Raw genomic sequence first — 54685 nt, forward strand, 5'->3', positions numbered from 1 at the left:
GCTGTTCCAGTAGTCCGACGACCGACGGCATTCGAGACCCCCCGGGGAGTGAAGACGTGACAGGCCACTACTCCCACGGACCTACCGCACCTATCCACGACCAGCGGAAACCTGCCGATCACGCACGGAAAGACAACAGCTTCTTAGCCGACCAGTTCAGGACAGGGATTCGGCTTCGCCGACGACCGCGGCGGCGGTCAGGGTCACCAGATGCTCGGTCCAGCAGTCCGATTGTTTGGTGGCGACCTCGGAACCACAGGCCGCGCAGACGAGATTGGGCCCGTCCAGACCGTCGAGTCCGCAGCAGCCGTTGTGACGCCGGTGGTCAGGGTGCGGAACCGTTCCCGGCACATCGTCGGGATGCACGATGAAGAGGCCGGCGTCATCGCTGATCGCGTAGGTGCCTCGGGCCATCCGCGGAGGAGCGATCCGGCGGCCGGACCGCGTTTCGGTGTCGCGCCGCGGCCGAGCTTCCTTGAGCTCTCCGGTGAGTGGCTGACGGCAGTTCGCGCAGGTGAAGAGGGTCATCGGGACATTGTGCCGGTCAGACAGCTCCGGCCCTGGAGAATTTCCCCGAGCGCCGAACTCTCGGTCGCTGTCAGAACCCGGGCTCTGACAGCGCTGGTGTGGAGGCGGTTGCTTCGTGGGTCCTGCATCATGGCACTCGGCGGCTGTCTAAGGTCACGTGCATGTCGAGAACCACACCGCCGCGCCCGCTCGATGTCGAGGCGCTCTTCCCGGAGTTGTCAGCCCACCGGGGCACCACCACTCGGCTCCACCCTCGCCCAGGCCGACCGGACGTGGCGGGCAGTTCCGTGGGCGGTCCCCTGTTGTGGCCGACGGACGAACCCTGGCCGGTGTGCACCGAGCCTCACCGTCACGTGCGTGGCCGACGCCCGGCGGACATCCACCAGCAGCGGCAGATCCTGACCTCCGCTTGGCTCCGTGAACCGAACCCCGGCCCCACGGACGAGGAACGGCAGCTGCTGAAGCGGCTGGAGCAGGAACACCGCGTTGACGAGGCCGTCGCAAACAATCCGCTGCCACTGGTCGGCCTTGCTCAGCTGTATCGGAGAGACGTCCCCGACCTGCCGGCCGGACCGGGCGACTGCGATCTGCTTCAGGTGTTCTGGTGCCCCTTTGACGCCCACGGCCCCAGCGGCTACGGCATGCTGCTGGACCTGCGCTGGCGCCGGTCGTGGGAGGTCGCCGAAGTGCAGACGGCGCCGCCGCAGCCGCAGGTCGTCGGCTTCGAGGGGTACGTGCCCGAGCCGTGCGTGCTGCTCCCGGAGCAGGTGACCACCTACCCGTTCGCCGGCCTCCTCCCGGACGACCTGCGCACCCGGATCCACGCCTGGGAAGAAGCGCTGGAGGAGGATGCGGAGCAGTCGGCGGACGAGGCTGCCGCCGAGCCGCTGAACTATCAGTGCGACCTGTCCCTCCCCCCAGGCTGGCGTGCGGGCGGTTTCGCCTCCTGGCACACCACCGATCCATCCCCCATGAACTGCCCGACTTGCTCGACGTCGATGCACCTGCTGCTGACCATCGACAGCTCGGAATGGGACGGCAGCAGCAGCTGGAAGCCCCTGGAAGAACAGGACCTGCCCACACACCTGTACGCCAGTCCGACCGAGGTCACCGTGGGCCGCTGGGGCGAACTCAATATCTTCGCCTGCCCCAAAGAGCCCAGCCATCCGCACCGCTGGAGCAGCCAGTAGGCCACTTGGCCATGACCGCGTAGTTGAGGAGCCGGGGCACAGGATGAGCAGCTGGTCACCAGAGGTGGATGAGGTGTTGGACGCGTCGGGATGGGCGGAAGGTGGATACAGGTCGCTGGCGGTCCATGTGACGGGTACTGGCCAGCGGGACAGGTGTCCGCCGCCGCGTTGGGAGGTGCGGTATGTCACGGCCCGCCCGGGTCAGACGCGGTCCAGGGGGCGGTGCGGGCCGCTGGGAAGTTCCGCTTCGATCGGGTCGCCGGGGCGCACCACGCCGCCTTCCCTCACGATGCTCATGATTCCGGCTTTGCGCACGATGTTCCCCGCCTCGTCGCGGCCGACGACCTGCTTCAGCAGTCCGTCCTGGAAGTTGTCGATCTGCAGGCAGGGATTGCGGAGACCGGTGACTTCCAGGACCGCGGAGTCCCCGATGCGCAGCAATGCGCCGACCGGCAGAGCGAGCAGATCGATGCCGCTCGTGGTGATGTTCTCGCCGAGTTCGCCGGGCGCCACCCTGAACCCTTTCTCACCGACCTCGGCGAAGAGCTCTTCGTGCATGAGGTGGACCTGGCGCAGATTCGGCTGGGTGGGATCCTGCGCGACGCGCGAGCGGTGCTTGACCGTCACGCCGGCGTGCACGTCCCCCTCCACACCGAGCCCGGCGAGCAGTTTGATGCTGCCCTGGTTCGGCTTGGTGAACGAGTACTCCCCGTTGCTGCTGACCGCCGTAACCCGCCCGCTCATACCTCGGAATCCCCTCGTCAACAACAATTGGTCAGCCACGAGCCTAGCCCTCGCCCCTCACTGCGCAGCAGCCGCGATCAATCATGGGTGGGTCGTCAGTCACGCCGCCCGCTCGGGCACGGCTGTGACGTCGCGGTTGACCGAGGTGGCCGGTCGCACGCCAGGTGCACGGTCGCGGGGCCGGAGGCGTCGGGGTCGGTGCCCGCGGCCGGGGCCCGGTCCAGCAGCCGTCCGGCCGGCCGCAGGACCAGGTGCACGGCGAGGACGGCGGCCGTGCCGAGGCCCGCGAGGTCCAGCCGGCCGGTGGCGGCCAGGACCCCGACCGCGGCCGAGCACCACAGGGTGGCGGCGGTGTTGAGACCGCGTACCACCGCGCCGTCGCGCAGGATCACACCGCCGCCCAGGAACGCGATCCCGGACACCACGTACGAGGCCACCCGGGTGGGGCTGCCCACGTCGCCGACCGCCTCGCTGTACAGCACGAACAAGGTGGCGCCGGTGGCGACCAGGGCGTTCGTGCGCAGGCCCGCCATCCGGGCGCGCCACTGCCGCTCGACGCCGATCAGCGCGCCGCAGGCCGCGCCGGCCGCGAGCCTGGTCAGGAACTCGAAAGTGGTCAGGGTGTGCACGGGGCGCCACCTTCAGGGCGGGCCGCACGCGCGGCCGGAGTGAACCGGGTGAACCTGCTTCAGGGGCGTTGCCGGCCGAGTCGGTGGGGTGGAACGCGTGGTGGTGGCCGGGCACGTCGTGGGGCGCCTGGTCCTCGGCGACGGCCCCGATCCGCCGCACCTGCCTCCCCCGGACGCCTCGCCGTCCCAGGGCGCCTGGCCTCCCCCGGACGCCTCGCCGTCCCAGGGCGCCTGGCCTCCCCCGGACGCCTCGCGTCACCGGATGGCTTTCGGTAGGCGCCCTCCAGCGATCAGTGGCCGAGCGCCACCTGGACGATCTTCAAGACCACCAGGACCATGGCGATCAGCAGATACGTGCGCAGCGCGCCCATGCCGATCCGGTGGGCGGTGGACATCACCGGCCGGGTCAGCGTCTCCAGGCGGGGCATCCGCCATGTGTCCCGATTCGTGCGGTCGATCGGCTGCTCCGCCGTCCGGCTGTGACGCCGGACGAAGGAGTATCCGGCGGCCAGCACCCCTGCGATGCCGCATCCGGCCATGATCCGCAGGATCGCGTGCGCGGAGATGTCCGGGAACAGCACGGAGGCGGTCAGGATGATCGACAGGGCGACCAGCACACCGACCACGGCGGCGGTGAACGCGTTGGTCCTGCGGCCGTTGACCCATGGGCCGAGGACGGCCCTGTCGTTGCACAGCAGCAGCAGGAACACCGACGCCGACGGCAGGAGCACCCCGGCCAGGGTCTGCACGCCCTCGGTCAGCAGGCCCAGCGGGGAACCGGGGATCAGCACGATCACCGCGGCGGCGGCCACCAGCCCGGCGTAGACGGCGTAGAAGCCCTTGGCGCCGCGGACGCCGCGGTGCAGGGAGTGCTTGAGCCCGAGCACGTCACCGATCGCGTAGGCGGTGGACAGGGACACCGCGAACGCGCCGATGATCGAGGCGTCCAGCAGCGCGATCGCGAACAGTACCCCGGCCACCTTGCCGGCCCTGTGCTCGAGGCCGGTGGCGATGCCCGCGCTGTCGGTGAACTGGCCGAAGCCGTGGGTGCCGGCGAACGCCGCGGCGGTGAAGCCCATCATCGCCGCGGCCCCGATCACCACCACCACGATGCCGATCCACAGGTCGGCCTTCTCGTAGCGCATGAACCGCGGGGTGATCCGCTTGTCGATCACGTACGACTGCTGGAAGAAGAGCTGCCACGGGGCCACCGTCGTCCCTACGATCCCGATGATCAGGAGCATCACCGTCGACAGCTGCCCGCTCCCGCCGGGAAGGCCCGGCAGCACGAAGTCCCGCGCCATCTGAGAGGCGTGCGGGTGGATCATGAAGTAGATCGGCACCAGGAGCAGCGAGGCCGCGCACAGTGCCATCGCCATCCGCTCGAACCGCCGGAACGATCCCGTGAACGCCGACGCGATGATGATCCCGGCCGCGAGGACCACGGCGGCGGTTTTGGGCAGCCCCAGGTAGCCGGCCGCCAGGGTGATGCCGATGAACTCCGTCACCAGGGTGAGCGCGTTGAGCAGGAACAGGTCGATCACGCTGAAGGCGCCCCAGAACTTCCCGAACCGCTCCAGGATCAGCCGGGCGTGGCCGACGCCGGTGACCGCGCCGAGCCTCAGCACCATCTCCTGGTTCACGTACAGCACAGGCACCAGGAGCAGCAGGGTCCACAGGAGGTGGGTGCCGTAGTTCTGGCCCGCCTGGCCATAGGTGGCGAAGGCGCCGGCGTCGTTGTCGCCGACCATCACGATCAGGCCGGGGCCGACGATCGCCAGAAGCGTCTTGAGCTTGGCCGACAGGCCGGTGCGAGGTGCGGTGTCGTCGAGCTTGATGGTGCCGAGCGCGCCGCGGATGTCGCCGACGTGCGCGTCGTCGAGAACCGCGAGGCGGGCTGCCGCGGCGGTGGTGTCGATGGTGGTGTTGGCCATGAGGTACCTCCCAATTCCCCCCACCGGGGGAGGCGTTCGGAGGCACGAGGCAGCCATCTCCCCACGCGCCGGGGCGCGCAGGACAGCCCACACCGTCTCCACGGCCGTCAGGACGGAGGAGGGGTGGGAGGGCGCGGCGCAGCGCAGCCGCGCGGGGAGAGGGTTACCGCGTGCCGGAAGAATGCGAGGACAAGCGGGTCAGGGGCCGACTGTGGCCCGGACTGCTACTGCAATCCATGTCTCTCGCCTCCTTCCGGCCGGGGACACCCGCACGAGGGGCGTCGTCGACGACACGGCAAGGAGCGAACCGGTCCGCACGACGGCGGCCGGTACACCCCAACTCGTCAGAGCTTTGGCACTCCACGGCGTAATCCCTCTGCGCGGGAAGCCACTTGGGGTCACCCCTTGGGCCGGGGAGACCTGTCCTGACCCTGGGCGTCTCTCGACGTCGTGGGGTCAGTGGCCTGTGTCCGTGAAGACGCCTCACCGAACGAGGTGCCTCTTCAACCTCCACGAGTGTAGCGCCGTACTTGCACGTATACGCAACTTATTGACCAGGTCTTGACGCAATCAAGAGCCAGGACGTGTACCGCCTGGAACGGCCCACCCACGGATCACACGGAGCTCCACACCGGCGTCCTGGGCAATGTCCTCGGGCGCCACACCGGTGCTCCAGGCGACAAGGACGGCGCGTCGGAGCTCTTCCGCACGCGTCTCCATCCCGATCTCGGCGGCTTCCCCGGACGCGGCCATCAGGGCGGCCGCGTCCTCGGTCAGCCGTTGCCTGGCGCGGCGAACCGCCAGGCGTGCTTGTTCCTGCGGACCGTTCACTGTCTGCCTCCCACGGGCCGGGCTGTCGATCAGCTCGTCGATCAGCTCTGCGTGGACGACCGGGCGACCTTGACGCCGAACCACAGCAGGCTCACCGGGATCCCGACGCCGCACGCGTCGGCCAGGGCGAGGACCGCCGGCTCGGCGACCGGCAGCAACTGCCGCAGACCACGCTCGGCCACCTCGGGAACAAGGAAACGAGGCAGGGTGATGGTGATCGTCATGACGCACCTCCGCCTGATCGGCACCCGAGGCGCACCGGCGGCGAACACGATCACCGTCCGGCGCTGCGCACTACGAGTCGAGGCGGCCGTCAGACGACGGCGCGGTGGCCGCCGGGCGCCCCGGGTGCAACGGAATGGGAGCTGGGACTACTGCTGCAGGGACTCATCCCGTCACCTCCTCGGGCCAGCAGCGGTCACATCGTGCGCGGGCAACAGCCCACTCGACCCAGGGTACAACCACCTGCACGCGCTCTGACCTTTTGCGCATGGGCGCAGGGGGAGAGCTGCTGGACGGACGCTTCCAGCTGATCGAACGGCTCGGCAGCGGCGGAATGGGCACGGCGTGGCGGGCGAGGGACACGCTGCTGCAGCGGGAGGTCGCGCACAAGGCCGTGCGGTCGGACCCGGCGGCGTCGGACGTCTCGCGTGAGCGCGTGCTGCGCGAAGCGCGGGCGCTGGCCCGGCTCAGCCACCCGAACGTCGTGACCATCCATCACACCGTCGATGCGGATCCCCACCCGTGGCTCGTGATGGAGCTGGTGCCAGGGCCCTCTCTCCAGGAACGGCTCTCGGCCCGCCCGCTGACGCCCGTGGAGGCGGCCGCCCTGGGACGTCAGGTGCTGTCCGCGTTGCGGGCCGCCCATGCGGTCGGCATCCAGCACCGGGACGTCAAACCCGCCAACGTCCTGCTGCGCGGCGACGGAACGGCCGTGCTCACCGACTTCGGCATCGCGGGGATGCGGGGCTCGACCTCGCTGACAGCGACGGGCGAACTCGTCGGATCACCCGAGTACATCGCTCCCGAGCGCATCCGCGGCCACGACGACGCCCCGGCGTCCGACCTGTGGTCGCTCGGCCTGTTGCTGTATGTGAGCGTCGAGGGCGTCAGCCCGCTGCGGCGTGCCACGACGCTCGCCACTCTCGCCGCGGTGCTCGAAGAGCCCGTGCCGCCGCCGGTGCGTTCCGGTGCCCTTGCCCCCGTGCTGCGGGCTCTGCTGGTACGCGACCCGGCGGCCCGCCCGGACGCCGAGGAGCTGGACGCGATGCTCGCGCGGGTGGAGTCCGCCTCGGCGCCGCGCTGGGAGCGGCCGACGGTGACCGCGTCGGTGCCGTCGGCTCCGGCGCTTCCTCCCGAATATCCGCCCACCCAGGCGGACACCCCGAGATCCGCCCTCGCGCCCGGCCCTCCGCGGAATCGGAGGCCGGCCGTCGTCGCGGTGACCGCGACGGTGCTGGCGGCCGCCGCCACGGCCGTGACGACCGCGCTGGTGCTCACACTTCGCGGTCCGGGGAACGACGGAGCGAGCAGTGCGGTGGACACCTCTCCGAGCATGACGTCCACTCAGTCGGCGACCACCGCGGTGAGTTCTCCGTCCGAGCGGACTGCCGGGACAGCGGCGGCCCCGCCGAAGGGAGCGACATCGGGCGCGACGACGGAGCCCGCCGACCTTGACAAGCGGCTCGCCACGATCCGGCGGTCGGTGCCCGAGGCAGAGGTGCTCCGCAGCGACGACTACGCGTCATTGCGCCCGGGCTACCGGGTGATCTACGCCCCGGGCCCCTTCACCGACGGACGCTCCGCACTCGCCTTCTGCGCCGCGCGCGGCAGAACCACGGCCAACGCGTGCATCGGCCGCTACCTGAGCACGAGCGCGGCCGACTTCCCCCTCCAGTGCCGTCCGCCCTCCGACCGGCCGCTGCACCCGTCCCTAGTGCCCCAACAGGCGAGAGCCGACAGCGTGGCCGTGAACTGTTCGGCCTCGCGCATCATGCTGTCCGTCACCGGTTGTCTCTCCGCCGCCGGGCCCGCCTCATGCTCGCCGCACGGGCCGCTCCCGCCAGGTGGCGAGCGGTGAGTGCGGGCCGTGCCAGAAGAGTTGGCGTGGTCCGCGGCATCGGGCGGGCCGGTGCCGCGCCCGGACGGTCGAGCCAGCGGGTGCGGATGTGCACTCCGTCGACCAGCCGTCCGCCGGAGGCCGTGACGGCGGACAGACAGAACCGGACCCACATGTTGAGCTGAATCTCCTTCGCCAGACGCAGGCGCGCGTAGAGCAGGTGCACCAAGCGGCTGGCGGCGCAGGCCCACAGCTCGATCTCGAACACCAGCAGGTCGCCGTCCTCCCACGCCCGGAACTGCACCTGCCCGGCCTCCATGTGGCCGCGCAGCGTCGCCAGGCGCAGGCAATCCGCGTCGCGGCGGACGACCCTGACGGGGCCGTTCCAGGGCCCCGGCATCTCCACCAGCAGCTCGTCCGCGACGTCGAGGCCCTGGGTGCGCAGCTCACCGGTACGGATGTCGACCACCTCCGAGGGGACGAAGCGCTTGAAGTCGCGGCACACCGCTTCGATGAGCCGGTCGGCGTCGAGGTCGGCGGCGGCGATGCGCACCTGGAAGAGGCGGTGGCACAGGAGGCCCCAGCCGTCCTCCGCCCGCTGCACCCGGTCGTCGATCGCTTCCAGGGGCAGCCGGGGCGGGCGGTCGCTGTCATCACCCGGTGCATCGCCGCCACGATGCAGGGGGGTCGTTTCCCACAGATAGCGCCAGGTGACCAGCACCGTGCCCAGAAGCCACCGCGCCAGCACGGTGAGAGCACGAGGGCAGGCCGGTTCCGACATCCGCGCCCCCTTTCAGGCTGCTAAAACATGGGAAACACGCACAAATACGTGTATACCTTGCTACACCGACAGTGACAAAGCGTGACACCGTACGCGGACGAACCCAGGAGGTCCACATGGTGGTCCGGCTCCTGCATCGAGCGGGCGTACGCCGCGCGCACCTGCAACTTGCCTCCGTCGGGGCGATCGGTCTCTGCCTGACGTTGTGGGTACGCGCGAAGACGGTCGACCAGGAACAGCGGGGGAACGCCGAGCGGCGTGCCCTGTTCGTGGGCCTGTGGCCACCGACGATGTGGCTGATCGGCGAGTCACTTCAAGAATTCGAGTGATCGCGATGGGCGACGTGGTCTTCGGGCGGCTCGACGCAGCACAGGTGTGGAGAACGCTCGCGAAGTCCCCCGTCAACTACTCCGCCGACGAGGTACGCCGCCCGTACTGGAACATCGACACCTACCGCATCGCGCTGCCGATGGAGCGACCTGGCGCTCCGGAGCCGGGAGGGCCCTGGGAGCACGCCTGCCGTCTGGTCCGCGACTACGAGTTCTCCCCGCCGGAGATCGTCCGGGCACTCTACGACCCGGCCGCGCCCCTCCTCGGCCGGAACATGCTCCTGGAGGCCCGGTTCCACGGCATGCACTTCTACTGCGGTGTGCGCGTCACCGAGGTGGTGAACGACAGACGCAACAACACGGAGCGCACCTGGGGTTGGGCCTACGAGACCCTGGAGGGCCACCTGGAGCGCGGCAAGGTCACCTACGAGGTGGTGAAGCAGGAGAACACGGGACAGGTGCAGTTCGTGATCTCCTGCCATTCGCAGGGCGCCCCCACCCTGGACCGGATCACTCTTCTCGGGTGGCGGCTGTTCGGCCGCCGCACCCAACTGCGGTTCTACCGCCGATGCGGTGAACGGCTCCGGGACTTCGTCGAGGCCGCGTTGAACGGCGAGCGCCCGGGTCCCGGCCCCCCGCCCGGTGTCGGGCACCTGGTGTGCGCGCCGTCCGACGCGAAGACGCGACGCTTGGATGCGCTGGCGATCCGCCGCGTCGCCCCCGGCTGACGCGATCAGTCACCCGGCTGTTTTACTGCTCGCATGTCCATGGCGATCACGGGGATCTGCATCATGCTCGGCGTGCTGCTCGGCGAGACGATCCGCCGTCGGCGGTCTCGGCGGGCCTTGGCACAGGCCAGGATGGGGCAGGCAGTCCTCATCCCGATCGGGGCCAAGCGGCCGAATGTCAGCGGCCGATGGAGCCCGGGCCGGGTGCGAGCCGACGCCGAGGAGTTTCGACGGGAACCCCGCTGGCCGTGGACTCGGCTCCGTGAGATCCCGGCAGATCTGCGTTTCGTCCGCGTGCGCGAGCAGAAGGGCGGCCGCGAACTGTTGTGGCTGCCGGCCGGCGTCTCGGTGATCGAGTGCGAATCGTCCGACGGACCCGTATGGCTGTGGGCCATGGACACGCAGCTGGAGCATGTGGTCGCGATGGTCACCTCTGCGGATCGATAAGGATCTTCCCCGCGCGTTCGCTTGCCGGCCTTTGCAGGTGGCCGATGAGTTCGCTGAGCCCGACGCGTTTCCCGACGGCCGTACGCAGCTGTCCGCGGCGCAGGCTCTCGAAGACCGGTGCGAACAGCTCGGAAAGGCGCTGTCCGCCGTCCTCGTGAACGGTGTCGCGCAGGCGGAAGAGCTCCACGCGTACGTCCCTGCGGCCGGTGAGGCGCTCCATCGAGAGCGGCGTGCCCGACAGCAGGCCGTAGTGGACGAACACGCCGCCGGCGGCCGTCAGCGTGAACACCTCTTCGCCCATGTCGCCACCGACGCAGTCGAAGGCCACATCGACGCCTTGCGGGCCGATCACCGCCCGCAGTTCCTCACGCCACCCTGGCTCGTTCGTCCGGATCACGGCCCGCCAACGGGACGGCTCGGCCACCGCCCGCCCCGGCGTTCCCCGCACGACCCCGACCGGTGCGACACCGCGGTCGGTCAGGAGTTCCGCCAGGTGCCGACCGATGGCCGATGTCGCCGCTGTGACCACCACGTTCCGCACGCCCGGCCGGCAGAACCGCTCGACCATCATCACGGCCGTCAGGGGGTTGATGTAGGCGAAGCAGGCGACCTCGTCGGGAAGGTCGTCCGGCACCGGAACGCACCAGGAGTGGTCGAGTCGCTTGTACTGCTGCCAGGCCCCGGCAGACCCCAGCGGCAGGACCCGCCCGCCCACCGCCCCGGCGGGCACTCCCGGGCCGACGGCGTCGATCACGCCGACGCCCTCGAAGCCCGGGACCATGGGGAACGACGTCCGCGCCCCGTAGGCACCCGAGACGGTCACCTCGTCCGAGGGGTTGACGGTCGACGCGAGCATGCGCACCACGACCTCACCCGTGCCGGGAGTCGCGGGCCCGTCCACATCACGCAGGGACAGGACCTCGGCGAGCGGTCCGAGCACGTCGGCCACGGCAGCCGGCATCAACGGCCTCCCTACCGCGCTCCCGTCAGGACACCTCATCCTACGAACAGGCCGTCCTCGCAACGGCCCGGGATGCGTCCGGCACGGCTCGACGGAGTGGGCCTCACATGAAGTTGCGGGTGTGCAGTGCGGACAGGGCGGTTGCCTCGCCGTCGGAGAAGCCGAGGCGGGACAGCCGGTGGCGGCGTCCCTCGTCCATCTCGGTGCGCAGCCGTTGCACCGCCTGCCAGCCGTGTGCGATGTCCTGCGGGTCGAAGGAGCCGGCAGCCAGCAGCACCAGGGAGTCGAAGACGTCCCGGTTGAGCCCCGCCGTACCGATCAGCGCGTCGTGCCGCCGCTCCACCGCGGCCCGCAGCCGGTCGCGCAGCAGCGGGTCGACCGCGGCCCGGTGCTCCAGGTGCCCGACCCCGAACGCCACGTGCCGTGCCTCGTCCTGGCGTACCAGACGGCTGATTCGGCGGGTGACCGGGTCGGGGGCGTGCCGCTCCAGGAACGCCAGGAGGCCGAGGAAGCTGCCTTCTCCGAGCACGGAGAGCAGGAAGGACGCGATGGAGAAGTCCGGCTCGCTCAGCAGGGTCGCGAGCGACGCCCTGCCGCCCACCGAAGAGGTGCCCATCGTGCCGCCCCTCAGCAGCGCCCGCCGCGTGAAGACCTCCACGTGCCGGGCCTCGTCCGCGGCCTGGACCGCGAGCAGTTGGAGCACTTCGCGGAAGTGGGGATGGACCTGGACCAGCAGTCGCGACGGCACCACGAGGGCGGCCTGTTCGTTCTCCACGAGGTACGTCATCACCTGGACGACGGCGGCCTCGATCTCGTCGGGCAGGGTGAAGTCGGCATCCCAGTCGACCGCGCCCCGGGGGTCCCACTGCGAGGCGGCCGCCTGAAGGTACAGGCGCGGCGCGAGGTCCGCCCACGCGATGTCACGGTCGACCACCGTGAAGGGGATCTCGGGGCCGCCGGCCTCCACCAGCGCCCCGCGTGCCGCGAGGCCCCAGTGCAGGGGCGCCCGCTCGGCGATCTGCGCGGCGGACGGGCCACCGGCGCGTTGTGCGGCCTTGAGACGGGCGCTCACGGCGGGCCCCGCCCGCAGGCGCGCCACCACCGGCGCCTCCCTCGGCTCGGCGATCCGAAGCTCGTGCCCTTCGCGGCGGCACCAGACGGACAGGTGCGGCAGCAGGGCCGGGTCCGTGCCGAGGACCTGGACCCGGCTGCCGTGCGGCGCCTGCCGCAGGGCGCGGTCCAGCAGCAGGTGGGCGCCCTGCTCGAAACCGAGCGCCCCGAGGTCGACCACGGCCGTGCCGTGGGTCATGGCCGGTAGCCGTGCGCGGTGATCCGGCCGCTCGCGTCGTAGAAACCCGTGGCGTCGACGGCCGCGGTCAGTGGGCCGAATCCGGTCTCCCGGCCGGGCACCCACCGGGTGAGCCCCTCCAGGTCCAGGAGCGGGCGGACTTCGGGATCGTCGTAGGACATGGCCAGCAGGAATTCCGTGCACCGCTGCCCGAGTTCCGTGTCCAGGGAGGGCCCCGCCGCCAGGACGCAGTGGTCGTAGGGCGGGGTGCGCGACAGCAGGCGTGTGCTGCCGGGCGGAAGGGTGCCCTCCTGCGCGAACAGCAGGTGGTTGGCGTCGATCATGCAGGCGGCGTCCGCCGCTCCCGCCATCAGGGCGCGTGCCGCGTCCCGTTCGCCGCCGATGTGGTCGCCGTGCAGGCCGACTCCGGTGTCGTGGCGGCGTACCTCGAAGTCGGTGCCCGCGACCAGGCCGAGGTCGGCCAGGTGCTGCAGCGGGATCAGGGTCGCCTGGGGTGAGTCGACCGCGCCGACGACGACGGTTGCGCCCTTGAGGTCGGTCGGCGAGCGAAGCGTGCTGTCGCAGCGGACCACGACCACGGAGGTCAGGTCGCGGTCGGTGTCCCGCATGACGAGCGGGCTGACCACCGTCCCGGCCGCGGCGGCCAGCCGACGGGTGCGCAGCCAGGCCAGCGGCGAGTGCCAGGCGGCGTCGATCCGCCCGTCGACCAGGTCGCGGGTCTGCCGCTCGTAGTGGGAGTACAGCACGAAGTCGAAGGGCAGGTCATGCGCGCGCAGCCAGGACCGGAATCCGGACCAGATGGTCACGACCTTGGGGTCGTACGCGACGGCGCCGAGCACCAGCTCTGTCATCGGGCCTCCTCGAAGAGCGGCAGGCCCAGTTCCGTGCGGCCGCAGAAGTCGTGCAGGGCTTCGGTGGTCGGTGCCATCACACGGGCCGCGAGCGCGTCGCGGAAGCGCCGTTCGAGGCCCGTCTCGCGGCGGAAGGCGGAGCCGCCGCACAGCCGCATCGCGCCGTCCGCGACCGCGGCGGCGGTCTCGGCGGCGAGGGCCTTGATCTGCAGGACCCGCAGCGTCGCTTCCGGGCGTCCGCTCTCCATCGCGGTGAGCGTCTCCCCCACCATCGCCCGCAACGAGTCTGCTTGCAGCCGCAGTTGTGCGAACTGGTGGCGCGTCAGCGGCTGCTGGGCGAGGGTCTGGTCCAGGTGCTCCAGCCGCGTGTCGCGAAGGTGTGCGGCGGTGAGGCCGAGCAGGGCCTCGGTCACCCCGAGCGAGAAGGCCGCGCTGAGTACCAGGAAGCACGGCAGCACCGCCTCCAGAGCCGTGGCCAGCCCTTCCCCGTCGGCTCCCAGCAGTGCGCTCCGGGGAACGCACACCGCTTTCGCGGACATGGGGCTGGAGGCGTTGCCGCGCAGCCCGAACCCGTCGTACTCGCCGCGCACTTCGAGTCCGGCGCTGCCGCCGGGCACGAGCCACAGCGACATCACGCCGTCCGCCTGGACCGGCTTGCTCGACCAGACGTAGCTGTCGGCCTGGCCGGCCGAGGTGACCCACGACTTCTGCGCGTCCAGGCACACCGTGTCGGCCCCGTCGGGCGTGGCCGTGCCCACCGGGGCCCAGAAGTGGCTGCGGGAGCCACGCTCGGAGAAGGCGAGCGTGCTCAGATGACGGCCCGCGGCGATGTCGCGGCGCACGTCGTCGGGGGCGTACCGGTCCAGGACGCTCAGGGCCGAGTAGTGCATCAGCAGCACCATGGCCGTCGATCCGCAGGCGCCCGCGAGCCGTTCGATCACCTGCGCGCCTTCGCGCAGTCCCACGCCCGCCCCGCCGCTGTCGCGCGACAGGAGCAGGGCCAGCATGCCTGCCTCGCCCAGTGCCCGGACTCCCTCGCCCGGGAAGCGGCCGGCCCGGTCCACGTCGTCGGCGAGCGGCCCGACGATCTCGCGGACGACGGCCTCGAACTCGTCGGTCCAGGGGTACGGGAATGCTGCTCGCCTTGCCTGCATATGGACGCACCTTGATACGAGTAGTCGCGAAATGCCCTGTGCTGTTCTGAAGTCAAGCATTCCGTCCGGCGTGACGAGAGGAGCACGCGCCGCCACCACGGGAAGAGATCAGGCGCGTCCGGAGCCGCCACCTGCGTGACGGAAGTGCCCACTCAAGGCAAAAAGTCGCTCTGCGGGTCAAGCGGGCGCGGGTTCGGTAGCGTCACACCCGCCGGTCGCGGGGCCCCGCTCACGGGCGCCTCCAGTCGTCGCTTGCCAAGTGCGAGCCGGCCATGGGCCCCATCCGCAGCATGCCGCCGTCGACGCTCCAGGACGCGCCCGTGACGTAGGAGGAGTCGGGACCCGCGAGGAAGGCGATCACAGCGGCGACCTCGCGGGCGTCACCGGGCCGCCCGAGCGGCACCCCGGGACGGCGCTCGGTGCGCACGTCCGTGTCCTCCTGGCCGGTCATGGGCGTGGCGATCTCGCCGGGCGCGACCGCGTTGACGGTGATGCCGTGCTCGGCGAGTTCCAGGGCCATGACCTGGGTCAGCAGGCCGAGGCCGGCCTTGGCCGCGCAGTACGGTCCGGCGCCGACACGCGGCTGGTGTTCGTGCACGGAGGTCACGTTGACGATCCGGCCGCCGTGGCCCTGCCCGATCATCCGGCGCGCCGCCTTCTGCCCGCACAGCAACGGCCCGACCAGGTCCACGTCCAGCACACGTCGCACCTCGTCCGGGGCGAGGTCGAGGAAGGGCGTGGCCGTGCCGATGCCGGCGTTGTTGACCAGCACGTCGAGCCGACCGAGCTCGTCGCACAGGTCGTCCAGTACGTCCGCGGCGGCGGGCAGGCGGGTCAGGTCCATCCGGGCGAGTGCCGCCCTGCCGCCGGCGCCGCGGATCTCCTCGGCGGTCTCCCTCGCGCCTTTGTCGTCGCTGTGCCAGGTGATGCCGATGTCCATCCCCTCCTTCGCCAGGCGTACGGCGGTGGCCCGGCCGATACCCGAGTCGGCACCGGTGATCACGGCGACCTTCGGGACGGGTGCGGCGGGAACGGACATGGCCGGCCTCCTACGGGGCGGATCGGCTCGGACGACCCACCGCAGTACCCGACGGCGATCCGGGCAAACCGGCGGGATTGCGGTACCGCATCGCGCGGGACCCCGGGTGGTGCGGTCCCCCGGTGGCGCCGGGGAACCCTTGAGAAGGTGGGGGTGAGGACAGACCCGGATGAGTGTGGAACGTCCTCGGGGCGTGTGGTGACCACGTGACCGGGTACCAGTCGCCGGGCACGACCGGGAGCGCCGGACGCCGCCCGGCGTGGCGGGCACCTGGTCCGGTGCCCGTGCCTCTCATCCGTTCGACTCGTATACGGAAAGGGACCCCGGATGGACCGTGCCGCCGTCTTCGACGTCGACGGAACGCTCGTCGACACCAACCACCTCCACGTCACCACCTGGTGGGAGGCCTTCCGGCAGGCAGGGCACCGGGTGCCCATGCACGCCATCCATCGCGCGGTCGGGCTCGGCTCCACCGATCTGATCGCCCACCTGCTCGGCGAGGACCGCGACAAGGAGCAGGACTCCCGGCTCAGCGCCGCTCACACCGCCCTGTACGCCCAGTACTTCGACAGGCTGCCGGCCCTTCAGGACGCCGGGAGGCTGCTCCGACGACTGCACCGGAACGGGTGGACGGTGGTCCTCGCCACCTCGGCGAGCGGCCCCGAACTGAGTGCGCTGCGCCGCGCCATCGACGCGGACGAGGCCATCGCCGCCACGGCCAGTTCCGACGACGTGGAAGAGGGAAAGCCCGCGCCCGAACCGGTCGCGCACGCCCTCGAACTGGTCGGGGTCCCCGCCGGGCGGGCCGTGTTCGTGGGCGACACCGTGTGGGACATGCGGGCCGGCACCCGGGCCGGGGTGCGCTGCGTGGCCGTCCTGTGCGGCGGCATCCCGCGCGCCGACCTGGAACAGGCCGGGGCGGGAGCGGTCTACGACGACCCCGCACACCTGCTGGCCTGCCTCGCGGACAGCCCGCTGGCCTGAACAGCCCGCAGCAGACCGAACCAGCGCGTCGCATACCTCAGCGGACGGTGATCACGGTCTTGCCGCGTGAGTGGCCCTCCTCCACATGGCGCATGGCCTCGGCCGTGTCGGCCAGGGAGTAGGTCCGGCCGACCACGGGGGTGACCTGACCGGCCTCGATGAGCGCGGTCACGGCGAGCAGGTCCTCGTGGGCCGGACCGTCCGGCGTCGCCGGGATGATCGGGCGCAGGCTGTGCCGGGAGACCGCGTTGACCGCGGCCAGTTTCAGCATGGCGCCGATCGCCCCGAACACCCGGCCGGGTGAGCCTCCGCCGTTGGCCACGAGGACTCCGGTCGGGGTGAGCGCCCGGCGCAGTCGGTTCGGCGGAAGGTTGCCCACGTTGTCCAGGATCACGTCGTAGCGGGCACCTCCGTCGGTGAAGTCCTCGCGGGCGTAGTCGATGACGTGCGCGGCGCCCAGTGAACGCACCAGTTCGGTACTGCCGGCGCTGCACACCCCGGTGACCTCCGTGTCGAGGCCGGCCGCGATCTGTACGGCGAAGGTGCCCACGCCGCCGCCCGCCCCGTTGACCAGCACCCGCTGCCCGGCCCGGGCCCGGCCCACCGTCCGGATGCCGCGCAGCGCGGTCACCGCCCCCATCGGCACGGCCGCGGCCTGCTCGAAGGACAGACGCTCGGGCTTGGGCACCACCAACTCCGCCGCCGCGCAGGCGTATTCGGCGAACGCACCCGTACAGAAGCCCAGTACCGGAGTGCCGGGCCGTAGCCCTTCCACCCCGGCACCGACGGCCTCCACCACTCCGGCCGCGTCGATGCCGGCCACCCGGCGCTTCGGACGGCGCAGTCCCATGCCTCCCATCAGCCGTGCCGCGTAGGGGTCGCCGCGCATCATGTGCCAGTCGTAGGGGTTGAGCGCGGCGGCGTGCACACGTACCAGTACCTGGCCGGCCCCGGCCCGGGGCTGGTCGATTTCCCCCAGCCGCAGGATGTCCGGCGGCCCGAACCGCTCCTGGAGCACTGCCTTCATCGCCCTGGCCCCCCATCTCCTCGGGACCCGTCACGACGGGCACTTGTCCGCCGCGCGAGTGTGGGCACGGTAGGCGTACGCGGTACGGCCGTCAATGCCGGCCGGCCGGCGGGACGGGGCACTCCCCGAGGCAGGCCGGGGATTAACCCGTGGAGCAGCGATCAACACCGCCTATACGATGGGCAGATGGCGCCGATCAAGCAGGTCCAGGTCACCTTCGACTGTGCGCGGCCCGAGCGTGTCGCTCGCTTCTGGTGCGAGGTGCTGGGGTACGTCGTACCGGCGCCGCCGGAGGGCTTTGCCACGTGGGACGACTTCGATCGCTCACTGCCTCCTGAACGCCGGGATTCGGGGTTCGCATGCGTCGATCCCTCGGGTGTGGGCCCGCGACTGTACTTCCAGCGCGTTCCCGAAGGGAAGGTCGTCAAGAATCGGGTGCATCTTGACGTGCGGGTCGGCACCGGGCTCGTGGGCGAGGAGCGTGTGGCCGCGCTTGAGGCCGAGTGCGCGCGGCTGATCGCGCTCGGCGCGGTTCGCGTGCGCCTGCTCCTGGCCGACGGCTTCGACGAGTCGTGCCTCGTGATGCAGGACATCGAGGGCAACGAGTTCTGCCTCGACTGAGCGGCCGCGAAGGTGGCGCTTTGAGAGGGTCAAAGATCTTCTTATAGTCTGCATGTGCACGTCCCCCACAGAGAGGTCCCCCGTGAACATGCTCCTCGGACGCCGGGTCCGCATCCTGGCCGCCATCACCGCGACAGCCGGAGCGGTGCTCGTGGCAGGCTGCACGTCGAGCGGCAGCGGCGGCGCGGGCAAGTCGGCCGACGGCGGGGTCGACCTCGTCAAGGCGGGCCGGCTCACGACCTGCACGCATCTGCCGTACCCGCCCTTCCAGTCGGAGATCGACGGCAAGGTCCAGGGCTTCGACGTCTCCCTGATCGACCTGGTCGCCAGGGACCTCGGGGTGAAGCAGCAGATCCTCGACACGCCCTTCGAGAACTTCAAGACCGGCGCGTTCCTCAACTCCGGCGAGTGCGATCTGGCCGCCGCGGGCATGACCATCACCGCCGAGCGCAAGAAGAACGTCGACTTCTCCGACCCGTACTTCGACGCCACCCAGGCCGTCCTGGTCGACAGGAAGAGCGGCGTCACGTCCCTGGACGAGGTGAAGGCCAAGGGCAGGAAGCTCGGTGCCCAGGCGCAGACCACCGGGGAGGACTACGTGCGCGAGCACGGCTTCGACCCCGTCTCCTTCGAGTCCTCCGACGCCGTCCTCAACGGCCTGCGCACCGGCCAGGTCCAGGCGGTCGTCATCGACTACCCGGTGGTCCAGGGCTGGCTCAAGGACAAGGCCAACGCCGACGCCTTCAAGGTGGTCGGCAACCTCGACACCGGTGAGCAGTACGGCTTCACGGTGAAGAAGGGCAACTCCGCACTCCTCGCGGCGGTCAACGAGGCGATCAAGGACGCGAAGGCCGACGGCACGTACCAGAAGCTGTACGAGCAGTGGATCGGCCCCTACACCCCGTCCGCCGCCTCGCCGTCCGCCTCATGACGGACACCACCGACACCACCGGCGCCGAGGTCCGGCCCCGAAGAAGGGGGCTGACCCGGAGCCGGCGGCGCGCCCTCTCGCGCGGCGCCCAGTACACCGTGTTCGTCGCCGCCGTGGTCGCCTTCGCGGCCACGGCCGACTGGATCCGGCTGCGGAACCAGTTCGCGCAGGCGGACATCGCGCGGCGGATGTTCCCGGACGTCATCACCCTGGCGCTGAAGAACACCGTGCTGTTCACCCTGACCGGCTTCGTCGTCGGCCTGGTCCTCGGCATGGTCATCGCGCTGATGCGGCTGTCGTCCGTGGGCCCCTACCGCTGGGTCGCCGGGATCTACATCGAGATCTTCCGCGGTCTGCCCGCCCTGCTGATCTTCATCTTCGTCGGTGTGGCCGTGCCGTTGGCCTTCCCCGGCACGGAGATCATCGGGGGAACGTACGGCAAGGTGGCCCTCGCGCTCGGACTGGTCTCGGCCGCCTACATGGCGGAGACGATCCGCGCGGGCATCCAGGCCGTGCCCAAGGGGCAGATGGAGGCGGCCCGTTCACTCGGCTTCTCGCCGGCCCGGGCCATGGTTTCCATCGTCGTTCCGCAGGCGTTCCGGATCATCCTGCCGCCGCTGACCAACGAACTGGTCCTGCTCTTCAAGGACTCCTCGCTGGTGCTGTTCCTCGGCGTCACGCTGGGGGAGCGCGAACTGTCCAAGTTCGGCCGGGACCTGGCCAGCCAGACCGCCAACTCCACGCCGATCCTGGTCGCGGGCCTGTGCTATCTGCTGGTCACGATCCCGCTCGGATTCGTGGTGCGCCGTATGGAGGCCAAGGCCCAGGGAGCCGTCAAGTGAGCACTGTCCCCGAGATACTCGTCCGCGGCCTGCACAAGTCCTTCGGTGACAACGAGGTGTTGCGCGGCATCGACCTGGAGATCGGCCAGGGCGAGGTGGTCTGTGTCATCGGGCCCTCCGGCTCCGGCAAGTCGACCCTGCTGCGCTGTGTGAACCTCCTGGAGGGGCCCACCGAGGGGCAGGTCTTCGTCGGCGGCACCGAGGTGACCGACCCCGATGTGGACATCGACGCCGTACGCCGCCGTATCGGCATGGTGTTCCAGCAGTTCAACCTCTTCCCGCACCTGACGGTGACCGAGAACCTCACGCTGCCGCAGCGCCGGGTCCTCGGTCGGGGCAAGGCGCGGGCCGCGGAGATCGCGGCCGAGAACCTGGGGCGTGTGGGCCTGTCCGAGAAGGCGGACGCCTATCCCTCCTCGCTCTCCGGCGGTCAGCAGCAGCGCGTAGCCATCGCCCGCGCGCTCGCCATGGGCCCCGAGGTGATGCTCTTCGACGAGCCGACCTCCGCGCTCGACCCCGAGCTGGTGGGTGACGTCCTCGCCGTGATGCGCATGCTCGCCGACGAGGGCATGACGATGACGGTCGTCACCCATGAGATGAGCTTCGCGCGCGAGGTCGCCGACCGGGTCGTCTTCATGGACGGCGGCGTGATCGTCGAGGACGGCACACCGGACCAGGTCATCGGCAACCCCGCTCATGAACGCACCCGGCACTTTCTGTCCCGGCTCCTGGACCCCGCGAAGGCGCAGGTCGAGCAGGAGAAGGCGGTCCGGGCAGACCGGGCGGGCGAGAGCGGGTAGCACCGGATCACGGTGCCGGTCAGGCGGCGGAGTGGGTGATGACGCCGGTGTACTGACCGACGGGCGCATTGGCCGGCACGCTGATGGTCAGGTCCGCATCCGCCAGGGCGCGGGTGGGTGGCGGCTTCGTCCCCTGCGAGGGCTCGGAGCTGTCGTTGGCGACCTCGACTCTGCGGTGGATCGTGCTGCCGGGCGCCAGGTGGTCGACGATGTAACTGGAGGCGCGTGGGTCGTCCTTGCGCTCGACGGGGGCTTCGAGCAGCTTGACGCCCAGGGTGATCCGGGGGACTTCCGGTGCCGGGTGCGCCGTGGCGGCGGCGGGCAGGACGAACAGGCCCGCCGCCGCCAGGATTGCCAGAACTTGCTTCATGTGCTGTCAGGCCACCGAGTGTGTGATCGTGCCGGTGTACTGGCCGGCGGCGACGGTGCTGGGGACGTTCACGATCACGGTCGGGTCCCAGGAGGCGTTGTTGGCGCCGCCGCCCGCGGTGTGCGCGAACGCCGTCTGCCCGGAGGAGAGCGCGACGGCCGCGGCGGCGGTGGGCTGGCCCGGGGTGAAGGTCCCGCTGCCGTTGGTGCTCGTGGCGGGGCCCGACCAGTACTCGACATCGCTGTCGGGGATGGTCTGGTTGGCGCCGCCTGCGCCCGTGGTGAAGGCCGTGGAGGTCACTGTCGCCGTCCACGGCGCGGGCACAACACCGCGCTGGTCGTTGACCGTTACCGTGCCGAGCTGGCCGGTCGCCGTGCCACCGAAGGTGGTGTTCGACAACGCCGCGGAGGCCGGCCCGAGCTCAGTGGCGTGTCGCGGCAAGCCGTTGGTGATCGTGAAGCAGAGTGTTTGCGCGGGAGCGGGGAAGGAGTCAGAGCGGGAGGGAGGACAGGAGACAACCGTGACCGTCCTCGCGATCTTTCTCCTCATCATCGGGACACTCTTGGTCCTGATTGGGGCACTTCTGGTCTTCATCGGGACATTCCTGATCGCCATCGGGATGATTTTGATCATTGCGGGGGTGGCCCTGATCGCCGCGGGCACGTTCTTGCTGATCCGGAAACTTCTCGGCCGTGATCGAACACGACCTCGTTCCTGATGATTCCGAGGGTGGCCCTTCAGTACGGACGCAGCGATGAGTTTTCCCGGCCCGGAGAGTCTCACCACTGTTGTCCGACAACACAGGAGGAATCCGTGGCTCAGCTGTTGAGAGTGCAGAACTTCACCGTCTCAAGTGACGGCATCGGCGCCGGTGAGGACCAGAGCCTTGAGAGTCCGTTCGGCCACGTCGATCCCGGGAAGCTGTTCGCCTGGGCCGGCGCCACGGCGAGCTGGCCCATGCGCACCGATCCCGGGGGGAGCCGGGGCCTCGACGACTACTTCACGCGGGACTACGCCCGCGACATCGGTGCCGAGATCATGGGCCGCAACAAGTTCGGACCCCAGCGCGGGCCCTGGCAGAACCACGAGTGGCAAGGCTGGTGGGGTGACGAGCCCCCGTTCCGCACCCCGGTGTTCGTCATGACGCATCACAAACGTCCGTCGTTCACCCTCTCCGACACCACGTTCCACTTCGTCGACGGCGACCCGGCCGCGGTCCTCGCGCAGGCGCGGGAGGCGGCACAGGGCAAGGACGTCCGACTCGGCGGCGGGGTCACCACCATCCGGCAGTTCCTCGACGCCGACCTCGTCGACACCATGCATGTGGCGGTCTCGCCGGTGAAGCTCGAATCCGGACTACGGCTCTGGGAGTCACCCGAGGATCTGCGCGACCGGTTCCACCTCGAGGTCGTGCCCAGCCCGAGCGGCGTGGCGCACCACCTGTTCTGGCGAAAGTGACACGAGGGCCCGCTCGGGAACCCCTGCTCGTCGAGCAGGGGTTCCGTCCTGGAGACGGCGGCGTGGGGACGGTCCGGGGCACCCCGTGCCGATACACCCGTTCGGCGTATATTGGGGAGAAAGGCGGACGTATTGGCATGAAAAGGTCGATTCCCGCCTTTCGTGGCGCCTGACGAATCCACTCACCGGATCCGCCCCCCACCTGGGGCACGAGTCGTATCCGGCCCCTCCGGAGGAGGACGCGATGAGGGACGTGGCGAGCGAACGGGACACGGACGGCCGTCCCGCGGTCACCGAACGGGTCGTGACACTCACCGTGAACGGCCGGTCGCACACCCTGCGCCTGGACACCCGGGTCACCCTGCTGGACGCCCTGCGGGACCGGCTGGGCCTCGTGGGCACGAAGAAGGGCTGCGACCAGGGTGCCTGCGGCGCGTGCACGGTCCACCTGGACGGCAGGAGAGTGCTCGCCTGCCTGACCCTGGCGGCCCAGGCCGAGGACCGGGCGATCACCACCATCGAGGGCATCTCCGGCGCCGACGGACCGCATCCGGTGCAGCAGGCGTTCATGGAGCACGACGGCTTCCAGTGCGGCTTCTGCACCCCGGGGCAGATCATGTCCGCGGTGGCGCTGATGGCCGAGGGCCGGGCCGGCTCCGACGAGGAGATCCGGGAGTTCATGAGCGGCAACCTGTGCCGCTGCGGCGCCTATCCCAACATCGTGGCCGCGATCCGCGAGGCGGCGTCCGGAGGAGGCCCCGATGCGCGGCTTTGACTACGTCCGGGCCACCGGCACCCAGGAGGCGGTGCGACTGCTGGCGGACGACCCGGCGGCATCCTGCCTGGCGGGCGGCACGACGCAACTGGACCTGATGCAGGACGGGGTCCTGGAGCCGCCGCGGCTGATCGACATCACCCGGCTCCCGCTGCACGGCATCGAGCGCCGCGGCGACCGCCTCCGTGTGGGGGCGCTCGCCAGCATGGAGGAGCTGGCCGCCGACGCCACGGTGGCCGAGCGGCTGCCCATGGTGCGCGAGTCCCTGCTGCAGGGCGCGTCGGTGCAGCTGCGGAACATGGCCACCATCGGGGGCAACCTGCTGCAGCGCACCCGCTGCCGCTACTTCCGCGACCCGACGGTCGCCGAGTGCAACAAGCGCGCACCGGGCTCCGGCTGCGCCGCGGTGCGGGGCGTGGCGCGTATGCACGCCGTGCTCGGCGTGAGCGAGCGGTGCATCGCGCTGCACGCCTCCGACCTCGCCGTCGCCCTGGTCGCGCTGGACGCGGTCGTGCACATCCAGGGGGTCTCCGAGCGTCGCACGGTGCCGCTGACGGAGTTCTACCTGACGGCCGACGAAAGCCCCGAGCGGGAGAACGTGCTGGAGCACGCCGAGCTGATCACCGAGGTCGAGATCCCGCTGCCGCCGTCTGCCGCCCGGTCGGGCTACCTCAAGGTCCGCGACCGGATGTCGTACGAGTTCGCCCTCACCTCGGCGGCGGTACTGCTCGTCATGGACGGCGGCACGATCCGCCAGGCCCGTGTCGGGCTGGGCGGGGTCGGATCGAAGCCCTGGCGGGCCTACGAGGCCGAGCACGTACTGACCGGCGCGCCGGCCACGACAGCCACGTTCCGGGACGCGGCCGGGGCCACGATGCGCGACGCCTGGACCGTCCCGGGCACGGCGTTCAAGGTGCCGCTCGCCCGGCGCACCCTGGTGCGCCAGTTGCAGACCGTCTCGGGAGTGCAGGAGTGACCGTATGAGCACCGTCGAGAGCAGGCCGCTGGTCGGCGCGGGCGTCAACCGGGTCGACGGCCCACGCAAGGTCACCGGCGCCGCCCCGTACCCCATGGACTTCAGCGTCCCCGGCCAGGCCTACGGCGCCCTGGTGCAGAGCACCGTCGCCGCGGGCCGGATCGTCCGCATGCACACCGGGGCCGCCGAGCAGTCCCCGGGCGTGCTCTCGGTGCTGACCCACGAGAACGCGCCCGAGGTCGCCACGGGACCGGCGACGGTGCTCGGGGAGCCGACGCCCTCACCCCTGCGGAGCGACCGGATCCTCCATCACGGACAGCACATCGCCTTCGTGGTGGCCGAGACCCCGGAGCAGGCCGCCGCCGCGGCACGCCTGGTGCGGGCCGACTACGAGGCCTCGGAACCGCTGCTGGACCTCCAGGACCCCCGGGCCGAGCAACTCGCGGACCCGTGGGGGACGGACCACTCGCGCGGCGACGCCGCCGGGGCGCTGCGGAGGGCGGAGGTGACCCTCCGGGCCACGTACACCACCGCGGACAACACCCACAACCCGCTCGGACTGTTCGCCACCCTGGCCGCGTGGGAGGGCGACACCCTCACCGTCCACGACACCAGCCAGTGGCCGTCGATGGTGCGCACCACCCTCGCCACGGTCTTCGGTATCCCGGAGAGCTCGGTGCGGGTCCTGGTCCCCTACGTCGGCGGGGGCTTCGGCTCCGCGCTGCGCGTGTGGCCGCACGTGATCCTGACCGCCATGGCCGCGCGCGTGCTCAACCGCCCGGTCAAGCTCGTCCTGACCCGGCCGCAGATGTTCACCTCCGTCGGACACCGCCCCAGCGGCGTGCAGTGGCTCACCCTCGGCGCCACACGCGACGGCGAACTGGTCGCCCTCGACCACCGCAGCCTCAGCTCCCTGAGCATGGAGGGCAGCGACTACGAGCCGTTCGCCTCGGGCACCGCCTTCGCCTACCGCTGTCCCCACGTGACCACACAGGACCGGCAGGCGCGGCTCAACATCTCCCTGCCGACGTCCATGCGTGCCCCGGCCGAGGCACAGGGCAACTTCGCGCTGGAGTCGGCGCTCGACGAACTGGCCTGCACGCTGCGCATGGACCCCGTGGAGCTGCGGCTGCGCAACCACACGGACGTCGATCCGCGCAACGGACTGCCCTGGTCGGGCAAGGCGCTCCTGGAGTGCTACGAGGTCGGCGCCCGCCGCTTCGGCTGGTCGGACCGCGACCCCGAACCGCGGTCCATGCGCGAGGGGAACTGGCTCATCGGCTACGGCATGGCGAGCGCGCTGTTCCCCTACTTCGCCCAGCCCTGTACGGCGCAGGCCACCATCCACAGCGACGGCAGCGCACTGGTGCGCAGCGCGGCGACCGACATCGGCACCGGCACGTACACGGTGATGACCCAACTCGCCGCCGAGGAACTGGGGCTGCCCCTGGACCTGGTCCGCTTCGACCTGGGCGACTCGGACATGCCCCACTCGATGATGGCGGGCGGCTCCGGTCTGACCGGCGCGCTGGGCAACGCCGTTCACAACGCCTGCCGGCAACTGGTGTGCTCGTGCGCGGAATTCGCGCGGGGCGACGCCGGCTCACCCCTGCGGGGCGCGTCCCCCGACGACGTGGAGTCCACCGGTGGGCGCGTCCACCTCGCGGGCCGCCCCGACCGCGGGGAGCCGTACGCCGACATCCTCGCCCGGCACGGGCTGTCCGAGCTCACGGCGAACGGCAACAGCACCCCGCCGGCCGCCACCGAACTGGGCATGTCCCTCGCCGGCGCGTACGGCGCGAAGTTCGTGGAGGTACGCGTCGACGCCGACCTCGGCCTCGTCCGGGTCACGCGGGTGGTCTCCGCCATCGACGGCGGCCGCATCCTCAACTCGAAGACCGCCAGGAGCCAGATCATCGGCGGAACGGTCGGCGGCATCGGCATGACCCTCTACGAGGACACCGCCACCGACCCGCGCACCGGACGCGTCACCAACGCCTCGCTCGCCGACTACCTCGTCGCCGTGAACGCCGACATACCCGAACTCGACGTGGTCTTCGTCGGCGAACCCGACCGTGCCACCCCGACCGGCACCAAAGGCGTCGGCGAGGTCGGCCTCGTCGGCATCGCAGCAGCGATCGCCAACGCCGTCCACCACGCCACCGGCAAACGCTTCCGCGAACTGCCGATCACCCCCGACAACCTCCTCTGAAGCACCGCGGGTTGCCGTCGCAGGTGTCAAGTCCCGGCGCGTGACGTCCTGCCGCACCAGGCGGCTGCGCCGCCGAGGCGGCCACCGCGAACTCCTACCGTGGTGCCATGGCCGCGAATTCGCTTCGTGCGGTCGTTCCGTTCGGCCAGGTCCACCCGGCGAGGAGGCTTGCGGACGGCCTCTGCGCGGTCTCCCCGGGCCGTAGGACGCGTTTGATCTGCACGTCGAGCCCGTCGTACGGGCCAGTGCAGTGCACGGTGACGGTCGGGTCAGGCGTGTCGCTCCCGCTCTGGCGCTGCGGCATCGCCTCGCCGCGCAGGAGCGCGCGCAACTGCGCCACCACCACCGGGTCGTGGACGCCGTCGTAGAGCGTTCGTGGTCATGGAGAACGACGAGATCGCGCGCCCCTCGCAGCTTCGCATCGGCTGGCTGCTGACCCTGACCGGCGTCGTCGGCTGGCTCGCCTCCTTCGCGCTCACGGTGGACGACTGGCGCCTGCTCAAGGACCCGGGTTATGAGCCGCCGTGCAACCTCAGTCCGATCGTCAGCTGCGGCAGCGTCATGTCCAGCCCGGAGGGCAGCGTGTTCGGCTTCCCCAACATGCTGCTCGGCCTGGGCGCCTTCGCCGCGGTCGCCGTGCTGGGGGTGGCCGTGCTCACCGGGGCACGTCTGCACCGGGCACTGTGGCCGGCCCTGAACGCGGGCGCCCTCGTCGGCGTCGTGTTCGTGCACTGGCTGATCCACCAGTCACTGTTCGGCCTGGGCCGGCTCTGCCCCTACTGCGCCGTCGTCTGGGTCGTCACCATCGCCCTGTTCTGGTACGTCACACTGCGCAACCTCAGACACGGGATCATCCCCGTACCGGCGGCAGGCCGGAGCGCGCTCAACCTGGTCCTGGAGACGCACTGGATCCTCCTCGCGGCCTGGTACGGCGTGATCGCCGTCCTGGTCCTCACCCGGTTCGCGTCCTACTGGAGCAGTCTGCTGTGAGCGGGACGCCATGCTGTCGTGTGGACGTCGGGCGCTCAGCCTTCGGCGTGAGCCGGCCACAGGTCGGGGCCGAAGACCTCGTAGCGGATGTTGCGGGCGGGGATGCCGGCCTGGAGCAGCTGGGCCGATCGTGTCGGTCCTTCCGTGAGCGGGAACAGGGCTGAAGTTTCCCCAGCGGCCGTCCCTGTTGGGCCTGGTTGGCGTGAGCCCGGGCAGCGGCGCCATGACGTGCGCAGCCCGGCGTGCCGGTCACGCTCCGGATCGTGTGTGTCGCATACGCTGCGACGGCGGCTCTTCAGGTCGGTCCGGTGGCACAGTCGCCGGAGCCGGGAAAGGGTGTGGCATGAGTTCCCCAGGCGTGCACCTACGGGAGATCACCGACGACAACCGGGATGCCGTTCGGGCCCTGCGCGTCCGCCGTGACCAGAAGCAGTTCGTCGCCTCCGTGTCCTGGTCGCTCAAGGAGGCAGCGAAGACGCCCGAGGCCAATCCCTGGTACAGGGCCCTGTACCGCGGCGACGAGCCGGTCGGCTTCGTGATGCTGTCCTGGAAGCCGCCGACGGGTCCTTTCGAAGGACGGCACTTCATCTGGCGCCTCCTCGTCGACAAGCGGCACCAGGGGCGAGGGGTCGGCCGGGACGCGCTCACGCAGATCGCCGACCTGGTTCGCGCGGACGGCGGCACCGAACTGCTGACCAGCTACGAGCCCGGCGACGGCGAACCGTGGCCCTTCTACCGGAAGTTCGGGTTCGAGCCCACCGGGAAGCTCTACGACGGCGAGATCGTGCTGCGGCTCGCCCTGCCCACGAACGCCGGGACGGGAATGCCTTGAGTCTCGTGTTTCAGGGGGCGGGGATGGCGAGGCGCACGCCGTACCGTGTCTCCGCGCGGCGCAGTGACGGGACCAGGTCTCTGCGCAAGTCACGTACGTCGGCGTCGTGTTCCTTGAGGAAGCTTCGGCGGGCGCGCGCTCTGGCCGGTTCGCGGACCGCCTCCACGGGACGCATGCGGGTCGCGTAGACGCTGCCGAATTCCCTGTCGAGACGCGGCAGTTCGGTGGGGGCGGCGGGGTTGAGGGCGGCGTCGACCCGGGCGAAGAAGCCGTCCTCCTCGGCGAGCACGTGGAGACTCCCGTGGGGGGAGGCGATGTCTCAACTCTCTTTCGCGCCACACTCACGGGCGGCTTCCCCGGGGTCGAGCTGGTGGTCGGCCCAGACGTAGCTTTCGGGCAGCAGGTCGGTGATGAGGACGGTTCGGATGCGGTCGCCCCCGCCGACGATGACCTTGAGTTCGGGGAAGTAGTCGAGAAGGACCTGACGGCACCGGCCGCACGGGGGAACGACCCCTCGGTCGCGGTCGCCAACGGCGACGATCGTGTCCAGCTCGTAGGCGCCCTGGGAGGCTGCCGTGCCGATGAGGACCAGCTCGGCGCAGGGTCCTCCGGTGAAGTGGTAGGCGTTCACCGCGGTGACGATCCGGCCGTCCCGGGCCCGGGCCGCGGCCGCCATGGTGTGGTTGTCGCCGCGGCAGCGTGTACGGGCGACGTGGGCCGCGGCCTCGATGAGTTCGTGGTCGAGGGGGTGGGTCCGCGTGGTCATCTTCTCCGCCTTCGTCGGGTGTCAGGCGACGCTGGCCCACTTGACGAGGGTGCGCAAGCGAATATCGGCGGTGCGCGTGCCGGAAGCGCCCGCCGAGGACCTGTGCCGAGTTCGTCAGCCGGCGAGCCAGGCGAGGGCGGCCACCGTCATGGCGCTGACGCCGGTGTCCAGGGTCGGCTGGACGACGGGGGCGAAGAAGGGGCTGTGGTTGACCGGGACGTCCTGGGCGATGGTGCCCTTCTCGGCGGCCTGGGCGTACAGCTCGGCGTCGATGCCTCCGATGCCCCAGTAGGTGAACGGCACGCCGAACGCCTGAGGGATCTCGCTCATGTCCTCGCTCGCGGTCTGCAGGTCGATGGTGTGCGCGTCGTCGCCGAAGTGGGCCGCGAACGCCTCGGCGACGCGCCGGGTCGTCTCCTCGTCGTTGACGGTGGGCGGGAAGGCGGCCGTTCGCTCGATCTCGGGTGCCTTGGGCGCCCCGGACGCCTCACTCTCGGTCCGGGCGATGCGTTCGATCGCCTTCAGCACCTGGCCGCGCGTGGCGTCGTCGTAGGTGCGGACATTGAGCTCGATGACGGCGCTGTCGGGGATCACGTTGGGGCCGGTGCCGGCGTGGATGCTGCCCACCGTGACGACAGCGGGGGTGGTGGCGGCGAGTTCCCGGGAGACGATCGTCTGCAGGCGCACCACGATCATGGCGGCCATCACCACGGGGTCGACCGCCGCCTGGGGCATGGAGCCGTGGGCCCCTCGGCCGTGGACGGTGACGCGCAGGCTGTCCGCGGCCGACAGGAAGGACCCCGGGCGGGTGCCGACGTAGCCGGCCGGATAGGGCAGGACGTGCTGGGCGAGTACCACGTCGGGCCGGGGCGCCCTGGTCGTGAGACCGTCGTCGATCATGGCCCGGGCGCCGTCGCCGTTCTCCTCCGAGGGCTGGAACAACGCCACGAAGGTACCGCGCCAGGCGTCCTTGGCCCGGCTCATCAGCCGCGCGCAGCCGAGCAGGGCGGTCACGTGCACATCGTGCCCGCAGGCGTGCATGACCGGCTGCTCGGTGCCGTCCGGACCGGTCAGGGTCACGGTGGAGGCGTAGGGCAGACCGGTCTGCTCACGGACCGGAAGGGCGTCCATGTCCGCACGGGCCATGACGGTGGGTCCGTCGCCGTTGGCCAGTACGCCGATCACGCCCGTGCCGCCGATGCCGTCGGTGACCTCGTAACCGAGGGCCCGCAGAGTGTCGGACGCCTTCTTCGCCGTACGGTGCTCCCGCAGGCCGAGTTCGGGATGCCTGTGCAGATCGCGGTAAAGGTCCTCGAGATCGGAGCGGATGCCGGCGAGGCCGGACAGCACCGCACCGTTTCGGTCGGTCACGACGACTCCTTGCGCGGGTGGGACTGGTCTTCCTTCCCTTTCCGGGCGGTGCCGATGCCGTGCCGCAGTGTCGCGGCCATCCTGGAACGGGGCTGCCAGTCAAGGCTGTTGGGCAGGTTCCAGCCGAACCGCAGAGCGCTGAGCCGGAACGCCAGGGCCAGGGTGATGCCCAGGCCGGCGCCGATGGCCGGCACGCCGAGGTACACGCAGAGCACCGTGACTCCGGCGACCGCGATGGCGACGGTGGCGTACAGGCCGTTGCCCCCGAAGACGGCCGGCACCCGGCCGAGGACGACATCGCGCAGGGCGCCGCCGCCGACGGCGGTCACGGTGCCCAGCAGGACCGCCGGAAGCCATCCCAGCCCCACGGCGAGCGTCTTGTTCACCCCGGTGACCGCCCAGAAGCCGAGGACGGCGGCGTCGAGGGCGGTGAAGAGGCGGGTCCAGGACGTCTCGCTGATCTTGATGAGAAAGACCACGACGGAACCGGCGATGGCGGTCGGCAGGTAGGCGTAGTCGGTCAGCGCGACCGGTGTGCCGTGCTGCAGCAGCACGTCCCTGATCACGCCTCCGCCCAGACCGGAGATGATGCCCACCACCAGGAACCCGAACAGGTCCAGGCCGGCCGTGCGGGCCACGGCGCCCCCGAGCAGCGCGCACGAGAAGACACCGGCGAGGTCGAGATAGCGCGTCGCGACCGCCACTCCGGCGGGGATCGGGGAAGCCGACATCACACACAGGGTGGACACGATGTCGAGCCTAGTGACTCGGTGTCGCCACGGCACGCGCAGACCACCACGGGCAGCGACGTTCCGCGACACGCGGCGGCCGGGCCGGCCGCCGGGGGGCCGGTGGTCCCCCGGTCGGCGTCGGCCTCGTCAGGAACCGCCGCGCCGGTCTCCGTCCCGGTCGCGCGTGGGTTCCGGTCGCGTCGCGCCCGGCGCCGTGACCGTCGTGAACGGCAGCACCAGCCGGGAGGGGTGTGCGGCGTCGCGGTAGATCTTGTGGGTGACGGGGCGGCCCACCGGAAGGTGGAAGGCGTCGGGCGGGAGCAGCGCGTTGTGCGCGTCGGCCAGGGGCTCGTCGTTCGACAGCTCCACCACCAGGCGGTGACCCGGCTGGAACGTGGCGGCGAACGGGTACAGCCGCAGCACGTACTCCTCGGTCTTCCCCGGCTCCACCGGCACCGCCCGGGTGTGCGGGTGGTACGGGTCGCCCTCGGTGGTGCGGTCCTCGTCGAGTTCCCGGTGGGACGCCTTGAGGTAGCCGGTGGTGATCAGCTGCCGCCTGCCACCGGGGGCCTCGTCCCACAGCCGCAGGATGAAGTTGGTGTCGTCCTGGTCGATCGACGCGAACAGGTGCGCGGCACCGGTGCCGATCAGCTCGGCGGGCTCCTCGAACGGCTCGGTGCTCCACTTCAGCACCTCCACCGTGTCGGTCACGGTGAGCGGTGCCTGGTAGAAGCCGTCGGGGGCGGCGTGTTCGGTGCCCATGAACTCCGGCTCGAAGGAGAGCTTGTGCCGCGGGCGCAGGTACAGGGGCCGGTACTCGATCTCCTTCGGCGGCCACTGCGCCGCGGTGACCACCTCGCGCGAGCCCTCCACGAACACGCTCACGGCCGGCTCGTCCATGATCCCGTTGTCGACGCCCTTGAGCCAGTACTCGTACCAGCGGAACATCTTGTCGTGCTCCTCGATCCAGGGGCGGGACTGCATCGGCGGGTAGGAACCGATGTCCAGCTTCCTGGGTCCCTTGAGCACGTTGAACAGCTCGATGTGACCGTCCACCGTCCAGCCCCGGCCCTGGTCGATCTGCAGGTAGACCGGAATGTCGATGTTCCGGGCCAGGTTGACCGGGTTGCGCTCCTCGTACCAGTCGCCGTCGAGGGGGTTCATCACGATGTCGAACCAGAACTCGCGGTTCCTGGGGTACTTGAGCACATGGACCAGGTTCGGCCAGGCCGCCACGTCCGGGTCGTTCAGCCGCTCGTCGACGAGCTTCCTCAGCTCCTCGGGACTGTGGACCTCCCGCATACGGGACCTGACGTCCGTGTGCGCGATGCCGGAGTCGCCGCCGCGGCCCTCGCGGGCGGCACGCGGCATGAACCACATGATCCCGCCATGGTACGTCGTCTCGTAGAAGTCGTAGTGGCCCCCGCTGACGAAGATCGCCTTCAGGTGCGGCGGACGTTCGGCGGCGGCGAGCACCTGCATCGAGCCGAAGTACGAGATGCCGATCATGCCGACGTTGCCGTCGCACCACGGCTGCGCGGCGACCCACTCGATCAGGTCGTACAGGTCCTGTCCCTGGGACACCCCGCCGAAGTTGTAGTTGCCGATCATGACGCCGCCGGAGTCTCCCGTGCCGCGCATGTCGCCGATGACGTGAACGTAGCCCTCCCGGACGACGCGGGCGATGTCACCGGCCTCGATGCAGCCGTCCCACATCGGGCTGGGCCGGCGCTGCGGCGGTGTGGTGAGGGCGAGGGCCTGCAGTTCCTTGCCGTAGGCGCTCATCGCGATCAGGGCCGGCCGCGGCGTGTCGTCCACGCCGTGGTAGGCGTCCACCGCGAGCTCCACGGCGTCCCGCATCGGCACCCGCAGGTCCTTGCGGACGGCGATGGTCTGCTCGCCCGCCCGGATCGTATGAAAGTCGGTCATGGTGTGAAGCTCCTGTACTGCGCGGTCCGGTGGTGCTGCGCGCGGTAGCCGTGCAGCGAGGTGAAGAACGGCGACGGCTCGAGCGCCGGGTCGCCGGTGTAGCCGAGCGCGTCGGCGACGGGGGCGAAGGGGGAGTACGGCGAGTCCGTCTCCCGCGGCCCGGCCTCCAGGCAGGCGCAGGCGGCCGCGGCGACGCGGCGCTCGGCGGCGAGGCTCTGGGTGAGGGCCTCCCGGGCCTGCGCCTCGTCGAGCTCGACGCCGTACGGTGTGCCGTCGGCGCGGCGGTACGGGTGCCCGAGGTACAGGTTCCGCGGACGGACCTCGTCGCGCAGGTGTTCAAGGCCGGCGCGGTAGGCGGCCGGGTCGGTGTAGCCGGGGAAGCCGTTGGCGGCGCCGTGGACCTGCACGGCGTCGCCGGTGAACACCGACCGCTGACCGTCGACCACGTAGGCGACGGATCCGGGCGTGTGGCCCGGGACCGCGTGCACCGAGACGGTGACGTCGCCGCCGAGGGAGAGGGTCTCGCCTCCCTGGAGGAGCAGCGTGGGTTCCATTTCGCCGGAAATGGCGGCGTTCGCGGCCGCCGCCACCCTGGCCTCGCCCTCGGGGTCGCGGAGGTACCGGCCGCGTCCCGCGCGGTACTCCTCCACATGGGCCCGGCGCGAGCGGAGCATCGGCGCGTCGGCCTCGTGGATGACCACCTGTGCGCGTCGGCCGGTGAGTTCCCACAGGGCGAAGGCGCCACCGACATGGTCGATGTGACCGTGCGTCAGCAGGACCCAGCGGACGTCCTCGATGCGGCGTCCGATCCTCTCCAGTGCCGGAGCCATCCCCTCCACGGGCGAGGAGGCGATGCCGGTGTCGACGATCGCCGGTTCGGGCGCGTCGATGAAGAAGCTGTACAGACCGAAGCGGCCCCACGGCGACACCAGGGGGTGGACGGTGACTGCCTGTGTCATGTCCCTCCTTCTCCACTCGTACCTCGGTCGTCCGGCCGGTGCCCGCTGAGAAAGTCGCGGGTCAGGGCAAAGACCTCGTGAAACCCGGGGATCCAGGAGAAGTGCTGGACGAATCCGTGGTTCGCGCCCTCGTAACGGCGCACCGTGGCCTCCACTCCGGCCTCCTGGAGCCGCCGGCCGTAGAGTTCGCCCTCGTCGCGCATCGGGTCGAACTCGGCGGTGACGACCAGGGCAGGCGGAAGCCCGCTCAGGTCCTTCCGCTTGACCGGTGACACCAGCGGGTCGGCCGGGTCGGCGCCGCTGTCGAGGTAGAAGGCGTTGAACGGCTTGAGGCCGGCCGTCTCCAGGCCGTATCCGACCGCGTTCTCCCGCAGCGAGGCGTACCGGTCCTCGTCGAAGTCCAGGTCGAGCGAGGGATAGTAGAGGATCTGGTGGGTGATCCGGTCGAAGCCCTCGTCGTGTGCCCTGGCCGCGACCGCGGCCACGAGGTTGCCGCCGGAGCTGTCGCCGGCGACGGCGAGGGTCGTGCCGTCCCAGCCCAGGTTCTCCCCCTCCTCGGCGACCCACCGTACGACCGCGTGACAGTCGTCGAGTCCGGCGGGGAAGGGGGCCTCGGGCGCCAGGCGGTAGCCGACGGAGACGACCTTGAGCCCGGTCTCCTTGGCCAGCGAGCGTGCGACGTGGTCGTGCGTCTCCAGGCTGCCGAGGAAGAAGGCGCCGCCGTGGAAGTACACCAGCAGGCCGTGACGGTCGCTGTTGTCCGGCGTGTAGATCCGTACCGGTACCTCACCGGAGGCGGTCCGTGCCGTCACGTCCTCGACCGAGTGCAGCGGCAGGCGTTCCGCCATGGGAGCGACGTGCGCCTCGTCGGCGGCGCGCAGTGCGGCCGGGTCGAGCGGGCCCTCGGGCGGGGTGGGCAGGCCGGCGACGAACTCGGCGATCTCGGGGTGCAGTGGCATGACGTCACTCCTTCGGTGCGGCGGCGGCCGCGGGCTTCTGGCCGGGGAAGACGTCGTTGATCTCGTCCTCGGTCCAGCCCTGGCGCGAGATGGCCTGCAGTTGGTCGGTGACCGGCTTGCGGGTGGCCTGGTACAGCGCGAGTCCTTCTTTCAGGGAGTCGGCCTCGCGCAGGGCGTCGGCGAGCGCCCCGGCGTCCTCGATGGCCGAGTTCGCGCCCTGGCCCTGGTGGTGCAGCATCGAGTGGGCGGCGTCGCCGACCAGGACGACGGAGCCGGAGTGCCAGGTGTCGACGGGGTCGATGTCGTAGACCGCGCGGATGTTGACGGTGTCCATGTCGAGGTCGTGCGTGATCCTCACCAGGCGCTCGTCGAAGCCCTCGACCGTCCTCAGCAGGTCGTCCTTGGTGACCTGGGGCGTCCAAGTGCCGTCCGGGCAGAGGGCGGTGATGTCGAACGACACCTGGCCCCGGTGCCTCAGCGGCAGCAGGTAGATCTTCGTGCCCTTGCCGATGTACATCCGGAGGTTGTCGTCGACGGCCATGCCGTGGGCGTCGTCCACCGGGATCACGGCGCGGTAGGCGTGCTCGCCGGAGAACACCGGGCTCCTGTCGCTGAACAACTGGTCGCGCACGACCGACTTGATGCCGTCGGCGCCGACGACGAGGTCCGCCTCGACCGTCGTGCCGCCCGCGAAGGTGAGGACGGCGCTGTCGCCCCTGTCCTCGACGCTCCGCAGCCTGTGACCGAGGTGCACCATGCCCTCGGGAAGCACGCCCAGCAGGGCGTCGATGAAGTCGCCGCGGTGGATCAGATGCGTGTGGGTCTGCTCCCCGGCGGCCGGCCACGCCTCCTTCATGATCGGTTCACCGGTGGCGGTGAGGATCTCGAAGTACTCGCTGGGCGAGCTGACCCCGGCGATCGCGTCGAAGATGCCCCACTGCCGGAACCGGTTGATGGTGGCGGGGCGCAGACCGATGCCGGCGCCGACCTCGCGGATCCGGTTCGCCTGCTCGTAGACGTTCACGTCCGCGCCGAGCAGGCTCAGGGCCTTGGCCGCCGCCGCGCCGCCGTATCCCGCTCCGACGACCGCGATCTTCAGGTTCTTCAGGTCCGAGGACTGCATGGTGCTTCTCTCTTACTTCTGGATGGTCAGGAAGCCGGCGGGGTTGTCGACGAAGATCGTCTCGATGGCGGCCTCGTCCAGGCCTGCGGCGCGGAGATCCGGGATGAGGTCGTCGAAGATGTAGTTGACGGTGTGCCCCTCGACGCCCGGCCAGCCCAGCGGGCTGCAGTTGGCGTCGGCGGAGGCGAGGACCTGCTCGATGCGGCGGCCTCCGTCGATGAACCGCAGGAAGTGGTCGAGGCGCTCCTTGCGGGGGCGGGCCCAGAACGGCGGGTCCGGCAGCTCGGTCTCGTAGCCGAAGGTGTCGAAGCCGATGCGGCCGCCCTGCTCCGCGATCCAGACGTCGCGCGTCCTGTCGGCGTTCACACCGTCGTCGACATGCCCGAACAGCACCCGGTCGAGGGGAAGGCCTTCCTCGTTGAAGATCGCGATCGCGTTCTCGGCGTCGATCGCGAGGTGGGTGAGGATCGGCACGCCGGTGGCGAGCGAGGCGCGGGCCGCGGCGCGGTAGATGCGCTTGTCCAGGTCCGTCATACGGCCGCCGCGGCTCACACCGACCTTGATGACGCCGGCCAGGCTGCCGGTGGCGCCGATGCCGACGGTGATCTCGTGGACGAACTGCCGGATGAGGTAGTCGACGTCGGCGCGGGCGAAGTGCGGCAGGGCGGTGTCGCCGCCGACGAAGCCGGTGCAGGCGACGATGTGGACGCCGGTCTTCGCGGACAGGGACTTGTAGTAGTCGACGTCACGGCCGTTGCAGATGCCGGTCGCGTCGACGAAGGTGCCGCCGCCGAGCTCGTGGAACCTGCGCAGCTTCGGGACGGTCTCCTCGTAGCGCTGCTCGGGCGTCTTCCACCACTTCGTGTCCAGCTCGGAGCCGGGCATGCCGTACCCGATGTGCTCGTGGATCGCCACGAGACCCAGCTCCTCGGCGGGGACCGGCCCCAGGACTGTGTTCACTCTCGACACAACACTCACCTTTTGGGAAGAGGACTTGACGGTTGTTCGGGCCGGCGCGTTCAGCGCGTCGCGAGCAGGTCGCGCGGGTTGGCCACGAGCATCCGGCGCACGTCGTCGTCGCCGAGGCCGCGCGCCTTCAGCAGGGGCACGAAGGCGGTCAGGACGTGGCTGTACGGCAGGTCGTTGGCGGGGTGCCCCTCGGCAACTCCGGTCGCGCTACTGGAAATCAGGATCCGGTCGCCGTGACCGGCCCGCACGAGGTCGGCGACCAGTGCGGCGCGCTCGGCATCGGTGATGTGCTCGGCGTCCTCGGTGCCGACGTGGTCGAGCACGACGTAGGCGCCGCGACCGGCGACCTTCTCCGGGGCGCCGGCGGCGACGGCGTCCTCGCGGTCCAGCCCGCCGACGGCGACCCGGTCGGCCGGCAGGTTCTCGTCGAGGACGATGTCGAGGTCGTGGACGGCGTCGGCGCCGTGGCGGACGGAGACCGCGACGCCGGTGGCGAGCGCGGTGCGGGCCGCGCCGCGCAGGAGGCTCTCGTCGGTCGCGGTCATGCCGGTCCGTGTCACGGCGGTGGCCACGAGGCCGGCGGGGCCGCGGCGCTCCACCCGCGGAACCACCATGCCCTCGGTGATCTCCCGGGTGAAGAGGTCGGCGAACTTCCCGGCCGGCCACGGCGTCGGCGGGTTGGTCTGCGGTGTGAGGAAGTACCCGCCGAGGAGCTCCTCGGGGCCCTGGCCGGTCGAGGCGACGATATGGACACCGGTCGAACGGGAGAGGGTTTCGTACAGCCGGACGTCCCGCCCGTGGAACATGCCGGTGCTGTCGACGATCGTGCCGCCGCCGTGAGCGCGGAAGTCCCTCAGCTTCGCGGCCAGCGTCTCGAAGATCTCGGCCCGGTCGAGGGTGATGTCGAAGGCGTGCTCCGCACCGGGAAGCACCGACAGCAGGGCCTCGTGAACCGAGACGACGCCCAGCTCCTCAGCCGGCACCGGGCCCAGGACGGTGTTCACGGTGTTGTTGTTCACGCTCATGACTGCCTCACGTGTCCGGTGTGGGGTGCGACCGCGCACCCTGTGGCTGCTGTCACGGTAGCCATTCGATTTACACAGCGTCAATGAAACGAACACCACGAAAAAAGATCGCACAGAGGGTTGCGCCGGGGCGGGAAATCAGAGCACGGGGCCACGACGGGCGCTCATGAACGTGGTGCATGTGACGCCATGTCAATCATTCACTTGTTGGATGTGAGGGCGGCCATTTCACTGTGGACATGAGCACTCCGCCCACCTCCGACGTCGACCTCTTCGCCGACGAGGTCGTCCTGGACCCCTCCCCCGTCCACGCCGAGCTGCGGGAACAGGGCCCCGTCGTCCACCTGCCGAAGAACGACGTCTACGCGCTGACGCGGTACGACGTCATCCGCGGCGCGCTCGCGGACTGGGAGTCCTTCTCCTCGGCGTCGATCGCCTTCAACCCGGCGGCCAACCAGGCGCTGACCGGCACCTCGCTCGCCTCCGACCCCCCGGTGCACACCCGGCTGCGCGCCACGCTCACCGAGAACCTCTCGCCGCGCGCCCTGCGCGGCCTGAAGGGCCGGATCGAGACGAAGGCGGACGCCCTGGTCGCCGATCTCGTCGCGAAGGGCTCCTTCGAGGCCGTCGACGCCCTCGCCCGTGCCCTCCCGCTGGAGGTCGTCGCGGACCTGATCGGCTTCACCGGCCACGTACGCGACAACATGCTGCGCTGGGGCCAGGCCGCCATGCAGGTCCTCGGCCCGATGAACCAGCGCACGGCCGACAACTTCCCCGTCGCCGGGGAACTGTACGCATGGTGCTCCGAGGTCACGGCCGGCGACCTGGCCGAGGGCTCCGTGGGCCGCGGCATCTTCGACGCCGAGGCGCGCGGCGCCGTCCCTCCGGGCACGGCGGGCCACATCATCCACCAGTACCTGGGCGCCGGCGTCGACACGACTGTCGCGGCGATCGGCAACGTCGTCGCCCTCTTCGCCGCGCACCCCGACCAGCTCGACCTCGTCCGCGCCCAACCCGACCTGATATCAGGGGCGTTCAACGAGGTGCTGCGCTTCTGGCCTCCCGTCAACGTCTGGGGCCGGCTCGCCACCAGGGACGTCGACGTCGAGGGGACCGTCATCCCGGCGGGCGCGCAGGTCGCGGTACTGCTCGGCGCGGGCAATCGCGACCCCCGGCACTACGAGGACCCGGACGCCTTCCTGGTCGAACGCAACCCGGTCGACCACCTCTCGTTCGGATACGGCCCGCACGGCTGCGCGGGCCAGGGACTCGCCCGCCTGGAGGCCCACGCCGTGATCGAGGCGCTCTCCCGGCGCGTCAGGCGCCTCGTCGTCGGGCCCGAGGTCCGTGTGCCCGGCAACATCACCCGGAGCATCGAAGAGCTCCCCGTCCTGGAGGTGATCCCCGCATGAGGATCGTTCTCGACCGCGCCCGCTGCGAAGGTCACGGCCTGTGCGAAGAGGCCGCCCCGCGGCTCATGCACCTCGACGACGACGGCGAGCTGGTGCTCGACCGCGAGGACGTCGGCGGGGCCGACGCCGCTTCGGCGAACGCCGCCGCCCGGGTGTGCCCGGTCGCCGCGCTGAGGGTCGAATGAGCGCGGGCACCCCGCGGCGCGTGGTCGTCGTCGGCAACGGTATCGCCGGGCTCACCGCCGCCGACACGCTCCGCGAGGCCGGGTTCGACGGCGAGCTGACCGTCGTCGGCGACGAGACGCACCCGGCGTACAGCCGCCCCGCCCTGTCGAAGGCGCTGCTGCTCGACGGCGACGGCATGTCCTCGCACACGCTCCCGCCGCCCGGCCACGGGGCGACCGAGCTGCTGGGCGTGCGCGCGACCGGGCTCGACCTCGACCGGCGGCTCGTCGCACTCGACGACGGCACCGCCCTGCCGTACGACCGTGTCGTCCTCGCCACGGGCTCCCGGGCGCGGCGGCTGTCCGAACTGCCCGACGAGATCACCCTGCGCGGACTCGACGACGCGCTGACGCTGCGCCGCCGCCTCGCGGGCCGGCCCTCGGTCCTCGTCGTCGGCGGCGGCCCGCTCGGCATGGAGATCGCCTCAGGATGCCTGGCCGCCGGCTGCCGGGTCACCCTCGTCTCCCAGGGGGCGCCGCTGGCCGACCGGCTCGGTCCGGACCTCGCCGGGGTCTTCGTCGCCGCCGCGCGCGAACGGGGGCTCACCGTCGTCGAGACCGGCGGGGCTCGGGTGGAAGGGTGTGCGGGCGGCGCCCGCGTCGTGCTGGACGACGGCACGGTCCTCGATGCGGAGATCCTGCTCACGGCCGTCGGTGACGTGCCCAACACGGAGTGGCTCGCCGGCACCGGTCTCGTCGTGAACGGCGCCGTCCCGGTCGACGCGCGGGGCCTCGCCCGCCCCGAGGTCGCGGCCGTCGGCGACCTCGCCGCCCTGCCCAGCCCGCAGGGCCCGCGCCGGATCCCGCTGTGGAGCAGCGCCATCGAGCAGGCGAAGGCCGCCGCCCGGGCACTCGTCCACGGCGAGGAGGCACCGCCGCTCGCGTTCCAGCCGTACTTCTGGACCGAGCAGTTCGGGCTGAGCCTCAAGGCGGTGGGACATCTGCCGGCGGCCGGGGAACCGGCGTACGCGGACGGAGAGCCCGGCGGCGGACCGGCGTTGATGACCTGGTCGCGGGAGGACGGGTCCACCACGGCCGTGGCGCTCAACCACCGCATTCCCGTTCCCCGGCTGCGTCGGATGACCCGGGCGGCGTCGTAGGGTTCGCTCCATGAACGACGACGGTGAGGGCACCCCGGCTTCGGGGCTGGACCGGCTGGCGTCGGTCAATCTCAACCTGCTGGTGCCCCTCCTCGCGCTCCTGGAGGAGCGTTCGGTGACCAGGGCCGCGGAACGGGTCGGGCTGTCGCAGCCGGCCATGAGCCACGCCCTGACCAGGATGCGCCGTCTGCTGGGCGACGAGCTCGTCGTCCGGCAGGGCAGCGGTGTCACGCTCACCCCGCGGGCCCTGGAGCTGATCGCGCCGCTGCGCAGCGCGCTGCGACAGACGGCGCAGATCGTCGAGTTCCCCTGCTTCGACCCCGCCACGGACGAGCGGGTCATCACGGTCGCCATGACGAACAGCACGGCGTTCGTCATCGGCCCCCGGCTGACGCGGCTCGTCGCCGAGCGCGCGCCGCACGCCACGCTGCGCGTGCGGACGATCACGGTGCCGACCGAGGCCACCTTCACCGAGGGGGGCGTCGACGTGGTGCTGATCTCCGAGGGGCACTTCTCGCCGTATCCGCGCGAGCGGCTGTACGACGACCGCTGCGTGGTGGTGGCCTCACCGGACACCCCGCCGCAGGCGAGCGCCCTCGACCTGCTCACCACCGAGCGGCACATCGTGGTCGACACCGCCCGGCGGGTCTTCCCCTACTCGGTGCTTGAGGACAAGGGGATCCCCTACCGCGTCGGCCAGTGGATCTCCGACTTCCTGCTGGTGCCGTTCCTCGTGGCCCGCGCGGGCGGCGTCGCCCTGCTGCGGTACCGGGTCGCCGCCACCATGCGGACGCTCGCCGACGTGCGGATCGAGGAGTTCCCGTTCCCGCTGCCCCGGCTCGGCATCGACATGGTGTGGAACCCGCGCCTGTCCGACCGGGACTTCGTCGCATGGCTCCGGGCGCTGCTGTTCGACGCCGCGGCCGAGAACTGAGACCGGCCCGGCCCGCGGCGAAGGCGGTCAGGTCAGGTCAGGTCAGGTCAGCAACCTCACCCAGCTGGCGCTGAGTTCGTCGAGCATCTGCTCGCGCGTGAGCTTCCAGTCCGCACCGTCCCAGTGCTGGGCGACGTAGTCCAGTTCCGCCATCGCCAGTACACCCCGGAAGCGGCGCTGATGGGGTGCGAGGCGGCCGGCCGCCGTCAGTCCGTCCTCGATGTCGCTGATGGCCTCCTCCAGCCATCGCTCCACCAGGTCGGTGAGTTCGGGATCGACCGCTGCGGCGTCCCGGCCCACGCGGATGATCGGCCGGATCGTCGGCCAGCTGTCGGCGGTACGCCGCAGCCAGGCGGTGATCGCCTCGGGCGTCCCGTCGGCCACGGTCGCGACCAGGCCCTGGGCCGTCGATCCGTGCTCGGGTGAACTGACACGCTGCAGGGCCTCGTTGAGCTGCTCGGCGATGAGCGCCTTCATCAGCTCGCTGCGGGAGGGGAAGTAGGCGTAGAACGTCACCCGGGTGGTGCCCGCCGCGGTCGCGATGTCGTCGACCGTCGTCGCGGCGTACCCCTTCGTCTTGAACAGCTCGAGTCCCGACTCCAGGAGCAGGCGGCGCGTCATCTGCTTCTGCGCCTGTCGAAGGTTCGCCATGCCGGGATCCTAACGCGCGCCGCACCGGCGACCGTACACACCGGCTCCACGCCGCACGCCCCGCACGGCTCCTTGGCGAACCGTAAAGCGGGACGGGCGGCAGGTGCCGCGCTGGGCACACGGCACCGGCCACGGCTCAGTCGAGCAGGTCGACGGAGAGCCGCCCCCGCAGCTCGGCCACCGTGATGCCGTACGTCTCGTGCACGCGGACCCCGTCCGGGCCGGGCTCGAAGACACCGTGATCGGTGTAGACGAGGCTCACGCAGCCGGCAGCGGTCAGCGGGTACGTGCACGCGGGCACCAGCTTGGGGGCGCCGTCGCGGGTGAACAGCCTCATCATCACCAGCACCCGCCGCGCCCCGACCGCCAGGTCCATCGCGCCTCCGACGGCCGGGATGGCGTCCAGGTCGCCGGTGTGCCAGTTCGCCAGGTCTCCGTGGTGCGAGACCTGGAACGCGCCGAGGACGCACACGTCCAGGTGGCCGCCGCGCATCATCGCGAAGGAGTCCGCGTGGTGGAAGTACGCCGCCCCCGGCAGCTCGGTGACCGGCACCTTCCCGGCGTTGGTGAGATCGGGGTCCACCTCGTCGCCCACCGCGGCCGGCCCCATGCCGAGCATGCCGTTCTCGGTGTGCAGCACGATCCCGGCGTCGGCCGGCAGGTGCTCGGCGATCCGGGTCGGCTGACCGATGCCCAGATTCACGTAGGAGCCGGGCGGGATGTCGCGGGCGATGCGGGCCGCAAGCTCGTCGGTGGTGAGCGGCTTCCGGTCGGCGTGCTCCACGGGGGCCGTGGCACGGGTCGTCGTCATCAGCGGGCTCCTCGCACGGTGAGCCGGCGGGCCTCGGCCCGGACCAGGCGGTCGACGTGGATGCCGGGGGTCACCACGGTCTCCGGATCGATCTGCCCGGCGGCCACGACGTCGGTGACCTGGGCGACGACCGTAGTGGCGGCGGTGGCCATCACGGGTCCGAAATTCCGGGCGGTCTTGCGATACACGAGGTTGCCCATGGTGTCCGCCCGGTGGGCTGAGATCAACGCGACATCGCCCCTGATCGGGTACTCCAGGACATGGGCGCGTCCGTCGATCTCCCGGGTCTCCTTGCCCTCGGCCAGCGGGGTGCCGACACCGACGGGGCTGTAGAAAGCGCCGATCCCCGCCCCGGCGGCCCGCATCCGCTCGGCGAGGGTGCCCTGCGGCACCACCTCCAGCTCCACCCGGCCGTCCCGGTACAGGCCGTCGAAGACGTAGGAGTCGCTCTGCCGGGGGAAGGAGCAGATCATCTTGCGCACCCGTCCGGCCTTGAGCAGCGCGGCCAGGCCCACGTCCCCGTTGCCCGCGTTGTTGGACACCACGGTCAGGTCACCGGCGCCCTGCCGGATGAGGGCGTCGATCAGGTCGAACGGCATGCCCGCGAGACCGAACCCGCCCACCAGGACCGTGGAACCGTCCTCGACGCCGGCCACGGCTTCGTCGGGCGTGGCGGCGACGGTCGTGGCGCTCATCGTCCGCTCACCCCGCCGGTGACGTTCTCCAGTACGACGGCGAGGGCCTGGCCCACGCCGATGCAGACGGCCGCGACGCCCCAGCGCTCCCGCCGCTCGCGCAGCACCTTCGCCAGAGTGCCGAGCAGCCGGCCGCCGGAGGCGCCCAGCGGATGGCCGATGGCGATGGCGCCTCCCCGGGTGTTGACGATCTCCGGGTCGATGTCCCAGGCGTCCACGCAGGCGAGCGACTGCACCGCGAACGCCTCGTTCAGTTCGACCGCGCCCACGTCGCCCCAGCCGATACCGGCCCGGCGCAGCGCCTTGTCGGCGGCCTCGACGGGCGCGTGGCCGAACATGTGAGGCTCGACGGCGTGCACGCCGCGCCCGGCGACACGGGCGACGGGGTCCATGCCGATCCTCTCGGCGGCTTCCTCGGTGCCGAGCAGCAGCGCCGACGCCCCGTCGCTGAGCGGGGAGGCGTTGCCCGCGGTAATGGTCCCGTCCGGGCGGAACGACGGCCTCAGGGCTGCCAGTTTCCCGGGGTCGGTGCCGGGACGGATGCCCTCGTCGCGGGCGAGCCCCTCGACGGTCATGACGAGGTCGTCGTAGAAGCCCTCGTCCCAGGCGCGCGCCGCGAGCCGGTGGGAGCGCACCGCGAAAGCGTCCTGCCGCTCGCGGGAGATGGAGAACTTCTCCCGGAGCAGTTCGTTGCACTCCCCCAGCGAGACCGTCCACTCCTTCGGCATCGCGGGGTTGACCAGCCGCCAGCCCAGGGTGGTGGAGACGGCCGTGACATCGCGGGCGGGGAAGGCCCGGTCCGGTTTGGGCAGCACCCAGGGTGCCCGGGTCATGGACTCCACACCGCCGGCGACGACGACGTCCGCGTCACCGGACTCCAGGGTGCGCGAGGCGGTGATCGCCGCGTCCAGGCCGGAGCCGCACAGCCGGTTGACGGTCGTGGCGGGCACGGCCACCGGCAGCCCGGCCAGCAGTACGGCCATCCGGCCCACGTTGCGGTTGTCCTCGCCGGCGCCATTGGCGTTGCCCCACACCACGTCGCCGATCGCGGCGCGGTCCAGGCCGGGCGCCCGGTCCAGCAGGCCGGTCAGCGCGGTCGCGGCGAGATCGTCGGGGCGCACCCCGGACAGCGCTCCGTTGAAGCGGCCGAACGGGGTGCGGACAGCGGCGTACAGGTAGGCGTCGCTCACGCTGCGCCGCTTTCCACGGCCGTCTGCAGAGTCTCGGTGTTCGCCGAGGACAGCGGGATCGGCGTGAACATGGGCGGCTCCTGGTCCGGCGTCAGCGCGGTCGGACCGTACAGCCAGTCGGTGAACGCGTAGTCGTAGGTGTCGCGGGCGCGCAGCAGCGCATTGCGCTGCTCGCGTGCGACACCGTCGAGGTGCCACAGCTCGCCCCATTTGCGGGAGGTGGTGACCACGCGTCGGCAGTGCTCCGGGCGGACGGCCTCGTAGGCGGCGAGGGCCGCGTCCCAGTCGATCGCGCCATCCTCGGCACGGTTGCGGGCGACGTGCTCGCCCAGCACCCAGCCGTCCTCGATGGCCATGATGGCGCCCTGTGCGATGTACTGCAGCGGCGGGTGCGCGGAGTCACCGAGGAGGGCGATCCGGCCGTGGACCCAGTTCATGATCGGGTCGCGGTCGAACATCCGCCACCACTTGTCCCGCCACATGAACGGCAGGCCGCCCTGGACGAAGCCGCAGGTCTTGGCGAAGGCGGCGTCGAGCTCGTCCGGCGTGCCCCAGTCCTCCTTACCGGCCAGCGCCTTGGGCGACTCGAAGACCGCGACCTGGTTGAGCAGCTCGCCGCCGCGCAGGCCGTAGTGGACGAAGTGGCAGGCGGGCCCGACGTGGACCACGACCTCGCTGAGGTCGACGGACCGCACTCGCGGCTCCTCGGCGGGGACGGTGCCGCGGTAGGCGACGTACGCCGAGGAGACGGGCTCGTCGTCGACGAGCAGCTTGCGGGCGACGGAGTGCAGGCCGTCGGCCGCGATCACGACGCCGGCCTCGTGGGTCTCGCCTGAGGCGAGGGTCACGCGGGCGCCGCCGCCGGTGTTCTCGTACGAGGTCACCTGCGCGTCGTTGATCAGCTCGACACCGGCGCGCTCGCACGCGCGCAGGAGCAGGCCGTGCAGGTCGCTGCGGTGGATGACCATGTACGGGTAGCCGTGGCGCTGTTCCAGGTCCCGCAGGTCGAGCCGGGTCAGCTCGTCGCCGTCCACGGCGTCGCGCATGACCATCGAGTCCGGGACGACGCCGAGGCTCCTGGCCTCCTCCAGGAGGCCGTAGTCGTCGAGGATGCGGGTGCAGTTGGGGGCGATCTGGATGCCGGCGCCGACCTCGCCGAAGGCGGGGGCGCTCTCCAGCAGGCGGACGTTCAGGCCCTGACGGTTCAGCGAGAACGCCGCGCCGAGGCCGCCGAGGCCGCCGCCGACGACGATCACATCAGGTTTGGACATGCTTCACTCCTCAGAGCCACGGGCCGAGCTCAGGAGCGTCGGCGAGCGTGTGGGGGCGGCCGGCCAGCCAGGCGGCGACCTCGGGCAGAGGGCCGTCGGGGAGCCCGGTCAGCCCGCGTTTGGTGCTGATCTCGTCGACCAGGGCGGTCAGGAAGCCGCTCGGGAGGTCGGCGAAGGTGACGCCGGTGCCGAGGTCGACGGCGTGGACGCACACCTCGCGAGCGCGCATCCACGGCAGCTCGGTGGCGGGGACCGTGCGGCCCTGGGCGGTGACGACCTGGTGCTGCCACTGCTCGTCGGTGAGCCCGTCGAGTCCCCCGGCGAGCCGGTGGGCGGAGGCGGTCAGCCAGGACCGCAGCTCGTCGGCCGTCAGGGCCGGGCCCTTGGCGATGCCGGCGGCGCGCTCCTCGGCGGAGGCGTACATCGGCGTCTGTTCGCCGGTGGCCGCCCAGTGCACCAGGTTGCACAGGGCGTCGGCGTTGGCGGCGACGTGCGCCGCGAGGTGCCCCCGAGTCCACTCGGGCAGCACGCTGGGGGCGGAGAAGCCGGCCTCGTCGAAGTCCGCGACGGCGTCGAGCAGCAGCTCGGTGCCCGCGCGGGCCCACTCGCGCGCGTCGGCGGACGTCCGCGTGCCGTCCGTCATGCGTGGACCACCTTGTTGGTGCAGGCGCCCAGCCCGGCGATCTCGGTGACCACGGTGTTGCCGGGGAGCAGGAAGACCTTCGGGTCGCGGGCGTTGCCCACACCGGCCGGGGTGCCGGTGGCGATGATGTCGCCGGGGCGCAGAGTGATGACGGTGGAGATGTACCGCACCAGGAACACCGGGTCGAACAGCAGCGTGCCGGTGTCGTCCTGCTGCATGACCTGACCGTCGACGACCGTCCTCACCTCGAGCGCGGGGCGGACGCCGCCGATCTCGTCGGGGGTGACGACGTAGGGGCCGACCGGGGTGGTGGCCTCCCAGATCTTGCCCTGGGTCCATTCGATGGTGCGGAACTGCCAGTCGCGCACCGAGACGTCGTTCATGACGGTGAAGCCGGCGATGGCGTCGGCGGCCTGCTGCTCGTCGGCGCGGCGCACCTGCTTGCCGATCACGACGGCCAGCTCGACCTCCCAGTCGAGCGCGTCGGTCTCGGCCGGCTTGACGATGTCGTCACCCGCGCCCAGCAGGGTCTCGGCGAACTTCGGGAAGAGGGTCGGGTAGTTCGGCAGCTCCCGGCCCATCTCCTTGATGTGGTTGGTGTAGTTGTGCCCGACGCAAATGATCTTGGAGGGGTTGGGCACGACCGGCGCGAAATCCGCGCCCCCGACCGGGTAGGTGGTGCCGAACGCGGCGGCGGCCCTGGCCTGCCAGTCGGTCTCGGCGAACAGCTCGCCCAGGTCGGCGTATCCGAGGTCGACCAGGAGGTCGCCGTCGAGACGGACCGCCCTGGTGCCGTCGGCGGTGCGGATGGTGGCGAGCTTCATGGTCAGGTGTCCTTCTGAGTGCGGTTGAGCCGGAGCGCCTCGAAGACGGGCGCGTCGGAGAAGCGGAAGAGGTCGAGGGCTCCCTCGTCGGAGTCGGTCGCGCCGGCCTCGGACCGGGCGGCGAACGGCTCCCAGGACGGGACGACGAACAGGTCGCCGCGGGTCACCGTCCAGGACGTGTCGCCGACGGTCACCACACCGGAGCCGTCGAAGACCTGGTAGACCGACGAACCGGTCTCGCGCACCGGCGTGGTCTCGGCGCCGCGGGCGACGCGGTGGAACTCGGCACGGACGGTCGGCAGGACGTCGGAGCCATCGTGCGGGTTGGAGTAGCGCACCGCGGCGTGGCCCGGCTCCACGGTGCCGCCGAACCCCTCCTTCTCCAGCAGGAGCTGGTCGCGGAGAGCGGCGTTGGTGTGTTCCCACTTGTACGACAGCAGCGGGCTGCCCGGCGTGGTGGGGGCGGCGGACAGCGGGCGCAGGCCGGGGTGGCCCCACAGGCGCTCGGAGCGCGACCGCCGCGGTGTGACACGCTCGGCGTCGCTGATCTCGTCGCGGCCGAACTCGAAGAACTGTGCCTCGGTGACGTACTGGAAGGGGATGTCCAGGCCGTCGATCCACGCCATCGGCTCGGAGGTGGCGTTGTGGTGGGCGTGCCAGTTCCAGCCGGCCTGCGGGAGGAAGTCGCCGCGGTTCATGGGCACCGGGTCACCGCCGACGACCGTCCACACACCCGAACCCTCGACGACGAAGCGGAAGGCGTGCTGGGTGTGCCGGTGCTCGGGGGCGTCCTCACCAGGCATGAGGTACTGGATGGCCGCCCACAGCGTCGGCGTGGCGAAGGGCCGGCCGCCGAGGGACGGGTTGGCCAGCGCGATGGCCCGCCGTTCGCCGCCGCGGCCGACGGGAACCAGGTCGCCGGCCTGGGCCGCCAGCCGCCGCAGCCGCTCCCAGCGCCACAGGTGCGGCACGGCGCGCGAGCGCGGGTGGGCCGGCATCAGGTCGCCGATCTCGGTCCACAGCGGGACGAGCAGTTCCTGTTCGAACCCGCGGTAGAGCTCTTCGAGTGCCGGGGTGACCTCGGGCTGCCCCTCCGCGGCGACGGCCTGGAGCCGGACCGGGGAACCCGTGGCGGTGTCTTGGGTTGTGGAGGTCTCAGTCACGGCATCAGCGTGCGCCGCGTCTGGTGGGAGAACATGGAGATTCTGGAGAGCAGAATCAAAGGAACGCGTCATGGACAAGCCGCTGAAGACACCGCCGCCCTACCCGATCGCCAGCGTGGACCACGCGCTGCGGGCGGCGACCATCCTGCAGATGGAGGGCGGCGCCACCGTCTCGCAACTCGCCGAGCGCCTCGGCGTCGCCCGCTCCACCGCCCACCGGATCCTGGCGATGCTGGTCTACCGGGACTTCGCCGTGCAGGACGAGGACCGCCTCTACCGCGCGGGACCGGTGCTGGAACTCGCCGCGCACTCCCAGTCCCTGGTCTCGCGGCTGCGCGCGGCGGCCCTGCCCCACCTGCACCGGGTCGTCGACCTGCTGGACGAGACCACGAACCTGACCGTGCGCACCGGGGACACGGCCCGGTTCATCGCCAGCGTCGAATGCCGGCAGGCCCTGCGGGTCGGCTCCCGGGAGGGAATGGTCTTCCCCGCGCACCGCACCACGGCGGGACTGCTCCTGCTCGCCGACCTCTCCGGCGAGGAACTGGACGAGGTGTACGCCCCCGAGCGCTACCGCGACCGTCCGGCCGACCGCCCGGACCTGGCCCGCCTGCACTCGGAGCTGAAACGGCTGCGGCGCAACGGGTTCGCCGTCAACAAGGAACGGTCCGAGCGGGGCCTGGTCGCCGTGGGTGTACCGGTGCGTGACCGGGACGGCACCGCGCTGGCCGGTCTGTCGGTGTCGATGCCCAGCGTGCGCTACGACCCGCACCGCCTCCAGTCCCTGGTCACGGCCCTGGGCTCCGCGGCACGCGCCCTGGAGGACGACCTGGCCGAGCAACGCTGATCCGCCCTGCGGAGCGACAGGCCGACCAGACTTACACGCACGATCTTTCTCTTATTCGACGCCCACATCATTGACGCACCGTAAAGCGAATGTCATTCTCCCCGCATCGCGCCCGACTCGCGCCGTGTCCTCTCCCCCCACCGCGTACGCAGAGCCGAGCCCTTTCACGCTCTGAAGGCTCCCCCTCTTCTCTCCGGGACGCCGCCCTTCCCAGCCAGGGAGAACAACGATGACACTCGACAACGGGGCACTCCCGTCCCACGGCCCGACCGCGGGGGCCGCCCGGACGCCGGGCTACGCGGGAACACTGGCTGCCGCCTGCGGCGCCGTCTTCGTGGCCCAGGTCGCGAACGCGCTGCCCGCCTCACTCAACGGTCTCTTCCAGCAGGATCTCGACACGCACGGATCCCAACTCACCTGGATCACTTCGGCGTTCATGATCGCCGTGGTCTGCTTCGAGTTCACCTTCGGCGTCCTCGGCGACCTCTTCGGACGCCGGCGGCTCGTCGTGACCGGCACGGCCCTGCTCACCGCGGGCAGCGCCGTCGCCGCGCTCGCTCCGACCGTCCAGGTCCTGTGGGTCGGCGCCGCCCTGAACGGCCTGGGCGCGGGCGCCATGTTCCCGGGCTCGCTGACCGCCCTCACCGCCGTCACCCGCACCCTGCGGGACCGGGCCCACGCGGTCGCGGTCTGGAGCGGGTTCCTGTCCGCGGGCGCCGCCGTGTCACCTCTGCTCGGCGGCATGTTCGCCAAGGTCGGCTCCTGGCGCGGCTCGTTCTGGGTGCTCGTCGCACTCGCCGTGGTCAGCATGGTGCTCACCCTGACGCTCGTCACGGAGTCGCGGGCGCCCGAGGGCCGCAGACTCGACGTGCCCGGTCAGGCCACCTTCGCCGTCGGCCTCATCCTCGTCCTGTACGGCGCCGTCGAGGGACCGGAGTCGGGGTGGACCACCCTTCCGGTCATCCTGTCCCTCGCTCTTGGCGCGTGCTTCCTCGCCGGGTTCGTGGTGGTGGAACTGGGAGCCGAGTCCCCCATCTTCGACCTGCGGCTCTTCCGCAACCGGGCCTTCGCCGTGTCGTCCGTCGTCGCGGTCGTCGGCATGCTCGCCTTCCTCGGCGCCTGCTTCTCCACGAGCATGTGGCTGGGACCCGTACAGCACCAGGATCCCATCCGCGTGGCCATCCCCTTCCTTCTCCTGCAGGGCCCCGCCTTTCTGCTCATCCCAGCTGTCTCCCGGCTCCTGCACCGGGTCGCCGCGTCCTGGCTGCTGACCGCCGGCTTCGTCCTGATGGCGGTCGGCTGCCTGCTGTGCACCCGACTGGACGTCACCGATGCCGGGCTCGGCGCGTTCGTCGCGCCCGCCCTGCTGATCGGCATCGGCTTCGCCCTGACCGTCAGCTCGGTGACGGCCGTGGCGCTGAACAGCGTGCCCCCGCATCTGGCGGGCATGGCCAGCGCCACCACCAACATGCTCCGCGACCTCGGCTTCGCCCTCGGCCCCGTCGTCGTCGGCGCGGTCGCCCTCAGCAACGCGAGGTCGGCGTTCACGCAGAACCTTTCCGGCGGAGACCTGCCGGCCGGCCAGCTCGCCGCCGCCCGCGAGATCGCCGAGGCGGGCGGCCCCATCGCCGTGAACAGCGTGCCACCCGGCGCCCCGGGATCCGCGGCGCACGGCCTGGCCCTGGACGCCCTGGGCAGTGGTTTCAGCACCGCGTTCCTGGTGTGCGGCGTGGCAGCCGCCGTCGCCGCGGCCCTGACCGCCTTCGGCATGCCCGGCCTCCGCACCCACCGTTCCCCCGAGAACGAGGCGCCCGCACCGCCAACCCCTGGAAGCGACGGCACAGCGGAGTCGGCCCCCACCGCCCTCCATCCCTGACCTCCTCCGACCTCGGCGACGTCAGGACGACACGGGGACGACCGGCACACGGCCCCGTCTGCCGCACACCGGAGCGCGGGAGACGGGGCCGTCAGAGCGGGTCGTGGGTGGTACTGCGGTTCGGGTTCCCGGCTACGGCCGCGGTCGGCCGGCCCGGAGGAGTCGGGCCGGCCGAGGGGGTGGTGCGCTGTCAGGATGCGGTGCAGGACGTGCCGTTGAGGGTGAAGCCGGTGGGGGCGGAGTTGCTGGAGCCTGAACTGCCCTGGAAGCCGAAGGATGTCGAGCCTCCGGCCGGCAGGGAGCCGTTGTAGCCGAGGTTGGTGACGGTCACCGCGTTGCCCGACTGGGTGGCGGTGGCGTTCCAGGCGCTGACGACCTTCTGGTCGTTCGGGAAGGTCCACTTCAGCGTCCAGCCGTTGATGGCGGCGCTGCCGGAGTTCTTCACGGTCACGTCGGCGTTGAATCCGCCCGCCCAGGAGCTGCTGATCTTGTAGCTCACGGCACAGGCGCCGGCGGGGTTGGTGGGCGGCGGGCTGCTGGGGGGCGGTGTGGTCGGCGGCGGAGTCGTGGGCGGGTTCGGAGCGTTGACGGCGAGCGCGTAGGCGACGTCGGGCAGGAACGTGCCCGCCTTGCCCGCGCAACCGTCCGCCTCACCCGGCGGTTTCACCCAGAGGAAGGCGTCGATCGCCGCGTCTCCGGTATTGACGGTGGGATAGTTCCCCAGGGAGCGACCGGAGGGATCGCACCAGGCCCCGCCGCCCGCAGGACCGTTGCCGTTCCGGCTGGTGTCCACCACGGCGTGCAGATGGGACGGGTTGCCCAGCGCCGAGAGGATCGCCTTGTCGTAACTCACCTCGCTGGAGGTGGTGTTGAAGTTGGAGACATTGGTGTAGAAGCCGTCGGCATTGTTCAGCACACCCGCGCTGCGCAGCCGGTTCGCCTGCTCGGAGGCGCTGTTCCAGGTGGAGTGACCGCCGTCCATGTAGACCTTGGCCTGGGGCGCGGCGGCGTGGATGGCGGCTCCGGCCCGCGAGAGTGAGGCGTAGCGGTCGTTCAGCTGCTGGGAGTTGAGGCAGGTGGTGAGGGCGATCGAGTCCGGCTCCAGAATGACGATCGACGGCCCGCTGCCGAGTCCTGCCGCGAAGCCGCGGGCCCAGTTGTCGTAGGAGGCGAGGTCCGGGGCGCCGCCCGCGGAGGCGCCTCCGCAGTCGCGGTTGGGGATCGCGTACGACACCAGCACCGGCACCTGGCCCGCGGCTGCCGCGGCCGAGGTGACCTTGCTGACGTCGGCGGTGACGGTGGACGGGCTGTACGTCGAGAACCAGACGGCCTGCGGCTGGCTTGCGATCTTGGCCGAGATCACGGGCTGGCGCGAGTCACCGGGGTTGGCGGCCGCCCACTTGACCACCTGGGAGTTGGGGTCCCTGTAGAGCTGGGTGCCGGCGGGCAGGCTGCCCTGCACCGCGGCCGCCTGCACCTGGGTGACCAGCACCGTTCCGGCCGTCGCCACACCGGCCGCCAGGCCCAGGGCGGCGACCCGGCGCCTGAGTGAGGAGCGGCGCGCGGAAAGGCCGCTGGGGGATTTCCCGGGATGCCGGGTGTGGTCGGGGGGTGTCACAGTCGTCCTCCGTGCTCTCAGGTCGGAGAGTGCCAGGGGCATGCGCAGGATCGTGGGAGCGCTCCCGCGCTCCTGAGCAGCGTATCCATGCGTGACAGGTTCACGTAATCCCTCGACTCCCGTGAATAACAAACTTCATGGGAGTGCCTCCGTGAAACGGTCCCTGGCTCCCGAGGACGGGGTCCCGGTCAGGTGAGCAGCAGCTCCGGCTTGTACATGTCCAGCCACAGCGCCAGGTTCACTGTGCGTTCGAGGCCGCGCCGTGAAGCCAGCGTGACCTGCGGGGCGTCCCGGTAGGCCGCCTGGTGCACCCGGTCCCGGTCGAGCAGGTCGAAGACCGGGTGGGACGGGCGGGCCAGGATGTCCCTGACGTGCTCCTGGATGGCGACGGCGTACTTCGGGTCCTGAGTCGACGGGTAGGGGCTCTTGGTCCTGTCGTACACGGACCGCGGGATCAGGTCGGCCGTCGCCTCCCTGAGCAGGCTCTTCTCCCTCCCGTCGAACGACTTCAGCGACCAGGGCGCGTTGTACACGTACTCGACGAGCCGGTGGTCGCAGAACGGCACCCGGACCTCCAGCCCGACCGCCATGCTCAGGCGGTCCTTGCGGTCCAGCAGGACCCGTACGAACCGGGTCAGGTGCAGATGGCAGATCTTCCGCATCCGGTACTCGAAGTCGCTCTCCCCGTCGAGGCGGCCGATGTCCGAGACGGCGGTGCCGTAGCTGTCGGCGACGTACGCCCCGAGGTCCAGGGCCTCGGCGAGAGCGGGGTTCAGGACGCCGCGGTCGCTGCCGAAGCGCTCGGCCTGGGCCATCCACGGGAAGGTGTCGCTGGTGCGGGCCTTCTCGTCGAAGAACTGGAGGTAGCCCCCGAAGACCTCGTCGGCCGACTCGCCGGACAGCGCGACCGTGGAGTGCTCGCGGATCGCCCGAAGGAGCAGGTAGAGGGAGGAGTCCAGATCGCCGATACCCACGGGCAGATCGCGCGCCCGGATCGTCTCCGCCCGTACGTCGAGGTCGGCGAGGGCCTGCGCGTCGATGACGATGTCCTGGTGCTCGGTGCCGGAGGCGCGGGCGACGTCGTGCACGAACGGGGCGTCGGGTGTGGTGCGCAGTTCGTCGGCGACGAAGTTGTCGGCGTGCCCCGCGAAGTCCACGGCGAAGCTGCGCACCTTCTCGCCGTGCTCGGCCAGTTGGCGGGCGGCCAGGGCGGTCAGGGCCGAGGAGTCCAGACCACCCGACAGCAGCATGCAGCGGGGTAC

56 protein-coding genes, 1 pseudogene and 1 riboswitch (1 of these 58 cut by a window edge) are annotated in these 54685 nt (G+C 71.1%); of the genes and pseudogenes, 23 read left to right on the forward strand and 34 right to left on the reverse strand.

Going from position 1 to position 54685, the window contains the following annotated elements:
• Positions 1-156: 156 nt before the first annotated feature.
• Positions 157-528 carry a hypothetical protein gene (locus ACIP4X_RS27450; RefSeq protein ID WP_358730349.1) on the reverse strand — a complete coding sequence of 124 codons (372 nt, stop codon included), beginning with the start codon at positions 526-528 and terminating at the stop codon, positions 157-159.
• A 161-nt stretch (positions 529-689) separates the two neighbouring features.
• Between ACIP4X_RS27450 and ACIP4X_RS27455 the strand changes: the two genes are divergently transcribed.
• Positions 690-1718, forward strand: coding sequence for a hypothetical protein (locus tag ACIP4X_RS27455; protein ID WP_391457739.1), 1029 nt, complete (start codon positions 690-692; stop codon positions 1716-1718).
• A gap of 201 nt (positions 1719-1919) precedes the next feature.
• On the opposite strand, the gene ACIP4X_RS27460 is transcribed toward ACIP4X_RS27455, so the two are convergent.
• From ACIP4X_RS27460 to ACIP4X_RS27475, 4 genes and pseudogenes are all read right to left on the reverse strand, one after another.
• Positions 1920-2462: an MOSC domain-containing protein gene (locus ACIP4X_RS27460; protein WP_391457737.1), complete on the reverse strand. Its 543-nt coding sequence runs from the start codon at positions 2460-2462 to the stop codon at positions 1920-1922.
• 149 nt (positions 2463-2611) lie between these two features.
• Positions 2612-3091, reverse strand: a pseudogene (locus ACIP4X_RS27465) (MgtC/SapB family protein); the annotation flags it as partial.
• A gap of 290 nt (positions 3092-3381) precedes the next feature.
• Positions 3382-5025, reverse strand: coding sequence for a divalent metal cation transporter (locus tag ACIP4X_RS27470; protein ID WP_391457735.1), 1644 nt, complete (start codon positions 5023-5025; stop codon positions 3382-3384).
• A 328-nt stretch (positions 5026-5353) separates the two neighbouring features.
• Positions 5354-5527, reverse strand: a riboswitch (M-box (ykoK) riboswitch).
• A 370-nt stretch (positions 5528-5897) separates the two neighbouring features.
• Positions 5898-6080: a GNAT family acetyltransferase gene (locus tag ACIP4X_RS27475; protein ID WP_391457733.1), complete on the reverse strand. Its 183-nt coding sequence runs from the start codon at positions 6078-6080 to the stop codon at positions 5898-5900.
• A gap of 266 nt (positions 6081-6346) precedes the next feature.
• On the opposite strand from ACIP4X_RS27475, the gene ACIP4X_RS27480 reads away from it, so the two are divergent.
• Positions 6347-7936: a protein kinase gene (locus tag ACIP4X_RS27480; RefSeq protein WP_401351079.1), complete on the forward strand. Its 1590-nt coding sequence runs from the start codon at positions 6347-6349 to the stop codon at positions 7934-7936.
• On the opposite strand, the gene ACIP4X_RS27485 is transcribed toward ACIP4X_RS27480, so the two are convergent.
• Positions 7860-8696, reverse strand: a complete 837-nt coding sequence (locus ACIP4X_RS27485) for a DUF1990 domain-containing protein (protein ID WP_358730343.1) — start codon at positions 8694-8696, stop codon at positions 7860-7862. The two genes, ACIP4X_RS27480 and ACIP4X_RS27485, sit on opposite strands and share 77 nt — an antisense overlap.
• A 116-nt stretch (positions 8697-8812) precedes the next feature.
• Here ACIP4X_RS27485 and ACIP4X_RS27490 point away from each other — a divergent pair, with 116 nt between their 5' ends.
• Genes ACIP4X_RS27490 through ACIP4X_RS27500 form a run of 3 tightly spaced genes read left to right on the forward strand, consistent with a single transcriptional unit; the run spans position 8813 to position 10200 of the window.
• A complete protein-coding gene (locus tag ACIP4X_RS27490; protein ID WP_358730342.1) occupies positions 8813-9025 on the forward strand; it encodes a hypothetical protein in 213 nt (70 codons plus the stop codon).
• A gap of 5 nt (positions 9026-9030) precedes the next feature.
• Complete coding sequence (locus ACIP4X_RS27495; RefSeq protein WP_401351081.1) at positions 9031-9753, forward strand: DUF1990 family protein; 723 nt, start codon at positions 9031-9033, stop codon at positions 9751-9753.
• 33 nt (positions 9754-9786) lie between these two features.
• On the forward strand, positions 9787-10200 hold the full coding sequence (locus tag ACIP4X_RS27500) for a hypothetical protein (protein ID WP_401351082.1): 414 nt from the start codon (positions 9787-9789) through the stop codon (positions 10198-10200).
• Here the strand turns inward: ACIP4X_RS27500 and ACIP4X_RS27505 are convergent.
• The 5 genes from ACIP4X_RS27505 to ACIP4X_RS27525 all read right to left on the reverse strand — a co-directional run bounded on the left by ACIP4X_RS27505 (position 10181) and on the right by ACIP4X_RS27525 (position 15514).
• Entirely contained in the window at positions 10181-11161 is a 981-nt protein-coding gene (locus tag ACIP4X_RS27505) for a zinc-dependent alcohol dehydrogenase family protein (RefSeq protein WP_401351084.1), read from the reverse strand. The two genes, ACIP4X_RS27500 and ACIP4X_RS27505, sit on opposite strands and share 20 nt — an antisense overlap.
• Positions 11162-11264: 103 nt before the next feature.
• On the reverse strand, positions 11265-12470 hold the full coding sequence (locus ACIP4X_RS27510) for a ferritin-like domain-containing protein (protein WP_391457727.1): 1206 nt from the start codon (positions 12468-12470) through the stop codon (positions 11265-11267).
• Positions 12467-13321, reverse strand: coding sequence for a PhnD/SsuA/transferrin family substrate-binding protein (locus tag ACIP4X_RS27515; protein WP_391457726.1), 855 nt, complete (start codon positions 13319-13321; stop codon positions 12467-12469). The genes ACIP4X_RS27510 and ACIP4X_RS27515 overlap by 4 nt, the downstream gene beginning before the upstream one ends.
• On the reverse strand, positions 13318-14475 hold the full coding sequence (locus tag ACIP4X_RS27520) for an acyl-CoA dehydrogenase family protein (protein ID WP_391457724.1): 1158 nt from the start codon (positions 14473-14475) through the stop codon (positions 13318-13320). The genes ACIP4X_RS27515 and ACIP4X_RS27520 overlap by 4 nt, the downstream gene beginning before the upstream one ends.
• A gap of 229 nt (positions 14476-14704) precedes the next feature.
• Positions 14705-15514, reverse strand: a complete 810-nt coding sequence (locus tag ACIP4X_RS27525) for an SDR family oxidoreductase (protein ID WP_358730335.1) — start codon at positions 15512-15514, stop codon at positions 14705-14707.
• 327 nt (positions 15515-15841) lie between these two features.
• Between ACIP4X_RS27525 and ACIP4X_RS27530 the strand changes: the two genes are divergently transcribed.
• Positions 15842-16498 (forward strand): HAD family hydrolase, encoded by a 657-nt coding sequence (locus tag ACIP4X_RS27530; protein WP_358730334.1) that lies wholly within the window; start codon positions 15842-15844, stop codon positions 16496-16498.
• 37 nt (positions 16499-16535) lie between these two features.
• Here the strand turns inward: ACIP4X_RS27530 and ACIP4X_RS27535 are convergent, their stop codons facing one another.
• The gene (locus ACIP4X_RS27535; RefSeq protein WP_391457721.1) at positions 16536-17525 is read right to left on the reverse strand and encodes a zinc-binding dehydrogenase; all 990 of its coding nucleotides are present in this window, start codon (positions 17523-17525) and stop codon (positions 16536-16538) included.
• A 186-nt stretch (positions 17526-17711) separates the two neighbouring features.
• Here ACIP4X_RS27535 and ACIP4X_RS27540 point away from each other — a divergent pair, with 186 nt between their 5' ends.
• The 4 genes from ACIP4X_RS27540 (at position 17712) to ACIP4X_RS27555 (ending at position 20719) form a co-directional block, all read left to right on the forward strand.
• Complete coding sequence (locus tag ACIP4X_RS27540) at positions 17712-18146, forward strand: VOC family protein (protein ID WP_391457719.1); 435 nt, start codon at positions 17712-17714, stop codon at positions 18144-18146.
• An 82-nt stretch (positions 18147-18228) separates the two neighbouring features.
• Positions 18229-19077 carry a transporter substrate-binding domain-containing protein gene (locus ACIP4X_RS27545; protein ID WP_391457717.1) on the forward strand — a complete coding sequence of 283 codons (849 nt, stop codon included), beginning with the start codon at positions 18229-18231 and terminating at the stop codon, positions 19075-19077.
• Positions 19074-19919 carry an ABC transporter permease subunit gene (locus ACIP4X_RS27550; RefSeq protein ID WP_391457715.1) on the forward strand — a complete coding sequence of 282 codons (846 nt, stop codon included), beginning with the start codon at positions 19074-19076 and terminating at the stop codon, positions 19917-19919. The genes ACIP4X_RS27545 and ACIP4X_RS27550 overlap by 4 nt, the downstream gene beginning before the upstream one ends.
• Positions 19916-20719 carry an ATP-binding cassette domain-containing protein gene (locus ACIP4X_RS27555; protein WP_391457712.1) on the forward strand — a complete coding sequence of 268 codons (804 nt, stop codon included), beginning with the start codon at positions 19916-19918 and terminating at the stop codon, positions 20717-20719. Before ACIP4X_RS27550 ends, ACIP4X_RS27555 begins: the two co-directional genes overlap by 4 nt.
• A 19-nt stretch (positions 20720-20738) precedes the next feature.
• Here ACIP4X_RS27555 and ACIP4X_RS27560 read toward each other — a convergent pair whose 3' ends face one another.
• Together ACIP4X_RS27560 and ACIP4X_RS27565 are read right to left on the reverse strand one after the other, a co-directional pair.
• On the reverse strand, positions 20739-21089 hold the full coding sequence (locus ACIP4X_RS27560; RefSeq protein WP_401351088.1) for a hypothetical protein: 351 nt from the start codon (positions 21087-21089) through the stop codon (positions 20739-20741).
• Between the two features lie 6 nt (positions 21090-21095).
• Positions 21096-21389, reverse strand: coding sequence for a hypothetical protein (locus tag ACIP4X_RS27565; RefSeq protein WP_391457706.1), 294 nt, complete (start codon positions 21387-21389; stop codon positions 21096-21098).
• Between ACIP4X_RS27565 and ACIP4X_RS27570 the strand changes: the two genes are divergently transcribed.
• From ACIP4X_RS27570 to ACIP4X_RS27600, 7 genes are all read left to right on the forward strand, one after another.
• Positions 21379-21807: a hypothetical protein gene (locus ACIP4X_RS27570; RefSeq protein WP_358730327.1), complete on the forward strand. Its 429-nt coding sequence runs from the start codon at positions 21379-21381 to the stop codon at positions 21805-21807. The genes ACIP4X_RS27565 and ACIP4X_RS27570 overlap by 11 nt on opposite strands.
• Before the next feature lie 95 nt (positions 21808-21902).
• Positions 21903-22547, forward strand: coding sequence for a dihydrofolate reductase family protein (locus ACIP4X_RS27575; RefSeq protein WP_401351090.1), 645 nt, complete (start codon positions 21903-21905; stop codon positions 22545-22547).
• 244 nt (positions 22548-22791) lie between these two features.
• Entirely contained in the window at positions 22792-23322 is a 531-nt protein-coding gene (locus ACIP4X_RS27580) for a 2Fe-2S iron-sulfur cluster-binding protein (protein ID WP_391457702.1), read from the forward strand.
• On the forward strand, positions 23309-24298 hold the full coding sequence (locus tag ACIP4X_RS27585; RefSeq protein WP_391457700.1) for an FAD binding domain-containing protein: 990 nt from the start codon (positions 23309-23311) through the stop codon (positions 24296-24298). Before ACIP4X_RS27580 ends, ACIP4X_RS27585 begins: the two co-directional genes overlap by 14 nt.
• Before the next feature lie 4 nt (positions 24299-24302).
• On the forward strand, positions 24303-26510 hold the full coding sequence (locus ACIP4X_RS27590; RefSeq protein ID WP_391457698.1) for a molybdopterin cofactor-binding domain-containing protein: 2208 nt from the start codon (positions 24303-24305) through the stop codon (positions 26508-26510).
• Positions 26511-26891: 381 nt separating this feature from the next.
• On the forward strand, positions 26892-27500 hold the full coding sequence (locus tag ACIP4X_RS27595; RefSeq protein WP_358730322.1) for a vitamin K epoxide reductase family protein: 609 nt from the start codon (positions 26892-26894) through the stop codon (positions 27498-27500).
• 343 nt (positions 27501-27843) lie between these two features.
• Complete coding sequence (locus tag ACIP4X_RS27600; RefSeq protein WP_358730321.1) at positions 27844-28332, forward strand: GNAT family N-acetyltransferase; 489 nt, start codon at positions 27844-27846, stop codon at positions 28330-28332.
• A gap of 10 nt (positions 28333-28342) precedes the next feature.
• On the opposite strand, the gene ACIP4X_RS27605 is transcribed toward ACIP4X_RS27600, so the two are convergent.
• The 10 genes from ACIP4X_RS27605 to ACIP4X_RS27650 form a co-directional block, all read right to left on the reverse strand.
• On the reverse strand, positions 28343-28621 hold the full coding sequence (locus tag ACIP4X_RS27605) for a hypothetical protein (RefSeq protein WP_401351093.1): 279 nt from the start codon (positions 28619-28621) through the stop codon (positions 28343-28345).
• A gap of 30 nt (positions 28622-28651) precedes the next feature.
• Entirely contained in the window at positions 28652-29098 is a 447-nt protein-coding gene (locus ACIP4X_RS27610; protein ID WP_358730319.1) for a cytidine deaminase, read from the reverse strand.
• A 114-nt stretch (positions 29099-29212) separates the two neighbouring features.
• Entirely contained in the window at positions 29213-30469 is a 1257-nt protein-coding gene (locus tag ACIP4X_RS27615) for a M20 family metallopeptidase (RefSeq protein ID WP_401351095.1), read from the reverse strand.
• Positions 30466-31200, reverse strand: coding sequence for a trimeric intracellular cation channel family protein (locus ACIP4X_RS27620; RefSeq protein WP_358730317.1), 735 nt, complete (start codon positions 31198-31200; stop codon positions 30466-30468). The genes ACIP4X_RS27615 and ACIP4X_RS27620 overlap by 4 nt, the downstream gene beginning before the upstream one ends.
• A 147-nt stretch (positions 31201-31347) precedes the next feature.
• Positions 31348-33129 carry a CocE/NonD family hydrolase gene (locus ACIP4X_RS27625; protein ID WP_401351097.1) on the reverse strand — a complete coding sequence of 594 codons (1782 nt, stop codon included), beginning with the start codon at positions 33127-33129 and terminating at the stop codon, positions 31348-31350.
• Positions 33126-34088 carry an MBL fold metallo-hydrolase gene (locus tag ACIP4X_RS27630; RefSeq protein ID WP_401351099.1) on the reverse strand — a complete coding sequence of 321 codons (963 nt, stop codon included), beginning with the start codon at positions 34086-34088 and terminating at the stop codon, positions 33126-33128. Before ACIP4X_RS27630 ends, ACIP4X_RS27625 begins: the two co-directional genes overlap by 4 nt.
• Positions 34085-35047 (reverse strand): alpha/beta hydrolase fold domain-containing protein, encoded by a 963-nt coding sequence (locus ACIP4X_RS27635; RefSeq protein ID WP_391457685.1) that lies wholly within the window; start codon positions 35045-35047, stop codon positions 34085-34087. The genes ACIP4X_RS27630 and ACIP4X_RS27635 overlap by 4 nt, the downstream gene beginning before the upstream one ends.
• Before the next feature lie 4 nt (positions 35048-35051).
• The gene (locus ACIP4X_RS27640) at positions 35052-36170 is read right to left on the reverse strand and encodes an NAD(P)/FAD-dependent oxidoreductase (RefSeq protein ID WP_358730313.1); all 1119 of its coding nucleotides are present in this window, start codon (positions 36168-36170) and stop codon (positions 35052-35054) included.
• A gap of 12 nt (positions 36171-36182) precedes the next feature.
• Positions 36183-37130 (reverse strand): phosphotriesterase, encoded by a 948-nt coding sequence (locus ACIP4X_RS27645; protein WP_401351102.1) that lies wholly within the window; start codon positions 37128-37130, stop codon positions 36183-36185.
• A 59-nt stretch (positions 37131-37189) separates the two neighbouring features.
• Positions 37190-38164 (reverse strand): phosphotriesterase, encoded by a 975-nt coding sequence (locus tag ACIP4X_RS27650; RefSeq protein ID WP_358730311.1) that lies wholly within the window; start codon positions 38162-38164, stop codon positions 37190-37192.
• A gap of 239 nt (positions 38165-38403) precedes the next feature.
• Between ACIP4X_RS27650 and ACIP4X_RS27655 the strand changes: the two genes are divergently transcribed.
• From ACIP4X_RS27655 to ACIP4X_RS27670, 4 genes are read left to right on the forward strand one after another with little or no spacing between them, the layout of a single operon-like run.
• Positions 38404-39576, forward strand: a complete 1173-nt coding sequence (locus ACIP4X_RS27655) for a cytochrome P450 (RefSeq protein ID WP_358730310.1) — start codon at positions 38404-38406, stop codon at positions 39574-39576.
• Positions 39573-39761 (forward strand): ferredoxin, encoded by a 189-nt coding sequence (locus tag ACIP4X_RS27660; RefSeq protein ID WP_358730309.1) that lies wholly within the window; start codon positions 39573-39575, stop codon positions 39759-39761. The genes ACIP4X_RS27655 and ACIP4X_RS27660 overlap by 4 nt, the downstream gene beginning before the upstream one ends.
• Complete coding sequence (locus tag ACIP4X_RS27665) at positions 39758-40900, forward strand: NAD(P)/FAD-dependent oxidoreductase (RefSeq protein ID WP_401351104.1); 1143 nt, start codon at positions 39758-39760, stop codon at positions 40898-40900. Before ACIP4X_RS27660 ends, ACIP4X_RS27665 begins: the two co-directional genes overlap by 4 nt.
• Positions 40901-40910: 10 nt before the next feature.
• The gene (locus tag ACIP4X_RS27670) at positions 40911-41834 is read left to right on the forward strand and encodes a LysR family transcriptional regulator (protein ID WP_358730307.1); all 924 of its coding nucleotides are present in this window, start codon (positions 40911-40913) and stop codon (positions 41832-41834) included.
• Positions 41835-41876: 42 nt separating this feature from the next.
• On the opposite strand, the gene ACIP4X_RS27675 is transcribed toward ACIP4X_RS27670, so the two are convergent.
• From ACIP4X_RS27675 to ACIP4X_RS27710, 8 genes are all read right to left on the reverse strand, one after another.
• On the reverse strand, positions 41877-42485 hold the full coding sequence (locus tag ACIP4X_RS27675; RefSeq protein WP_358730306.1) for a TetR/AcrR family transcriptional regulator: 609 nt from the start codon (positions 42483-42485) through the stop codon (positions 41877-41879).
• 136 nt (positions 42486-42621) lie between these two features.
• Positions 42622-43296 carry a 3-oxoacid CoA-transferase subunit B gene (locus tag ACIP4X_RS27680; RefSeq protein ID WP_358730305.1) on the reverse strand — a complete coding sequence of 225 codons (675 nt, stop codon included), beginning with the start codon at positions 43294-43296 and terminating at the stop codon, positions 42622-42624.
• On the reverse strand, positions 43296-43991 hold the full coding sequence (locus ACIP4X_RS27685; protein WP_358730304.1) for a 3-oxoacid CoA-transferase subunit A: 696 nt from the start codon (positions 43989-43991) through the stop codon (positions 43296-43298). The genes ACIP4X_RS27680 and ACIP4X_RS27685 overlap by 1 nt, the downstream gene beginning before the upstream one ends.
• Positions 43988-45181 carry a thiolase family protein gene (locus ACIP4X_RS27690; protein ID WP_358730303.1) on the reverse strand — a complete coding sequence of 398 codons (1194 nt, stop codon included), beginning with the start codon at positions 45179-45181 and terminating at the stop codon, positions 43988-43990. The genes ACIP4X_RS27685 and ACIP4X_RS27690 overlap by 4 nt, the downstream gene beginning before the upstream one ends.
• Positions 45178-46452, reverse strand: a complete 1275-nt coding sequence (locus ACIP4X_RS27695) for an FAD-dependent oxidoreductase (protein ID WP_401351107.1) — start codon at positions 46450-46452, stop codon at positions 45178-45180. Before ACIP4X_RS27695 ends, ACIP4X_RS27690 begins: the two co-directional genes overlap by 4 nt.
• Positions 46453-46462: 10 nt before the next feature.
• Positions 46463-47095 carry a maleylpyruvate isomerase family mycothiol-dependent enzyme gene (locus ACIP4X_RS27700; RefSeq protein ID WP_401351109.1) on the reverse strand — a complete coding sequence of 211 codons (633 nt, stop codon included), beginning with the start codon at positions 47093-47095 and terminating at the stop codon, positions 46463-46465.
• Positions 47092-47919: a fumarylacetoacetate hydrolase family protein gene (locus ACIP4X_RS27705; protein WP_358730300.1), complete on the reverse strand. Its 828-nt coding sequence runs from the start codon at positions 47917-47919 to the stop codon at positions 47092-47094. The genes ACIP4X_RS27700 and ACIP4X_RS27705 overlap by 4 nt, the downstream gene beginning before the upstream one ends.
• A gap of 2 nt (positions 47920-47921) precedes the next feature.
• Complete coding sequence (locus ACIP4X_RS27710; protein ID WP_401351111.1) at positions 47922-49082, reverse strand: cupin domain-containing protein; 1161 nt, start codon at positions 49080-49082, stop codon at positions 47922-47924.
• A 70-nt stretch (positions 49083-49152) separates the two neighbouring features.
• On the opposite strand from ACIP4X_RS27710, the gene ACIP4X_RS27715 reads away from it, so the two are divergent.
• Together ACIP4X_RS27715 and ACIP4X_RS27720 are read left to right on the forward strand one after the other, a co-directional pair.
• Positions 49153-49929, forward strand: a complete 777-nt coding sequence (locus tag ACIP4X_RS27715; RefSeq protein ID WP_358730298.1) for an IclR family transcriptional regulator — start codon at positions 49153-49155, stop codon at positions 49927-49929.
• Between the two features lie 229 nt (positions 49930-50158).
• The gene (locus tag ACIP4X_RS27720) at positions 50159-51805 is read left to right on the forward strand and encodes an MFS transporter (RefSeq protein WP_358730297.1); all 1647 of its coding nucleotides are present in this window, start codon (positions 50159-50161) and stop codon (positions 51803-51805) included.
• A gap of 190 nt (positions 51806-51995) precedes the next feature.
• Here the strand turns inward: ACIP4X_RS27720 and ACIP4X_RS27725 are convergent, their stop codons facing one another.
• The gene (locus ACIP4X_RS27725; RefSeq protein WP_358730296.1) at positions 51996-53423 is read right to left on the reverse strand and encodes a glycoside hydrolase family 6 protein; all 1428 of its coding nucleotides are present in this window, start codon (positions 53421-53423) and stop codon (positions 51996-51998) included.
• A gap of 188 nt (positions 53424-53611) precedes the next feature.
• Positions 53612-54685, reverse strand: the 3' portion of a protein-coding gene (gene asnB, locus ACIP4X_RS27730; protein ID WP_358730295.1) for an asparagine synthase (glutamine-hydrolyzing). 765 nt of this gene lie beyond the right edge of the window; the window shows 1074 of its 1839 coding nt (coding positions 766-1839); the start codon falls outside the window, past its right edge; its stop codon occupies positions 53612-53614.

It is taken from the genome of Streptomyces sp. NPDC088817 (genome assembly GCF_044750345.1).
Classification (GTDB): Bacteria; Actinomycetota; Actinomycetes; order Streptomycetales; family Streptomycetaceae; genus Streptomyces.

Coding starts and splice junctions, on each gene's coding strand:
- ACIP4X_RS27670 (WP_358730307.1), top strand. CDS start 40,911: ATGAACGACGACGGTGAGGGCACCCCGGCTTCGGGGCTGGACCGGCTG.
- ACIP4X_RS27460 (WP_391457737.1), bottom strand. CDS start 2,462: ATGAGCGGGCGGGTTACGGCGGTCAGCAGCAACGGGGAGTACTCGTTC.
- ACIP4X_RS27680 (WP_358730305.1), bottom strand. CDS start 43,296: ATGACGACGACCCGTGCCACGGCCCCCGTGGAGCACGCCGACCGGAAG.
- ACIP4X_RS27625 (WP_401351097.1), bottom strand. CDS start 33,129: ATGACCGACTTTCATACGATCCGGGCGGGCGAGCAGACCATCGCCGTC.
- ACIP4X_RS27650 (WP_358730311.1), bottom strand. CDS start 38,164: ATGAGCGTGAACAACAACACCGTGAACACCGTCCTGGGCCCGGTGCCG.
- ACIP4X_RS27480 (WP_401351079.1), top strand. CDS start 6,347: ATGGGCGCAGGGGGAGAGCTGCTGGACGGACGCTTCCAGCTGATCGAA.
- ACIP4X_RS27600 (WP_358730321.1), top strand. CDS start 27,844: ATGAGTTCCCCAGGCGTGCACCTACGGGAGATCACCGACGACAACCGG.
- ACIP4X_RS27700 (WP_401351109.1), bottom strand. CDS start 47,095: ATGACGGACGGCACGCGGACGTCCGCCGACGCGCGCGAGTGGGCCCGC.
- ACIP4X_RS27540 (WP_391457719.1), top strand. CDS start 17,712: ATGGCGCCGATCAAGCAGGTCCAGGTCACCTTCGACTGTGCGCGGCCC.
- ACIP4X_RS27685 (WP_358730304.1), bottom strand. CDS start 43,991: ATGAGCGCCACGACCGTCGCCGCCACGCCCGACGAAGCCGTGGCCGGC.
- ACIP4X_RS27495 (WP_401351081.1), top strand. CDS start 9,031: ATGGGCGACGTGGTCTTCGGGCGGCTCGACGCAGCACAGGTGTGGAGA.
- ACIP4X_RS27510 (WP_391457727.1), bottom strand. CDS start 12,470: ATGACCCACGGCACGGCCGTGGTCGACCTCGGGGCGCTCGGTTTCGAG.
- ACIP4X_RS27640 (WP_358730313.1), bottom strand. CDS start 36,170: ATGCAGTCCTCGGACCTGAAGAACCTGAAGATCGCGGTCGTCGGAGCG.
- ACIP4X_RS27535 (WP_391457721.1), bottom strand. CDS start 17,525: ATGAAGGCAGTGCTCCAGGAGCGGTTCGGGCCGCCGGACATCCTGCGG.
- ACIP4X_RS27500 (WP_401351082.1), top strand. CDS start 9,787: ATGTCCATGGCGATCACGGGGATCTGCATCATGCTCGGCGTGCTGCTC.
- ACIP4X_RS27455 (WP_391457739.1), top strand. CDS start 690: ATGTCGAGAACCACACCGCCGCGCCCGCTCGATGTCGAGGCGCTCTTC.
- ACIP4X_RS27490 (WP_358730342.1), top strand. CDS start 8,813: ATGGTGGTCCGGCTCCTGCATCGAGCGGGCGTACGCCGCGCGCACCTG.
- ACIP4X_RS27620 (WP_358730317.1), bottom strand. CDS start 31,200: ATGTCGGCTTCCCCGATCCCCGCCGGAGTGGCGGTCGCGACGCGCTAT.
- ACIP4X_RS27715 (WP_358730298.1), top strand. CDS start 49,153: ATGGACAAGCCGCTGAAGACACCGCCGCCCTACCCGATCGCCAGCGTG.
- ACIP4X_RS27550 (WP_391457715.1), top strand. CDS start 19,074: ATGACGGACACCACCGACACCACCGGCGCCGAGGTCCGGCCCCGAAGA.
- ACIP4X_RS27665 (WP_401351104.1), top strand. CDS start 39,758: ATGAGCGCGGGCACCCCGCGGCGCGTGGTCGTCGTCGGCAACGGTATC.
- ACIP4X_RS27515 (WP_391457726.1), bottom strand. CDS start 13,321: ATGACAGAGCTGGTGCTCGGCGCCGTCGCGTACGACCCCAAGGTCGTG.
- ACIP4X_RS27630 (WP_401351099.1), bottom strand. CDS start 34,088: ATGACACAGGCAGTCACCGTCCACCCCCTGGTGTCGCCGTGGGGCCGC.
- ACIP4X_RS27470 (WP_391457735.1), bottom strand. CDS start 5,025: ATGGCCAACACCACCATCGACACCACCGCCGCGGCAGCCCGCCTCGCG.
- ACIP4X_RS27695 (WP_401351107.1), bottom strand. CDS start 46,452: ATGTCCAAACCTGATGTGATCGTCGTCGGCGGCGGCCTCGGCGGCCTC.
- ACIP4X_RS27660 (WP_358730309.1), top strand. CDS start 39,573: ATGAGGATCGTTCTCGACCGCGCCCGCTGCGAAGGTCACGGCCTGTGC.
- ACIP4X_RS27525 (WP_358730335.1), bottom strand. CDS start 15,514: ATGTCCGTTCCCGCCGCACCCGTCCCGAAGGTCGCCGTGATCACCGGT.
- ACIP4X_RS27475 (WP_391457733.1), bottom strand. CDS start 6,080: ATGACGATCACCATCACCCTGCCTCGTTTCCTTGTTCCCGAGGTGGCC.
- ACIP4X_RS27560 (WP_401351088.1), bottom strand. CDS start 21,089: ATGAAGCAAGTTCTGGCAATCCTGGCGGCGGCGGGCCTGTTCGTCCTG.
- ACIP4X_RS27580 (WP_391457702.1), top strand. CDS start 22,792: ATGAGGGACGTGGCGAGCGAACGGGACACGGACGGCCGTCCCGCGGTC.
- ACIP4X_RS27450 (WP_358730349.1), bottom strand. CDS start 528: ATGACCCTCTTCACCTGCGCGAACTGCCGTCAGCCACTCACCGGAGAG.
- ACIP4X_RS27655 (WP_358730310.1), top strand. CDS start 38,404: ATGAGCACTCCGCCCACCTCCGACGTCGACCTCTTCGCCGACGAGGTC.
- ACIP4X_RS27485 (WP_358730343.1), bottom strand. CDS start 8,696: ATGTCGGAACCGGCCTGCCCTCGTGCTCTCACCGTGCTGGCGCGGTGG.
- ACIP4X_RS27705 (WP_358730300.1), bottom strand. CDS start 47,919: ATGAAGCTCGCCACCATCCGCACCGCCGACGGCACCAGGGCGGTCCGT.
- ACIP4X_RS27610 (WP_358730319.1), bottom strand. CDS start 29,098: ATGACCACGCGGACCCACCCCCTCGACCACGAACTCATCGAGGCCGCG.
- ACIP4X_RS27585 (WP_391457700.1), top strand. CDS start 23,309: ATGCGCGGCTTTGACTACGTCCGGGCCACCGGCACCCAGGAGGCGGTG.
- ACIP4X_RS27635 (WP_391457685.1), bottom strand. CDS start 35,047: ATGCCACTGCACCCCGAGATCGCCGAGTTCGTCGCCGGCCTGCCCACC.
- ACIP4X_RS27720 (WP_358730297.1), top strand. CDS start 50,159: ATGACACTCGACAACGGGGCACTCCCGTCCCACGGCCCGACCGCGGGG.
- ACIP4X_RS27530 (WP_358730334.1), top strand. CDS start 15,842: ATGGACCGTGCCGCCGTCTTCGACGTCGACGGAACGCTCGTCGACACC.
- ACIP4X_RS27590 (WP_391457698.1), top strand. CDS start 24,303: ATGAGCACCGTCGAGAGCAGGCCGCTGGTCGGCGCGGGCGTCAACCGG.
- ACIP4X_RS27595 (WP_358730322.1), top strand. CDS start 26,892: ATGGAGAACGACGAGATCGCGCGCCCCTCGCAGCTTCGCATCGGCTGG.
- ACIP4X_RS27505 (WP_401351084.1), bottom strand. CDS start 11,161: ATGCCGGCTGCCGTGGCCGACGTGCTCGGACCGCTCGCCGAGGTCCTG.
- ACIP4X_RS27675 (WP_358730306.1), bottom strand. CDS start 42,485: ATGGCGAACCTTCGACAGGCGCAGAAGCAGATGACGCGCCGCCTGCTC.
- ACIP4X_RS27520 (WP_391457724.1), bottom strand. CDS start 14,475: ATGCAGGCAAGGCGAGCAGCATTCCCGTACCCCTGGACCGACGAGTTC.